Origin of the sequence: Cupriavidus sp. DF5525 (genome assembly GCF_040149425.2) — a bacterium.
GTDB lineage: Bacteria > Pseudomonadota > Gammaproteobacteria > Burkholderiales > Burkholderiaceae > Cupriavidus > Cupriavidus pickettii_A.
Genome location: NZ_CP168265.1, coordinates 2,374,659 through 2,429,300 on the forward strand (window position 1 = coordinate 2,374,659; position 54,642 = coordinate 2,429,300).

At 66.4% G+C, this 54,642-nt stretch carries 55 protein-coding genes and 2 pseudogenes (2 of these 57 running past the window's edge); 15 read left to right on the plus strand and 42 right to left on the minus strand.

The features are described from left to right. The 4 genes from ABNX08_RS11030 to ABNX08_RS11045 all read right to left on the minus strand — a co-directional run. On the minus strand, window positions 1–375 hold the 5' portion of the coding sequence (locus tag ABNX08_RS11030; RefSeq protein WP_349607372.1) for an MOSC domain-containing protein. The gene continues 345 nt to the left of window position 1, outside the view; 375 of the gene's 720 nt are visible here — the first part of the coding sequence; its start codon is at window positions 373–375; its stop codon lies off the left edge, out of view. Further along, the gene (locus ABNX08_RS11035) at window positions 372–1,079 is read right to left on the minus strand and encodes a glutamine amidotransferase (protein WP_349607370.1); all 708 of its coding nucleotides are present in this window, start codon (window positions 1,077–1,079) and stop codon (window positions 372–374) included. Before ABNX08_RS11035 ends, ABNX08_RS11030 begins: the two co-directional genes overlap by 4 nt. A gap of 121 nt (window positions 1,080–1,200) precedes the next feature. After that, the gene (locus tag ABNX08_RS11040) at window positions 1,201–3,663 is read right to left on the minus strand and encodes a penicillin acylase family protein (RefSeq protein WP_349607368.1); all 2,463 of its coding nucleotides are present in this window, start codon (window positions 3,661–3,663) and stop codon (window positions 1,201–1,203) included. A gap of 123 nt (window positions 3,664–3,786) precedes the next feature. Further along, the gene (locus ABNX08_RS11045) at window positions 3,787–5,220 is read right to left on the minus strand and encodes an aldehyde dehydrogenase family protein (RefSeq protein ID WP_349607366.1); all 1,434 of its coding nucleotides are present in this window, start codon (window positions 5,218–5,220) and stop codon (window positions 3,787–3,789) included. 204 nt (window positions 5,221–5,424) lie between these two features. Here ABNX08_RS11045 and ABNX08_RS11050 point away from each other — a divergent pair, with 204 nt between their 5' ends. The 3 genes from ABNX08_RS11050 (at window position 5,425) to ABNX08_RS11060 (ending at window position 7,033) form a co-directional block, all read left to right on the plus strand. After that, window positions 5,425–6,033 (plus strand): hypothetical protein, encoded by a 609-nt coding sequence (locus tag ABNX08_RS11050; RefSeq protein ID WP_349607364.1) that lies wholly within the window; start codon window positions 5,425–5,427, stop codon window positions 6,031–6,033. A gap of 64 nt (window positions 6,034–6,097) precedes the next feature. Next, entirely contained in the window at window positions 6,098–6,379 is a 282-nt protein-coding gene (locus tag ABNX08_RS11055) for a hypothetical protein (RefSeq protein ID WP_349607362.1), read from the plus strand. Between the two features lie 18 nt (window positions 6,380–6,397). Then, the gene (locus tag ABNX08_RS11060) at window positions 6,398–7,033 is read left to right on the plus strand and encodes a 3'-5' exonuclease (RefSeq protein WP_349607360.1); all 636 of its coding nucleotides are present in this window, start codon (window positions 6,398–6,400) and stop codon (window positions 7,031–7,033) included. Window positions 7,034–7,384: 351 nt separating this feature from the next. Here the strand turns inward: ABNX08_RS11060 and ABNX08_RS11065 are convergent, their stop codons facing one another. From ABNX08_RS11065 to ABNX08_RS11095, 7 genes are all read right to left on the minus strand, one after another. Further along, on the minus strand, window positions 7,385–8,008 hold the full coding sequence (locus tag ABNX08_RS11065) for a PIN domain-containing protein (protein WP_349607358.1): 624 nt from the start codon (window positions 8,006–8,008) through the stop codon (window positions 7,385–7,387). A 320-nt stretch (window positions 8,009–8,328) separates the two neighbouring features. Further along, on the minus strand, window positions 8,329–9,951 hold the full coding sequence (locus ABNX08_RS11070; protein ID WP_022535284.1) for an ABC-F family ATPase: 1,623 nt from the start codon (window positions 9,949–9,951) through the stop codon (window positions 8,329–8,331). Between the two features lie 283 nt (window positions 9,952–10,234). Continuing rightward, window positions 10,235–11,194 (minus strand): muramoyltetrapeptide carboxypeptidase, encoded by a 960-nt coding sequence (gene ldcA, locus ABNX08_RS11075; RefSeq protein ID WP_022535285.1) that lies wholly within the window; start codon window positions 11,192–11,194, stop codon window positions 10,235–10,237. Beyond that, window positions 11,191–11,793 carry a tRNA adenosine(34) deaminase TadA gene (gene tadA, locus ABNX08_RS11080; RefSeq protein ID WP_022535286.1) on the minus strand — a complete coding sequence of 201 codons (603 nt, stop codon included), beginning with the start codon at window positions 11,791–11,793 and terminating at the stop codon, window positions 11,191–11,193. Before tadA ends, ldcA begins: the two co-directional genes overlap by 4 nt. Before the next feature lie 9 nt (window positions 11,794–11,802). Beyond that, window positions 11,803–12,279 carry a 6-carboxytetrahydropterin synthase gene (locus tag ABNX08_RS11085; RefSeq protein WP_010809539.1) on the minus strand — a complete coding sequence of 159 codons (477 nt, stop codon included), beginning with the start codon at window positions 12,277–12,279 and terminating at the stop codon, window positions 11,803–11,805. 128 nt (window positions 12,280–12,407) lie between these two features. After that, window positions 12,408–13,043, minus strand: coding sequence for a 7-carboxy-7-deazaguanine synthase (gene queE / locus ABNX08_RS11090; protein ID WP_022535287.1), 636 nt, complete (start codon window positions 13,041–13,043; stop codon window positions 12,408–12,410). A 286-nt stretch (window positions 13,044–13,329) separates the two neighbouring features. Continuing rightward, window positions 13,330–14,256, minus strand: a complete 927-nt coding sequence (locus ABNX08_RS11095) for a LysR family transcriptional regulator (protein WP_349607354.1) — start codon at window positions 14,254–14,256, stop codon at window positions 13,330–13,332. 105 nt (window positions 14,257–14,361) lie between these two features. Between ABNX08_RS11095 and ABNX08_RS11100 the strand changes: the two genes are divergently transcribed. Next, window positions 14,362–15,570 (plus strand): MFS transporter, encoded by a 1,209-nt coding sequence (locus ABNX08_RS11100; RefSeq protein ID WP_022535289.1) that lies wholly within the window; start codon window positions 14,362–14,364, stop codon window positions 15,568–15,570. A 55-nt stretch (window positions 15,571–15,625) separates the two neighbouring features. Continuing rightward, window positions 15,626–16,426, plus strand: coding sequence for a 2,5-didehydrogluconate reductase DkgB (gene dkgB, locus ABNX08_RS11105; RefSeq protein WP_349607351.1), 801 nt, complete (start codon window positions 15,626–15,628; stop codon window positions 16,424–16,426). A gap of 61 nt (window positions 16,427–16,487) precedes the next feature. On the opposite strand, the gene ABNX08_RS11110 is transcribed toward dkgB, so the two are convergent. The 3 genes from ABNX08_RS11110 to ABNX08_RS11120 all read right to left on the minus strand — a co-directional run bounded on the left by ABNX08_RS11110 (window position 16,488) and on the right by ABNX08_RS11120 (window position 18,094). After that, window positions 16,488–16,994 (minus strand): DUF1993 family protein, encoded by a 507-nt coding sequence (locus ABNX08_RS11110; RefSeq protein WP_022535291.1) that lies wholly within the window; start codon window positions 16,992–16,994, stop codon window positions 16,488–16,490. A 103-nt stretch (window positions 16,995–17,097) separates the two neighbouring features. Further along, the gene (locus ABNX08_RS11115; protein ID WP_349607349.1) at window positions 17,098–17,934 is read right to left on the minus strand and encodes a LysR substrate-binding domain-containing protein; all 837 of its coding nucleotides are present in this window, start codon (window positions 17,932–17,934) and stop codon (window positions 17,098–17,100) included. Continuing rightward, window positions 17,831–18,094 (minus strand): LysR family transcriptional regulator, encoded by a 264-nt coding sequence (locus ABNX08_RS11120; RefSeq protein ID WP_349607347.1) that lies wholly within the window; start codon window positions 18,092–18,094, stop codon window positions 17,831–17,833. Before ABNX08_RS11120 ends, ABNX08_RS11115 begins: the two co-directional genes overlap by 104 nt. 125 nt (window positions 18,095–18,219) lie before the next feature. Here ABNX08_RS11120 and ABNX08_RS11125 point away from each other — a divergent pair, with 125 nt between their 5' ends. From ABNX08_RS11125 to ABNX08_RS11135, 3 genes and pseudogenes are all read left to right on the plus strand, one after another. Then, a complete protein-coding gene (locus tag ABNX08_RS11125; RefSeq protein ID WP_349607345.1) occupies window positions 18,220–19,200 on the plus strand; it encodes a tripartite tricarboxylate transporter substrate binding protein in 981 nt (326 codons plus the stop codon). A 5-nt stretch (window positions 19,201–19,205) separates the two neighbouring features. Then, a pseudogene (locus ABNX08_RS11130) lies at window positions 19,206–20,668 on the plus strand (amidohydrolase family protein). Window positions 20,669–20,769: 101 nt separating this feature from the next. After that, the gene (locus ABNX08_RS11135; RefSeq protein ID WP_022535294.1) at window positions 20,770–21,171 is read left to right on the plus strand and encodes a hypothetical protein; all 402 of its coding nucleotides are present in this window, start codon (window positions 20,770–20,772) and stop codon (window positions 21,169–21,171) included. Between the two features lie 125 nt (window positions 21,172–21,296). Here ABNX08_RS11135 and ABNX08_RS11140 read toward each other — a convergent pair whose 3' ends face one another. Both ABNX08_RS11140 and ABNX08_RS11145 read right to left on the minus strand, forming a co-directional pair. Beyond that, window positions 21,297–22,511: an L-dopachrome tautomerase-related protein gene (locus ABNX08_RS11140; RefSeq protein WP_349607343.1), complete on the minus strand. Its 1,215-nt coding sequence runs from the start codon at window positions 22,509–22,511 to the stop codon at window positions 21,297–21,299. A gap of 74 nt (window positions 22,512–22,585) precedes the next feature. Then, window positions 22,586–23,380 (minus strand): SDR family NAD(P)-dependent oxidoreductase, encoded by a 795-nt coding sequence (locus ABNX08_RS11145; protein ID WP_022535296.1) that lies wholly within the window; start codon window positions 23,378–23,380, stop codon window positions 22,586–22,588. A 189-nt stretch (window positions 23,381–23,569) separates the two neighbouring features. Here ABNX08_RS11145 and ABNX08_RS11150 point away from each other — a divergent pair, with 189 nt between their 5' ends. Next, the gene (locus tag ABNX08_RS11150) at window positions 23,570–24,466 is read left to right on the plus strand and encodes a LysR family transcriptional regulator (RefSeq protein WP_022535297.1); all 897 of its coding nucleotides are present in this window, start codon (window positions 23,570–23,572) and stop codon (window positions 24,464–24,466) included. A gap of 11 nt (window positions 24,467–24,477) precedes the next feature. On the opposite strand, the gene ABNX08_RS11155 is transcribed toward ABNX08_RS11150, so the two are convergent. The 10 genes and pseudogenes from ABNX08_RS11155 to ABNX08_RS11200 all read right to left on the minus strand — a co-directional run bounded on the left by ABNX08_RS11155 (window position 24,478) and on the right by ABNX08_RS11200 (window position 33,240). Next, window positions 24,478–25,176 carry an SDR family NAD(P)-dependent oxidoreductase gene (locus ABNX08_RS11155; RefSeq protein WP_022535298.1) on the minus strand — a complete coding sequence of 233 codons (699 nt, stop codon included), beginning with the start codon at window positions 25,174–25,176 and terminating at the stop codon, window positions 24,478–24,480. 34 nt (window positions 25,177–25,210) lie between these two features. Then, window positions 25,211–25,927, minus strand: a complete 717-nt coding sequence (locus tag ABNX08_RS11160; protein ID WP_022535299.1) for an ABC transporter ATP-binding protein — start codon at window positions 25,925–25,927, stop codon at window positions 25,211–25,213. Further along, window positions 25,908–26,642 carry an ABC transporter ATP-binding protein gene (locus ABNX08_RS11165; RefSeq protein ID WP_022535300.1) on the minus strand — a complete coding sequence of 245 codons (735 nt, stop codon included), beginning with the start codon at window positions 26,640–26,642 and terminating at the stop codon, window positions 25,908–25,910. The genes ABNX08_RS11160 and ABNX08_RS11165 overlap by 20 nt, the downstream gene beginning before the upstream one ends. A gap of 10 nt (window positions 26,643–26,652) precedes the next feature. Continuing rightward, on the minus strand, window positions 26,653–27,675 hold the full coding sequence (locus ABNX08_RS11170; protein ID WP_022535301.1) for a branched-chain amino acid ABC transporter permease: 1,023 nt from the start codon (window positions 27,673–27,675) through the stop codon (window positions 26,653–26,655). Between the two features lie 15 nt (window positions 27,676–27,690). Then, on the minus strand, window positions 27,691–28,575 hold the full coding sequence (locus ABNX08_RS11175) for a branched-chain amino acid ABC transporter permease (protein ID WP_349607339.1): 885 nt from the start codon (window positions 28,573–28,575) through the stop codon (window positions 27,691–27,693). An 84-nt stretch (window positions 28,576–28,659) separates the two neighbouring features. Continuing rightward, window positions 28,660–29,925: an ABC transporter substrate-binding protein gene (locus ABNX08_RS11180; protein ID WP_022535303.1), complete on the minus strand. Its 1,266-nt coding sequence runs from the start codon at window positions 29,923–29,925 to the stop codon at window positions 28,660–28,662. Window positions 29,926–30,019: 94 nt separating this feature from the next. Further along, window positions 30,020–31,000 (minus strand): transketolase family protein, encoded by a 981-nt coding sequence (locus ABNX08_RS11185; RefSeq protein ID WP_022535304.1) that lies wholly within the window; start codon window positions 30,998–31,000, stop codon window positions 30,020–30,022. A 5-nt stretch (window positions 31,001–31,005) separates the two neighbouring features. Then, window positions 31,006–31,818, minus strand: a complete 813-nt coding sequence (locus tag ABNX08_RS11190) for a transketolase (protein ID WP_349607397.1) — start codon at window positions 31,816–31,818, stop codon at window positions 31,006–31,008. Between the two features lie 154 nt (window positions 31,819–31,972). Then, window positions 31,973–32,098, minus strand: a pseudogene (locus ABNX08_RS11195) (aldehyde dehydrogenase family protein); the annotation flags it as partial. Window positions 32,099–32,130: 32 nt separating this feature from the next. Continuing rightward, a complete protein-coding gene (locus tag ABNX08_RS11200; RefSeq protein WP_349607337.1) occupies window positions 32,131–33,240 on the minus strand; it encodes a glycerol dehydrogenase in 1,110 nt (369 codons plus the stop codon). 135 nt (window positions 33,241–33,375) lie between these two features. Here ABNX08_RS11200 and ABNX08_RS11205 point away from each other — a divergent pair, with 135 nt between their 5' ends. Together ABNX08_RS11205 and ABNX08_RS11210 are read left to right on the plus strand one after the other, a co-directional pair. Then, a complete protein-coding gene (locus tag ABNX08_RS11205) occupies window positions 33,376–34,206 on the plus strand; it encodes a shikimate dehydrogenase (protein WP_349607336.1) in 831 nt (276 codons plus the stop codon). A gap of 81 nt (window positions 34,207–34,287) precedes the next feature. Beyond that, complete coding sequence (locus ABNX08_RS11210; protein ID WP_022535309.1) at window positions 34,288–34,971, plus strand: GntR family transcriptional regulator; 684 nt, start codon at window positions 34,288–34,290, stop codon at window positions 34,969–34,971. A gap of 153 nt (window positions 34,972–35,124) precedes the next feature. Here ABNX08_RS11210 and guaA read toward each other — a convergent pair whose 3' ends face one another. From guaA to guaB, 3 genes are all read right to left on the minus strand, one after another. Beyond that, window positions 35,125–36,744: a glutamine-hydrolyzing GMP synthase gene (guaA, locus tag ABNX08_RS11215; protein WP_022535310.1), complete on the minus strand. Its 1,620-nt coding sequence runs from the start codon at window positions 36,742–36,744 to the stop codon at window positions 35,125–35,127. After that, complete coding sequence (locus ABNX08_RS11220) at window positions 36,719–37,330, minus strand: hypothetical protein (protein WP_022535311.1); 612 nt, start codon at window positions 37,328–37,330, stop codon at window positions 36,719–36,721. Before ABNX08_RS11220 ends, guaA begins: the two co-directional genes overlap by 26 nt. A 182-nt stretch (window positions 37,331–37,512) precedes the next feature. Then, window positions 37,513–38,976 (minus strand): IMP dehydrogenase, encoded by a 1,464-nt coding sequence (gene guaB, locus ABNX08_RS11225; RefSeq protein ID WP_022535312.1) that lies wholly within the window; start codon window positions 38,974–38,976, stop codon window positions 37,513–37,515. A 138-nt stretch (window positions 38,977–39,114) separates the two neighbouring features. On the opposite strand from guaB, the gene ABNX08_RS11230 reads away from it, so the two are divergent. Together ABNX08_RS11230 and ABNX08_RS11235 are read left to right on the plus strand one after the other, a co-directional pair. Then, window positions 39,115–40,074, plus strand: coding sequence for a DMT family transporter (locus ABNX08_RS11230; protein WP_022535313.1), 960 nt, complete (start codon window positions 39,115–39,117; stop codon window positions 40,072–40,074). Between the two features lie 209 nt (window positions 40,075–40,283). Beyond that, window positions 40,284–40,811, plus strand: coding sequence for a DUF4124 domain-containing protein (locus ABNX08_RS11235; protein ID WP_022535314.1), 528 nt, complete (start codon window positions 40,284–40,286; stop codon window positions 40,809–40,811). A gap of 64 nt (window positions 40,812–40,875) precedes the next feature. Here ABNX08_RS11235 and ABNX08_RS11240 read toward each other — a convergent pair whose 3' ends face one another. After that, entirely contained in the window at window positions 40,876–41,223 is a 348-nt protein-coding gene (locus ABNX08_RS11240) for an RnfH family protein (protein ID WP_022535315.1), read from the minus strand. Further along, window positions 41,210–41,647, minus strand: a complete 438-nt coding sequence (locus ABNX08_RS11245; RefSeq protein WP_041681466.1) for a type II toxin-antitoxin system RatA family toxin — start codon at window positions 41,645–41,647, stop codon at window positions 41,210–41,212. Before ABNX08_RS11245 ends, ABNX08_RS11240 begins: the two co-directional genes overlap by 14 nt. Before the next feature lie 177 nt (window positions 41,648–41,824). Here ABNX08_RS11245 and smpB point away from each other — a divergent pair, with 177 nt between their 5' ends. Then, on the plus strand, window positions 41,825–42,277 hold the full coding sequence (gene smpB / locus ABNX08_RS11250; protein ID WP_022535317.1) for an SsrA-binding protein SmpB: 453 nt from the start codon (window positions 41,825–41,827) through the stop codon (window positions 42,275–42,277). A 50-nt stretch (window positions 42,278–42,327) separates the two neighbouring features. Here the strand turns inward: smpB and ABNX08_RS11255 are convergent, their stop codons facing one another. The 3 genes from ABNX08_RS11255 to ppsA form a co-directional block, all read right to left on the minus strand. Further along, on the minus strand, window positions 42,328–43,257 hold the full coding sequence (locus ABNX08_RS11255) for an SPFH domain-containing protein (RefSeq protein ID WP_022535318.1): 930 nt from the start codon (window positions 43,255–43,257) through the stop codon (window positions 42,328–42,330). Window positions 43,258–43,360: 103 nt separating this feature from the next. Continuing rightward, window positions 43,361–43,783 carry an NfeD family protein gene (locus tag ABNX08_RS11260; RefSeq protein ID WP_022535319.1) on the minus strand — a complete coding sequence of 141 codons (423 nt, stop codon included), beginning with the start codon at window positions 43,781–43,783 and terminating at the stop codon, window positions 43,361–43,363. A gap of 150 nt (window positions 43,784–43,933) precedes the next feature. Beyond that, the gene (gene ppsA / locus ABNX08_RS11265; RefSeq protein WP_022535320.1) at window positions 43,934–46,318 is read right to left on the minus strand and encodes a phosphoenolpyruvate synthase; all 2,385 of its coding nucleotides are present in this window, start codon (window positions 46,316–46,318) and stop codon (window positions 43,934–43,936) included. A gap of 449 nt (window positions 46,319–46,767) precedes the next feature. On the opposite strand from ppsA, the gene ABNX08_RS11270 reads away from it, so the two are divergent. Continuing rightward, complete coding sequence (locus tag ABNX08_RS11270) at window positions 46,768–47,571, plus strand: pyruvate, water dikinase regulatory protein (protein WP_010809585.1); 804 nt, start codon at window positions 46,768–46,770, stop codon at window positions 47,569–47,571. A gap of 45 nt (window positions 47,572–47,616) precedes the next feature. Here ABNX08_RS11270 and ABNX08_RS11275 read toward each other — a convergent pair whose 3' ends face one another. From ABNX08_RS11275 to bamA, 8 genes are all read right to left on the minus strand, one after another. After that, entirely contained in the window at window positions 47,617–48,393 is a 777-nt protein-coding gene (locus ABNX08_RS11275; RefSeq protein WP_041681063.1) for an RNA methyltransferase, read from the minus strand. Window positions 48,394–48,418: 25 nt separating this feature from the next. After that, entirely contained in the window at window positions 48,419–49,135 is a 717-nt protein-coding gene (gene rnhB, locus ABNX08_RS11280; protein ID WP_022535322.1) for a ribonuclease HII, read from the minus strand. Continuing rightward, window positions 49,135–50,343, minus strand: coding sequence for a lipid-A-disaccharide synthase (gene lpxB, locus ABNX08_RS11285; protein ID WP_022535323.1), 1,209 nt, complete (start codon window positions 50,341–50,343; stop codon window positions 49,135–49,137). Before lpxB ends, rnhB begins: the two co-directional genes overlap by 1 nt. A 13-nt stretch (window positions 50,344–50,356) precedes the next feature. Beyond that, window positions 50,357–51,160, minus strand: a complete 804-nt coding sequence (gene lpxA, locus ABNX08_RS11290) for an acyl-ACP--UDP-N-acetylglucosamine O-acyltransferase (protein ID WP_022535324.1) — start codon at window positions 51,158–51,160, stop codon at window positions 50,357–50,359. A 133-nt stretch (window positions 51,161–51,293) separates the two neighbouring features. After that, window positions 51,294–51,743 carry a 3-hydroxyacyl-ACP dehydratase FabZ gene (gene fabZ / locus ABNX08_RS11295; protein ID WP_022535325.1) on the minus strand — a complete coding sequence of 150 codons (450 nt, stop codon included), beginning with the start codon at window positions 51,741–51,743 and terminating at the stop codon, window positions 51,294–51,296. An 11-nt stretch (window positions 51,744–51,754) separates the two neighbouring features. Continuing rightward, window positions 51,755–52,846, minus strand: coding sequence for a UDP-3-O-(3-hydroxymyristoyl)glucosamine N-acyltransferase (gene lpxD / locus ABNX08_RS11300; protein ID WP_022535326.1), 1,092 nt, complete (start codon window positions 52,844–52,846; stop codon window positions 51,755–51,757). A 55-nt stretch (window positions 52,847–52,901) separates the two neighbouring features. Continuing rightward, window positions 52,902–53,429, minus strand: coding sequence for an OmpH family outer membrane protein (locus ABNX08_RS11305; protein ID WP_022535327.1), 528 nt, complete (start codon window positions 53,427–53,429; stop codon window positions 52,902–52,904). A gap of 21 nt (window positions 53,430–53,450) precedes the next feature. After that, window positions 53,451–54,642, minus strand: the 3' portion of a protein-coding gene (bamA, locus tag ABNX08_RS11310) for an outer membrane protein assembly factor BamA (RefSeq protein ID WP_022535328.1). It continues 1,142 nt past the right edge of the window; 1,192 of the gene's 2,334 nt are visible here — the last part of the coding sequence; the start codon falls outside the window, past its right edge; its stop codon occupies window positions 53,451–53,453.

The window sequence follows — 54,642 nt, forward strand, 5'->3', positions numbered from 1 at the left end:
GACCAGTGCGGTGCCCAGGCGGAAGCGATCACCGATGCAAACCTCGGCCTCGGTCAGCCCTTGCGTGCTGAGGTTCTCGCCGAAGGCGCCGGCCGCGTCGAGTACGCCGATCCCCGTTGCGCCCTGTGCGCCCAGTTGCTCGCGCCACGCCGGGTAATGGTCGAAGGCATAGTGGTGGATCGCCTTCTCGGGCCCGCCGTGATGGCGCGGATCGCCCTGCTCGTCGCCGGCCAGCCCCAGCGTGCCCACGCGCACGGGGGCGGCTGTGGCGTGCTTGTCGATGCCGCTGGGCACAGCCTTGGGTCCTAACGGGCGTACCTGCCCGACCAGCACCGCGTCGATGACGGCTTGCACAGGTGCGGCGGGCAGGCTCATAGCCCGGCGTCCTGCAGCCAGCGCGCGAACATGCGCTCGCCTGCCGCGGCCACGGTGGCGCCGACTTGCGCAGTGCGCGCGCGGATGGTACGGGGGTCGATCCCGGCCTTGCCCAGCTCGACGGTATGGCCGATCAGCCAGGCCTCGATATCGCGCGGGATTACCTCCGGATGGAATTGCAGCGCCAGCACCTGGTTGCCGATCGCATAGGCCTGGTGCTGCACCGCGGCCGTGGAGGCCAGCAGTTGCGCGCCGGGCGGCAGGTCGAAGGTATCGCCATGCCAGTGCAGCACTTGCCAGTTGGCGGCGGCCAGTTCGGCCAGCGCCGAGTCCTCGCCGGCTGGCGTGGGCATTATCGGCGCCCAGCCGATCTCGCGCGTGCCCGGGTAGACCCGCGAGCCGGCGGCACGCGCGATCAGCTGCGCGCCCAGGCAAACCCCGATCATCTTGCCGCCGGCAGCCAGGCGCTGGCGGATCAGGTCGATCTCGGCCTCCAGCCACGGATAGGCATCGGTCTCGTAGACGCCAATCGGGCCGCCGAGGATCAGCAGCAGGTCGGCCGGATCGTCTGCGATCGGCTGCAGGTCGTCGACGCCGGCCTGGAACACCCGCAGCGTATGGCCGCGCGCGCGCAACGCATTGCCGATGACGCCGGCATGCTCGAAAGCAAGGTGCTGGATCACATGGGTGGTACGCGTGGCCATCAGGGGCTCCTGCCAGTCGAGAGGGGCCCTCATGGTAGCGTCAATAGCCACGCCCCATGATGTCCATGGCAGGATATCGCCTATTTCCGAGGGATCCCGGCATCGCATGCCCCACGGTGCGTCATTTCGCCGCGGCCGGCTCCAGTACCAGCGTGTCCGCCTTGCCCTCCCCTTGCGTTGCCGCCACGGGCGGGATGGTCACGTACTCCACCGCCGCCCACTTGCCGGTCCAGTCCCGGTAACGCGGCAGCAGCGCATTGCCCGACTGCCCGGTGGAATCCATGAAGCGCGATCCCTGCAAGTCAGCCAGGTCATAGAGCGCACGTACGCTGGCGGCATGGGTATTCTCGAACGGCGCCTTGTCGTCGCGCAGGTTGTGGCGGCCGACATTGACCGTATACGTGTCACCGCCGGTCGGCACGCGCAGGTTGAACAGCGTCGACAGGTACGCGACCTTGCCGAACGCCTTGTGCTCGGAGCGGGCCGTATGCGCTTCGCCCCAGTGCCAGCGACTGGGATCGTCGCCATAGCGGCGCGACAGGTCCGCCATGGCCTGGGTCCAGGCATCGGCAATGGCGTCGTGGCAGCTTTCCGTCGGGCGCGTATGCGGGCGGTCGCACCAGAACGCGCCCAGCTTGCCCGGATCGCGCAGGATGTTCAGCATCGGCTGCTGCACGTTGCGCTGGTCCCACAGGCGGACAAAGATCGGCTCGCCTACCTTTTCCTCGAACAGCCGCCGCGACAGCTCGCGCAGCCACGCCGTGACCACCAGTGGCTCGGCGCGATCGGCGTCCATGGTGCCGTCCCACTTGCGCAGCGCGTCCAGCAGCGCGCGCTCGCGCTCCGGCCGAGCGGTGTCGTGGCTGACCGGCGCGGCCAGCAGCAGCGGCAAGGCATCGCGCACGGCCAGCGAGACCACGTCTTTCTGGATCGTAGCGAAACTGTCCAGCGTGTGTTTGGGCGTCGCCGACAGCAGCGCGTGGATCCGGTCATAGCGGTACGGCACCGTCCATTCGCTGGTGATGAAGTACGGATAGTCCGGCGGCACGATGCGCTGGTTAGCCGTCACGATCACGCCTTCCGGCGGGTTGTAGCGCTGCGGCAGCGATTCGAACGGGATAAAGCCAGCCCAGTCGTAGCGCGCATCCCAGCCCGGCGCGGGAGCCAGGCCCTTGAGGTCGTTGTCGGCGCGGCGCAGCGGCACCCGGCCCGGTGCAAAGAAGCCGATATTGCCGTCGACATCGGCATAGACGATGTTCTGCTGTGGCGAGTGGAAGTCGCGCAACGCGGCGGTAAAGCTGGCCCAGTCGCGCGCCTCGTTCATCTTGAGGCCGGCCAGGAAGGTGCGGTCGTCCGGGCGCAGCGCCGTCCACTGGAACGCCACCACGTAGTGCGCGCCGAGCGGGCCGGCCGCCGCGGCCAGCGGCTCGGCCACATCGGAGACCACCGGCCCGTGGCGGGTGCCGCGGACCTTCAGCGTCACGTCCGGGGCGCCCTTGACGCGGATGGTCTCGGTACGGGTCTCGAACGCGGCCCAGCCGTCCGGGGTCTGGTACTGGGATTCGTTGCCGGGCCGCAGCCGCTCGATAAACAGGTCTTGCACGTCCGGCGCGGTATTGGTCAGTCCCCACGCGATGCGGTCGTTATGCCCGAGCACCACCACCGGGATGCCGGGCAGCGTGGCGCCGGCCACGTCCAGCCCCGGCGCCGTCATGCGCGCGAAGTACCACAGCGCCGGCGCCTGCAAACCCAGGTGCGGGTCGTTGGCCAGCATCGGCTTGCCCGACTGCGTATGGGTGCCGGACACGACCCAGTTGTTCGAGCCCATGCCTTCGACATAACCCGGCGGGGCCTTGTCGCCGACGCTGGCCATGGCATTCGCCAGCGGCGCCAGTTGCTGGTACAGGTGGCCGTAGTCCATGGTGCGCACCGGCTGCTCGCCCGGATACGGCGCCAGCAGTTCGCTGATGCGGGCCACCGGCAGCACCTGCGCCAGGCGCATGCGCAGCGTCTCCTGGACCCAGTTGCCGCCCAGGTCCCAGGCCATCATGGTTTGCCAGCCCAGCGTATCGACCGGCTCCCAATGCTCGGGCTGCGCGCGCAGCAGCAGGAACTCGGGCGGCAGCGGGCCCTTTCGGTGATCGATCCAGGCGTTCACGCCGTCGGCATAGGCCTGCAGCGCGGCGCGCGTCTCGGGCGGGGTCTGGGCGAGGATGGCCTCGGCGTTGCGCCGCACGCCCAGCGTGCGCAGGAACCTGTCGTTATCGAGCGCGGACGGGCCCAGGATCTCGGCCAGCCGGCCGGCCACCACGCGCTTGTTCATCTGCATCTGCCACAGCCGGTCCTGCGCGTGCACATAGCCCAGCGCAAACCAGGCGTCTGCCTTGCTGGCGGCGCGGATATGCGGCACGCCGTGGCTGTCGCGCACGATCGTCACCTTGTCGCGCAAACCCGGCAGGGCCTCGGTTCCTGACGCAGGCGGCTGCGCCGCATGGCGATACCAGACCAGCGCCCCCCCGGCACCGGCCACCGCCACCACCAGCAGCACTGCCAACAGCCTGGCCAGCCGACCGAACCAACGCATCGTTGCTCCCCTTTTATCCTTGTTGTTGTGTTGTCAGCGTTGCTGCAGCAGCGCGATTATCCGCGCGAAAAAATGCCCGGACCAGCCGGGCATTTCCCAAGCTTCACAGAAACCCATAAGCCGTCAGGCCGCCGGCTTCTTCAACTGCAGCGACTTGTACTCGAGGAACTCTTCGAGCCCGTACTTGCCCGCCTCGCGCCCGTTGCCCGACTGCTTGTAGCCGCCGAACGGCGCCTGCATGTTGAACGGGCCGCCGTTGATATCGACCTGGCCGGTGCGGATGCGGCGCGCCACGCGGATGGCGCGCGCCTCGTCGCCAGACCACACGCCACCGCCCAGCCCGTAGATGCTGTCATTGGCAATGCGCACCGCATCTTCCTCGCTGTCATAGCAGATGATCGACAGCACCGGCCCGAAGATCTCTTCCTGCGCCACCGTCGCACGCGGCTCCACGTTGCCGAGCACGGTCGGCTTGACGAAGAAACCCTTGTCCAGCCCCTCCGGGGTCTCCGGGCCGCCTGCCACCAGTTCCGCACCCTCTTCCAGGCCGCGGCGGATATAGCTGGTCACGCGGTCCTTCTGCACCGCGGAGATCAGCGGGCCCAGCTTGCTGGTTTCCTGCAGCGGGTCGCCCACGGTAAAGCCTGCGACCACCTTCTGCGCGATCGCCTTCACTTCTTCATAGCGGGCGCGCGGCACCAGCATGCGGGTATGTGCCGAGCAGGTCTGGCCGGAGTTCAGGAAGCAGGCATTGATGGTGCCCTTGACCGCCGACGGCAGGTCGGCATCGTCCAGGATCACCGAGGCCGACTTGCCGCCCAGTTCCAGCGCCACGCGCTTGACCGTCTGCGCGGCCAGCTCGGACACGCGCTTGCCGGCGCGGGTGGAACCGGTGAACGACACCATATCGACTTCCGGATGGCTGGCCAGCACCTCTCCCACCACCGGCCCGTAGCCGGCCACCAGGTTGAACACGCCCGGCGGCAGGCCGGCAGCTTCGATCACCTCGGCCAGCACGAAGGCATTGAGCGGCGCCACTTCAGAGGGCTTGAGCACCACGGTGCAGCCCGCGGCCAGCGCCGGGGCCACTTTCAGCGTGATCTGGTTGAGCGGGAAATTCCACGGCGTAATGGCCGCCACCACACCCACCGGCTCGCGCACCACCAGCGAGTTGCCGACTTCCTCCTCGAAGCGGAAACCGTCCAGCAGCTTGGCGGCCTGGCCCCAGTTATAGACCGGGCCGCCCACCTGGATCGCGCGCGCCAGCTTGATCGGCATGCCGACTTCGCCGGCAATGATTTGGGCAAGCTCTTCGCTGCGGTCCTTCAGCCCTTCGGCGATCTTGGCGATATAGCCGGCGCGCACCGCCGGCGGCGTGGCCGACCAGCTGTCAAAGGCGGCACGGGCGGCTTGGATGGCGTCCTCGGCGTCGCGCGGCGAGCCTTCCGGGATGGTGCCCATCACCGCCTCGGTGGCGGAGTGGATGACGTCGATCTTGCCGTTGCCGTGGGGCGTGACCCACTTGCCGTTAATAAAGAATTTGTCTCGTTGTTGCATGGCCACAGTTCTCGGTTTGTTGAATTGGCGATTGCAATTTTTTGTTACTTTTATGGTGCACGCACATTGTAGAGCGGAATCGGGGCTATGTTTTTTGCCCCCGCCGGAACCGGCGCAAACCCGCTCTGCATAAGGTGGCGATAATCGGCCGCACCCTCTGACGGGATGCTCGCACGGACGGCCGGCAAAACAGGGGAGCGAGACATGGTCGATCCGATCTACCGCAAGACGGAGGCGGGGCAGGACGAGATCAAAACGCGCGCGCGCAAGCTGGACCACAAGCTGCGCGCACTGCTGCTGATGGTCAACGGGGAACGGCGCGGGCAGGCGTTGCTGGCGCAGGTGGCGGGCATGGGCGTCGGGCCCGATGCGATGGACGAACTGCTGCTACAGGGCCTGGTCGAGGCAGTGCCGGAGCCGGCACACGTTGCGCCGGCGGCGATGCATGCGCCGGTCCGCACTGCAGCGTCCACGGCCGACACCAACCTCTTCTCCGTGTATGCCATGCGGCACGCGCCGGCGGACGAAGCTACCGGAAGTGCCGATGCGCAGCAATCCGCCCCAGCACACTCGGCCTCGGAAATCGAGGCCTTCCAGCGTATCTATCACTTCTATACCGATGTCATCGGCCAGCATCTCGGCCTGCGCGGCTACATGCTGCAAGTGAAGGTCGAGAAGGCGACGGACCTGCCCGCGCTGCTGGCACTGCGCGAGCCGCTGCACGCTGCGCTGCTCAAGGCCAAGGGCGAGATCACCGCGCACGCGATCACCGGCCAGCTCGACCTGATCGCAGAAGTCATTGCCGCCGGCTGAGCGGCCCTCGCAAGCGCACCCAAAGCAAAAAGCCGCCCGGAGGCGAAGGGTCGAATGTGTGGCTATGGACAAGACCCTCCATGCCGAGCGGATCTCAGCCAGTGGGAGCAAGGTGAGCTACACCGCCATTGATGACTTGCCGAATGGCACATGCATCGAGCTCGCCAATGAGTGGTTCCTGGTGTGGGGTGATCAGCTGCTGCGCTGGTCCTTTGACAGGTACCAGGATGCGCAAGCCAGACCGAAGGGACTGCAAGTGACCGTTCTCACGCCACGCTCGACAGTAGCGGTGCTGCGAGCCGGATATGTGCCTGAGTTGCATCCGACGGCAGAGCTTGGGCTGTGACAAACAAGAGGAAGCAGCATGCAAACCGTTGCGGTTCTGGATTTTGAGACGACCGGACTGTCGCCGAGTCAAGGTGACCGAGCCACGGAAATTGCTGTCATTCTCTTGCGTGACGGGCAAATCGTCGACCGCTATCAAAGCTTGATGAACGCTGGAAGACGCATCCCCTCTCACGTCGTGAACTTGACCGGGATCACTAACGAGATGATTGCATCGGCACCCGCCGCATCTAGGGTGATGCGTGAGGCGGCCCAGTTCGTTGGTGGTCATCCAGTGGTGGCTCACAACGCCGGCTTCGACCGAAGGTTTTGGGAAGCTGAGCTTGCGATCCTGGGCATTACAGCCAATCAGTCTTTTGCATGTACGATGCTCGCCTCAAGGCGTATCTACCCGCACGCCCACAATCACAGGTTGTCGACACTGGTGGATATGCTGCGATTGCCCAAGTCCGGGCGAGCACACCGGGCCATGGCCGACGCTGAGATGACCAGTCACCTGTGGCACCGGCTGCAATATGATATCGCTCAGACTTACGGTCTGAGTCGGGTCGATTACAACCTCATCGCCCGAGTACAGACCACAAGCAGCGCTAGAGTTCCGGCGCTCCTGCGCTCGCTAGCTTTAACCCGTGTGCCCGCTGCAAAGCCTTCTTAGCAGCAGCGAGTGGTTCGGCGCCCATATCTACGTTCCGAACCAGTTCGATCACGATTGACTTGCCTTCACGAAGGGCGATGCCGAGGTCCTTGTGAATCTGACGGAACCCCTTTCCGTTCCGAGCAGGACGACCGACCCGCATCCGCCTCAGGTTGTCGTCATAGTTACCAAATGGGCCAATGGCACCGTCCCGGCTCATCCCGAACGTAGATGATCTGCATCTCTGAGTTGACACCGTCTGCCACTCCGATCTGAAACAGCAGCGGAAGCGATGGATCCACGGACCCGGCACGCAGTTCGAAGCCGAGACTGCTGTATTTTCTCTCTGTCATGAGGCAGTAATGTCCTTGCCTAGAAGTAATAAGTGATGGCATTACCGGCCTCGGAGACGAGCTTGCGGCGGAACATATCGTTAATCAGCAACGTCAACTCGGCCTTCGGCAGCTTGTTGCCGAACAGGGTACTGACATGCTTTGTTAGCGTGTCCCTCTTTCGGGGCCGCTTGCTCTTCTGCAGCTTAGAGAGATTCGCCTTCACACGATCAAGCTCGGCGCTGGAGGGAGGCGACGCTTTTGGTACTGGTCGCTGGGACTGCCCGGTTGGAGTGGCAGGAGTCCCGTGGATCTCCCCGACAGCAGCAACCCGTTTGCAGGGCACGCCGAGTGAGCCGATGTGCTTGACCAGCGGGTCATAGCCCGTGTCCTTGGCCAGGATTACGAACTCGCTGGCTTCCCGACGCTCAAGGACCCGGCCAATATGGAATGCAATGTGGAAGTCCAGAGCGTTCTTACCCGAGCCCGAGACCCGATGCCACTGGACCCGTGACCCCAGATCCTGCAACCGGGTCGTCAGATCAAGCGAAGCGCTCTTCTGATTTGCGCCGCAGAAGATGGCGATCCGGTAGTCCGGCGGGATGAGTTGAACGTCGATTGTCTGGACATTCTCGAAATCCACCAGCAACAGCGGCTGCGTCATGTGACCCCTGCTTGTTCTTTTCCTTGTTCGGACGATTCTAGCCGATGCCGCTATGAAGGTGCCGAGGATTACCAGAGCGCCCCAGTGGAAGGCGGTGGACCGGGGCATGGTCAATGGTGCGAGGCAGGTGTTCTGGCCCAAAGTTCCCGACAGACCTGTGCTGGCGACTGTCCCAAGCGTCCTCCACTTGGGTACAATCAGGGCACATCAGGAATGGGACAACTCCCGTTCGCCCTTCGCTGCGAAATGCACCAAGGAACAAAAAAGGCCACCCGAAGGCAGCCCTAATTGTTTTCTGAGCAATCGGCGGAATCGGGCGTTCAGCCGTCGATACCCTGCGACTGCAGGTACTCGTCATACGTACCCAGGTAGTCGGTCAACGTACCGTCGGTACGGATTTCGATCACGCGCGTAGCCAGCCCGGTGACGAACTCACGGTCGTGCGAGACGAAGATCAGCGTGCCCGGGAACTTGTCCAGCGCGATCTGCAGCGATTCGATCGACTCCATGTCCATGTGGTTGGTCGGCTCGTCCATGGCCAGCACGTTGTGGCGGCCCAGCATCAGCTTGCCCCAGATCATGCGGCCCTTCTCGCCACCGGACAGCACCTTGACCGACTTCTTGATGTCGTCGGCCGAGAACAGCAGCCGGCCCAGCGTGCCGCGCAGCGAGGTCTCGTCGTCGCCGGCCTGCGTCCACTGGCTCATCCAGTCCATCAGGACGCTGTTGTCGGTGAATTCCTCATAGGTGTCCTGCGGCATGTAACCGACGTTGGCGTTCTCGGCCCACTTGACCGTGCCGCGGTCGACTTCCACGCCGCGCTGCACCCCGGTCTGCACCGCGCCGTTGAGCAGGCTGCGCAGCAGCGTGGTCTTGCCCGCGCCGTTCTCGCCAATGATCGCCACGCGCTCGCCGGCCTGGATCGCCAGCGACAGGCCGTTGATGATCTTGCGGTCGTAGGTCTTGGTGATGTTTTCCACCTCGACCGCGAGGTTGTGCAGCTTCTTCTCGAACTCGAAGCGGATAAACGGGTTCTGGCGCGACGACGGCTTGATGTCCTCGACCTTGATCTTCTCGATCTGCTTCGCGCGCGAGGTGGCCTGGCGCGCCTTGGACTTGTTGGCCGAGAAGCGGCGCACGAAGTCCTGCAGCTCGCTGATGCGCTCCTTGGCGCGCGCGTTGGCGGCCACCTGGCGCTCGCGGGCCTGCATCGACGCTTCCATGTAGTCGTCGTAGTTGCCCGGGTAGACCTTGAGCGTGCCGTAATCCATGTCGGCCATGTGGGTGCAGACCGAGTTCAGGAAGTGGCGATCGTGGGAAATGATGATCATGGTGGAATTGCGCTCGTTGAGCACCGTTTCCAGCCAGCGGATCGTGTTGATGTCCAGGTTGTTGGTCGGTTCGTCCAGCAGCAGCACGTCCGGGTTCGAGAACAGTGCCTGCGCCAGCAGCACGCGCAGCTTCCAGCCCGGGGCGACGTCGCTCATCGTGCCCTGGTGCTGGCTGGTGGGGATGCCCACGCCCAGCAGCAGCTCGCCGGCGCGCGACTCGGCGGTGTAGCCGTCGTACTCGGCGTACTTGGCCTCCAGGTCGGCGGCCTTCATGTAGTCTTCGTCGGTCGCTTCCGGGTTGGCGTAGATGGCGTCGCGCTCCTGCGCCGCGGCCCACATCTCGGTGTGGCCCATCATCACCACGTCCAGCACGCGCATGTCTTCATAGGCAAACTGGTCCTGGCGCAGCTTGCCCAGGCGGATTCCCGGCTCCAGCATGACGTTGCCCGACGACGGCTCGAGGTCGCTGCCGAGGATCTTCATGAAGGTGGACTTGCCGCAGCCGTTCGCGCCGATCAGGCCGTAGCGGTTGCCCTCGCCGAACTTGACCGAGATATTCTCGAACAACGGCTTGGGGCCGAACTGCATGGTGATGTTTGCGGTAGAAAGCACGTCTGGAACCTTGTCTGGAGAATGTGGCGCCGCGGCACTGGCCACGTCGCGCAGGTTTTTTGCACCGGGGGTGCACCCCATGCCGTTCAGGGGCCGGCCTTGCCACGGAGGCATCGCGCCGGCCGGAGCATTCCGCGGCCATGGCTGGCGATGCGGCACCGGCCGCGCCCGGTTCTTGAGAGAACCCGGCAGGAAGTCAGGAAATAACCGGGCATTCTACCATCCTGATGCAATCCTTGCACCCCGATGGCAGCCTGGAGGGCTGGCCTGCGCGCGCCGGCGCTCAGGCCAGCGACGGCAGCACCGGATAGCCGGAAAACGCCATCGAGAACCCGTCTGCACGTGCGGCCACCCGCACCTGGGCACCAACCGGCAGCGTCAGCTTGCGCGCGCAGTGCCCGAAAGGCAGCCCGGTTAGCACCGGCACCGGCAGCTGCTCGCGCAGGTACGCCACCACGGCGTCCATGTCATAGCCGTTGTCGTAGTCAGTAACGCGGTAGTTGGAAAAATCGCCCAGCACGATGGCGCGCTGCGTGCCCAGCACGCCAGCCTGCTGCAGCTGGACCAGCATGCGTTCAACCCGGTAAGGCGGCTCGTTGATGTCTTCCAGGAACAGCACCCCACCCTCGACCCGCGGCATGAACGGCGTGCCCAGCAGACTGCACAGCATGGCCAGGTTGCCGCCCCACAGCGTGCCGGCCACCTCGCCGCTGAAGGCCTGGCCGCCGGACTGGGGCGCCGCTACGTCGACCTGGTAGGCCGGATCGCGCAGGATGCCCTCGAAATGCTCCCACATATACGGATCGACACTGTCCGCGCCAAAGTCCGCCAGCAGCATGGGGCCGGAAAAGGTGACGCCGCCGGTCGCTGCCAGGTAAGCCAACTGGAATGCAGTGAAGTCGCTGTGGCCGACGATGGGCGTGGCGCTGGCGCGCGCCTGTTCGGCGATGCGTGCAAAGTCCACTTGCGCCAGCAGCCGCGCGATGCCGTAGCCGCCGCGCACCGCCAGCGTCAGCTCATGCGGCACGCCGGTGCCGATGGCGTGCAGGTCGGCCAGCCGCTCCGCGTCGGTGCCGCCGAAGCGCAGGTAGCGCCGGGCCAGCACATCCGGGTTGGTGGTGTGGTAGCCATGCTGCTTGAGCCAGGCAACGCCGCGCGCGGCGATGGCAACGTCGTGCGGATACCCGGACGAGGCGATCAGTCGGACTTCGGTATGCGGCGGCCTGTTGTTCGGCGTACTCATGCGTCGGTGGCGTTGTTCTGGTCGGGATGGGTTGGGCAGGCGCAGCCCGCTTCAGTTCCGGCATTGCGTGCCGCCTTCTGGGCGCGGCGCCGGGCGCCGAAGAAATCCTTCAGCATCTGCCCGCAGGGTTCGGCCAGCACGCCGCCGGTGATGGTGGTCTGGTGGTTGAGCTGCGCCTGCTCGAACAGGTTGACCACGCTGCCGGCGGCGCCGGTCTTGGGATCGGTGGCACCAAAGACTACGTGGCGCAGCCGCGCGTGCAGGATCGCGCCGCTGCACATCGCGCACGGTTCCAGCGTCACGTACAGCTCGCATTCGGGCATGCGGTAGTTGCCGATCACCTGCGCGGCGGCGCGCAGCGCCTGCATCTCGGCATGCGCGGACGGGTCGACCGAGCGGATCGGCAGGTTGTGGCCGCGCGCGATGATGGTGTCGTTCCAGACCACCACCGCGCCCACCGGTACTTCACCGGCGGCTTCGGCCAGGCGGGCTTCTTCCAGGGCGGCGCGCATGTAGTGCGCGTCGCGCGCGGCCGCCTCGGCGGGATCGTCGGGCAACGCGGGCAGCGCGCGCATGGGCAGCGGCGGCGTCTCTGGCATCGTCCCCGCTCAGTCCTGTGCCGGCAGCACCGCCGGCGCGCTCACCTCGGCCCAGCAGTTGGGGGTCTCGAACAGCACCAGCCTGGTGAGCTGCAGGTGGTGGCCGAAGCAGTCCTTGAACACCGGCGCCAGGATGTCGAAGGCGACCTGGGCCAGGTTCTCGACCGTCGGGATCGCGTCCAGCACCACGGTCTTGTGCCCTTCCATCGATTGCAGGAAGTTCAGCAGCGCGGTGTCGCCGCGATAGATCAGGAAGGCGTGGTCCCACTTGTTGACCAGGTGCTCGTTGGCGAGCGCCTTGATGTCGCCGAAGTCCAGGATCATGCCGTCATCCGACGCGCCCTCGCGATGCAGGACTTCGCCCGACAGCGTCAGGTCCAGCCGATAGCGGTGGCCGTGGATGTTGCGGCACTGGCCGCAGTGGTTCGGGATGCGGTGGCCGGAATCGAATTCCAGCCGGCGAGTGATGGAAACTTGTTTGCTCATGGATAGCGGCGCCGTACTGGCCGCCTGCGTTGGTGCGGACGCCGCGCGTGCGTCCGAAGCCTGTATTGTGTACGTTTTGCCGCCCTGGGGCGACCCTGCCAGTGGATATGCCCCGCGCTATGCGGGGCTCAGCGGATGCCCAGCAGCTTGTGCGTCTGCAGCGACAGCCGCCAGCGCGGATGGCGCTGGCAGAAGTCCACCGCGGCGGCGGTATTTTCCCTCTGCAGCGGGCCGTCCATGGGCTGTACCAGGAAATGGCGGAAATCAAGCTGCTCATATGCGGCAAAGTCCTGGCCGGCCTGCGGGATCACGACCTTGAGCTCGTCGCCACGCCTGACCACCAGCTCCGAGCCCATCTTCGGGCTCACGCAGACCCAGTCGATGCCGGGCGGCACGACCATGGTGCCGTTGGTCTCGATGGCGATCTCGAAGCCCTGCGCGTGCAGCGCGTCGATCAGCGGCGCATCGAGCTGCAGCAGCGGCTCGCCGCCCGTGCACACCACCAGCGGCTTGCCACCCATGCCCTGCGGCCATTCCGAGGCGACCACCGCGGCCAGTTCCTCCGCACTGCGGTACTTGCCGCCGCGCGTGCCATCGGTGCCGACGAAATCCGTATCGCAGAACTGGCACACCGCGCTGGCGCGATCTTCTTCGCGGCCGCTCCACAGGTTGCAGCCGGCAAAGCGGCAGAACACCGCGGCGCGGCCGGCGTTGGCGCCTTCGCCCTGCAGCGTATAGAAGATTTCCTTGACGGCGTAAGTCATGCGTGGGGGTCTCTCTCGGACCGTTCTGGACCGTAAACGAGCAATCGGCAGCCTTCGGGCTGGCCGGGGGGTCAGTAAGTGTTAGGCAAGGCCGGGTGCCAGAAATCAAGAATCTGAGCTTGGGCTCCTGGAGCGGACCGCCTGGGCGGTGCCGCATCGCTGGCAGCGCGGGGCGGTGTGCGCCGGGTTTCCCGTGCAGGCTCCGGGCACTGCCGGAGGAACCGCCTGTGGCCTGTCGCAGGCTGCGTCCGGCCGGTCCGGACGTAACGTAAGTATACCAGAGGGGTCAGGGTTTTCGCTTAGCCGACACCGGCGCGCGGCCCGCCTCCCCAGCCAGGTTGGCGGCCAGGAAATCCAAGAAGCAGCCGATCCGCGCCGACAACTGCGTGTTGAGGTAGTACACCGCGTGGATCGATTGCCGCACCTCCACGGTCTGCTCCACCAGCACCTGCACCAGGTCGCCGGCGCGCCGGTCGGCCTCGGTCATGAAATCCGCCAGGCACACCAGCCCCTGGCCGGCCAGCGCGAGGTGGCGCAGGGTCTCGCCGCTGGAGGCGGCCAGATGCGGCCGGATCGGCAATTCCGAGCCTTCTTCGGTCCGCAAGGGCCAGCGGTTGAGCCCTTCCGGCTGTGTGAAGCCCAGCAGCGAGTGCCCCGCCAGGTCGGCCACGCTGCGCGGCCGGCCGCGCGCCTTCAGGTAGGCCGGGCTGGCCAGCACCCGCAGGCGCGAGGTGCCAAGTGCACGCGCGTGCAGCGTGGAATCGCGCAGCGCGCCGATGCGGATGGCAACGTCGGTGCGGTGCTCGATCAGGTCGATGATCTGGTCGTTGGTGTTCAGTTCCAGCTCGATGTCGGGATAAAGCCGCCGGAATTCGCCAACCAGCGGCACCACCGCGTGCAGCATAAAGGGCGAAGCCGCGTTGACGCGCAGCTTGCCCGCCGGGCGCTGGCGGCGCAGCGCCATCTGCTCCTCGGCCAGGTCGGCGGCGGCCAGGATGCCGCGCGCGTGCGCCAGCATCGCGGCGCCCTCTTCCGTCAGTTCCAGCCGGCGCGTGGTCCGGCGCAACAGCGTGGTTTCCAGCTTGTCTTCGAGCCGACTCAGCGCCCGGCTGATGCCGGACACGGTCTGGCCGAGCTGCTCGGCGGCGGCCGTGATCGAACCGGTATCGACCACGGCAACGAAGGCGGCGAGTTCTTCGAGCGTCAGCTTCATTCTTGAATTCTAGTCAAATATCTTCTGCAGATCACCCGGTTTTTCTGCAAAAGCATCCGAGGCACACTCCGCTCATTCCCTCATTCCCCAAAGCGGAGGCGCCCCATGCCCATTGCCTTGTTCGCGCTGACCATCAGCGCCTTTGCCATCGGCACGACCGAGTTCGTGATCGTTGGCCTGATTCCCACCATTGCCGCCGACCTGAATGTCTCGCTGCCCTCGGCGGGGCTGCTGGTCAGCCTGTACGCGCTCGGCGTGGCCATCGGCGCACCCGTGCTGACTGCCCTGACCGGCCGCCTGCCGCGCAAGCTGCTGTTGCTGTCGCTGATGGCGCTGTTCACGCTCGGCAACCTGCTGGCGTGGAAGGCGCCCGGCTATGAATCGCTGGTGCTGGCGCGCGTGCTGACCGGCCTGGCGCATGGCGTGTTCTTCTCGATCGGCTCGACCATCGCCACCGGCCTGGTGCCGCGCGAGAAGGCGGCGAGCGCCATCGCCATCATGTTCACCGGCCTGACCGTGGCGCTGGTGACCGGCGTGCCGTTGGGCACGTTTATCGGCCAGCACTTCGGCTGGCGCGAGACCTTCCTGGCCGTGTCGGCGCTGGGCATGGTCGCCTTTGTCGGCAGCCTGCTGTTCGTGCCGCGCTCGATTGCCCATACGCCGCCGGCCTCGCTGCTGCAGCAGGCCCGCGTGCTGGCCGAGCCGCGCCTGCTGCTGGTCTACGCTAAGACCGCGATCGGCTACGGTGGCTCGTTTATCCCGTTCACTTTCCTCGCCCCGATCCTGCAGGACGTGTCCGGCTTTGACGCCGGCGCGGTCGGCCTGGTGATGCTGGTATATGGTGTTTCGGTCGCCGCGGGCAATATCTGGGGTGGCCGCCTGGCCGACCGCCACGGCCCGATCCCGGCGCTGAAGCTGGTATTCCTGCTGCTGGCCGTGGTGCTGTTCGTGCTGACCTTCACCGCGCCGCACCGCTGGCTGGTGGTGGCGACCGTGCTGGCCTGGGGCGCCGTGGCCTTCGGCAACGTGCCGGGCCTGCAGGTCTACGTGGTCAAGCAGGCCGAGCGCTTTACGCCTGACGCCGTGGACGTGGCCTCGGGGCTGAATATCGCGGCCTTCAACCTGGGCATTGCCGGCGCTGCCTGGGCCGGCGGATTGATCGTGACCCACCTGGGCCTGATGCAGACGCCGTGGATCGGCGCGCTGGTGGTCCTGGTGGCGCTGGCCCTCACCGAACTGAGCGGCCGCCTGGACCGCGCCGCGGGCTTCGATGCCCGCAGTGGCGGCATGCCGGCCGGCGCCATGACGCACTGAGCCTCACCCTGTACTGAAACTTCCCGAACACACCCTGCAAGCTAAGGAGAACACCATGCAGATTCCCGCCATCGGCCTCGGCACTTTCCGACTCAAGGGCCAGCAGGTCATTGATTCCGTGCGCACCGGCCTGGAACTGGGCTACCACCATATCGACACCGCCCAGATCTATGACAACGAGGCCGACGTCGGCCAGGCCATCGCCGCCAGCGGCGTGCCGCGCAAGGAACTCTTTGTCACCACCAAGATCTGGACCGAAGCGCTCGCCCGCGACAAGCTGCGCGCCAGCCTGGAGACCAGCCTGGAAAAGCTGCGCCTGGACCAGGTCGACCTGACGCTGATCCACTGGCCCTCGCCCGGCGATGCGATCCCGGTGCAGGAATACATGGAGGCGCTGGCCGAAGCGCGTGCCGCGGGCCTGACGCGCGCGATCGGCGTGTCGAACTTCACCATCGCGCATCTGCAACAGGCCATCGACGCGGTCGGCGCCGACCAGATCGCCACGCAGCAGGTCGAGATGCACCCGTTCCTGCAGAACCGCAAGCTGGCCGACTTCACGCGTTCGCAGGGCATCCACATCACCGCCTACATGCCGCTGGCCTATGGCAAGGTGATGCAGGACCCGGTGCTGCAGCGAATTGCGCAGGCCCACGATGCGTCGCCCGCGCAGGTGGCGCTGGCCTGGCTGCTGCAGCAGGGCTATGCGGTGATCCCGTCGTCGACGAAGCGCGCCAACCTGGAAGGCAACCTGGCGGCGGCGTCGCTGCGCCTGTCTGACGAAGAGATGGCAGCCATTGCCGGGCTGGACCGCGGCGAGCGGTTGGCCAACCCGGACTTTGCGCCGGAGTGGGACTGAACGCAGGGGACTGAACGCCGTCCCACGATGCAACGAGCCGGGCCTTGCGCCCGGCTTTTTCTTACTTGAGCCCCAGGAAGTCGCGCTTGCCGATCTGCACACCCTTGTGGCGCAGGATGTCGTAGGCGGTGGTCACGTGGAAATAGAAGTTGGGCAACGCAAAGCCCAGCAGGTAGGACTTGCCGTCGAACGTTATCGGCCCCTGGCGCAGCTTCAGCTCGATCGCGCGCTGCTCGCTGCCTTCCAACTGCTCAGGCGTGATCTGCTCCAGGAATACGATGGTGCGGGCAATGCGGTCCTGCAGTTCGGTAAAGGTGGTTTCCGTATCGGCGAACGACGGCACCTCGATGCCCGCCAGGCGCGCGGCGCAGCCCTTGGCGGCGTCGCTGGCGCGCTGCACCTGTGCCGGCAGCGCATCCATGTCGGCGATCAGCCGGGTCTGGATCAGGTCGGCCGGGTCCATGCCCTGCGCCTGGGCGTGGGCGGCGCCCTTGTCCAGGATCGCGGCGAGGTTGCCGAGCGCACGGATAAACACGGGGATCGAAACGTCGTACATCGAGAGTGCCATGGGGGTCTCCTGTGCAGGTCTTGGCTGGGTTTTTCGTTGTTGTCGCGGCCGTCGGGCCGTACCGCTGCCGCGAGCATAGACCGGATCGGAAATTGCTGCCGGATTACCCCTGGGCGCATGCGTCATGTGGCGCTGCATCTCGCAGCACCTCCCCGACCGATGTGAGGAAACGACGCCCTGCCAGCGGCAACGGGACCAGGCTGGAATGGGTCGCCCAGATCTCCAGCCCCACTTCCGGCGACACCGTGCGTACTGCCAGGGCCGGGCGCATCGCGGGCGTCACGCTCCACGCATCCACCAGCGCCGGACCCAACCCTTGCTGCACGAACGCGCAGGCGGTGACCGAGGAATGTACTTCAATGGCGGGCGCGCAATGCACGGCCCGCTCTCCGAAAAATCTGGCCACGGCCCGTCCCAGCGGCGTGCCTTGCGGATACCCGATCCATGCCGTGCCGGCGAAATCTTCCGGCGTCAGCACCGCGCGCCCGGCAAGCGGATGGTCCTGCGGCAGGATGCACACGAGAGGCTGGCGGCCCAGCCGCGTCGACGCCACCGAGGCATGTCCGGCCGGCACCATCGACACGCCGACATCGGCCCTGCCGCTCAGGAAACAGCCGACCAGTTCATCGAAGGTGACACTGCGGTAGTCGATGCGCGTGGGCACGCCACCGGCGCGCAGATGCGCCAGCGCGCGCGGGACAAGCTGTTGCGCGAACGCCGCGCTGGCCACCACGCGCAAGGTGCCGGCGCCCTCGCGGCGCAGCGCGGTGGCAAGGGCATTGACCCGGCGCACGCCGCCATAGACCTGTTCGACTTCAGCGTGAAGGCGACGCGCCTCAGGCGTCGGCAGCAACTTGCCGCGCGCCCGCTCGAACAACGGATAGCCGAGCCGGCTTTCGGTCAGCGCCAGCACGCTGGCTGACCGCGGGCTGCGACACATGCAGCATCCTCCCCGCACCACTGACCGAGCCGGCCTGCATGATGGCCTGGAACACCTCGATCTGGCGCAGGTTCAGCGGCCTGCCGCAGCGCGCGGCGTCACTTTCTGCCTCTGGTTCGCCTTCGCGCGCGCGTGCGCCGGATCGCCCCTGCTGTCTCATGCCAAGCCTCCGAAGAATCTCCACATCGATAACGCTCGATTATGGCCTCAGCACAGGATTCGATGACGGGATTGCGAGGGCCCGATGCTAGTCTGGCTCGCATCTCACGCACTTGAGGAGTCAGCATGCTTCGCACGTTAGCCATCGGGTTTGCCACATCCGTCATCGCCATCGCCACGCCCTGTGCAGCCGCACCGTCGCAGCCCTGGACCGACAAGCCGGTGACCTTCGTCGTGCCGTCCGCGGCCGGCGGCTCGCCCGACGTGTTGTCGCGCCTGGTGGTCAACCAGGCCTCGCGCGAGAGCGGCGTCACCATGGTGATCGACAACCGGCCCGGCGCCGCCGGCAACCTCGGCATCGCGGCGATCCGCCGCGGCGCGCCGGACGGCACCACCATCGGCTTCGGCAATATCAACACGCTGGCGGTCAACCGCTCGCTGTTCCGCAAGTTGCCCTACGACGTCGACCGCGACCTGGTGCCGGTGATCCACCTGTTCAGCCTGTACAACGTGCTGATCGTGCCGGTCAACTCGCCGCTGCACAGCGTGCAGGACCTGGTCGCCCGCGCGCATGCGCAGCCGGGGCGGCTGTCGTATGGCGCCTCGGGCGTCGGCACGACCGGCCATATGGGCGGCGAGCAGTTCAAGTCGATGGTCAAGGCCGATATCGCCTTCATTCCTTACAACGGCGGCCCCGCCGCGTTGCAGGACCTGATGGGCGGGCGGCTCGACCTCATGTTCAGCAATACCTCCGAAGCGATGCCGCTGATCCGCGGCGGCAAGGTGCGCGCGCTCGCGGTCAGCAGCCTGAAGCGCCTGGCGTTGTTGCCAGAGGTACCGACCTTAGACGAATCCGGGCTCAAGGGCTATGAGACGGTGGCATGGGGTGGCGTGGTGGCGCCACGCGGCACGCCGGCGGCGGTGGTCGACAAGATCAACGCAGCACTGCAAGGCGCGCTGCAGGCGCCGGACGTGCGCAAGGGCCTGGCGGCGCTCGGCGCCGAGCCGGCCGGCGGCACGCCCGCGCAGTTCCGGCACCTGATCGATGCCGAAACCGCGAAATGGCGCGAGCTGATCGCCACGGCCCATATCGACAAGCTGGACTGAGCGGCATGCGCATGCAACCCGCCAGGTCCGCTCCCATCGATGCCGAGCTGGTGCTGACCGATGCGCTGCTGGTGGACGGCACCGGTGCACCGCCGGTGCGCGGCCACCTGGCCATCGGCGGCGGGCGCATCGCCGCGCTCGGCGATTTCCCCGTCGCGCCCGGCACGCCGACCCGCTGCGCTGCCGGCCGCGTGCTGGCGCCGGGGTTTATCGACTCGCACACCCACGACGACGGCTACCTGCTGGTACATCCGGAGATGAAGCCGCGCGTCTCGCAGGGTGTCACCACCGTGGTCACCGGCAACTGCGGCATCAGCGTGGCGCCGCTGGTGGGCACCGCGCTCCCGCAGCCGCTCGACCTGCTGGGCTCGCAGATGCTGTTCCCCTTCACGTCGTTCGGAGCGTGGCTGCAGGCGTTGCGCGATGCGCCCGCCGCGGTCAACGTGGTGCCCCTGGTCGGCCATACCACGCTGCGCGTGGCGGTGATGCCTGACGTCAGCCGCCCCGCCAACGACGGCGAGCGCGCGCGCATGCGCGCGATGGTCGGCGAGGCGATGGACGCGGGCGCGTTCGGCCTGTCCACCGGTACGTTCTATCCGCCCGCAGCCGCCGCGCCCACGCAAGAGATCATCGACATCGGCCAGCCGCTGCTGGGCTGCGGCGCCATCTACGCCACCCATCTGCGCGATGAAGCCGACCACATCGTGCCGGCCATGCACGAGGCGCTGGCGATCGGGCGCGCACTGGATGCGCGCGTGGTGTTCTCGCACCACAAGGTCGCGGGCCAGCGCAACCACGGCCGCACACGCGAAACGCTAGCGCTGATCGACCACGCCGCGGCCATGCAGCCGGTGTGCCTCGACTGCCATCCGTATCCCGCCACCTCGACCATGCTGCGCCTGGATCGCGTACGGCTGGCCAGCCGCACGCTGGTCACGTGGTCGGAGGGATACCCGGATGCCACCGGGCGCGATTTTGCCGAGGTCATGGCCGAACTTGGCCTGGATGACGACGCCACCATCGCCCGGCTGTCACCCGCGGGGGCGATCTACTTCCTGATGGACGAGGGCGATATCCGCCGCATCTACACACACCGCTGGCGATGGTCGGCTCCGACGGCCTGCCCTTCGACCGCCATCCGCATCCGCGCCAGTGGGGCACCTTCCCGCGCGTGCTGCGCGCGCTGGTGCGCGAGGAGAAGCTGCTGACGCTGCCCGCGGCGATCCACAAGATGACCGGGTTGCCCGCGCAACAGTACCGCCTGCGCGAACACGGGCTGCTGCGCGAAGGCTTCCATGCCGACCTGGTCTTATTCGATCCGGACACCATCAGCGACCTCGCCACCTTTTCGCATCCGGTGCAGGCGAGCTGCGGCATCGAAGGCGTCTGGGTCAACGGTGAGCAGGCGTGGGATGGCACGCGGACCGGCAAGGCGCGGCCGGGCCGCGTGCTGCTTGCGGAGGCCTAGCGGCGACGAGTGTTGCGGCGGGCGCGCCGGAAGCCGGTGACCTGATTTAAGATATCCGGCCATCGCCCCGGACATCAGGCGGCCTCCCGGCCGCGCCCCACATGAACGCGCCGTTCCCCCTTCGCACGGAATGCCCGCCCGGCGCCTGCATCTGCGGGCGCGAAGCGCTGCTGAGTGATCCGAACGCCGACCTGCGCGTGCTGCGGCTCACGCGGCCCGAGGAAAAGCGGCTGGTCGAGCGGCTGGAGAGCCTGACCAGCCTGGCCGAGCTGCGCCGGATGGAGGGCCTGATGCAGGCGCAACTGGGCATCGTACTGACCATCACCCCCAGCGCACGCGGTGTGCGGACGGTGCGCGGCATCAATATCCAGGTGCAGGAACAGCCCGGGCTGTGCCGCAAGATCCGCCAATCGATCCCCGCCGCGATCCGCCGCAGCATGGAACAGCATCCCGAGATCGCCTATGCGCTCGTGGATGCGCATGACCTGCTGGGCGGGATCTGAGAGCAGATCTGAGAGCCCCTCAGATCACCTGGAGTGTTCTTCTTACGACAATTTTGACCCGCCCAGGCGGGCAGCAGGCGGCCTAGCCGTCAATGCTACGGATGCGGCATCGCTTGCGTCCGCATTCAGTCGACCTTGACTTGCTTGTTTCGCAACGGCATGCGCCAGAGCTCGTAGCGCTCCTCCCCCGCCTTGACCGCGCCGGCAAAGTGCTGGTTCAGGTTGCTGGCCGTAAACACCAGGAAGCCGTCGGGATGGATCGCTGGCGTATCCGGCCAGAGCACGCCCTCGTCGGCGGCGGCCAGCGACATCTGCCGGCTGCGCGGGTCGTACTTGGCGATGCCATTGCGCGTGACATCCGTGATGTAGAGGTTGCCCCTTGCGTCAGTAACGATCCCGTCGGTATTTCCGCCCACGTCGCCGATGTCGCGCACAGCCGCCGCGACCGTCGCGTGGCTTGCGCCGGCATCGCGCAGCACCCGCGTGGGAATGGTGTAGGCGTGAGTGCCCGTGGTCACGGCCCAGTACAGCGTGCCGGCGTCCGGCGACAGCGCGATGCCATTGATGCCCAGTTGCAGTGGCTTGCCCGGCCAGACCTCGACGCCATGCGAGACTACCTTGGCACCGGGCTCGGGCAGCAGGCTGGAGTGCCGGTCCAGCACGCGCCGCGCCTTGCCGGAGGCAAGATCCACCACGATCAGGCCGGCCTTGTTGTCCGGCGCGCTGCGCAGGCCGCTGTCGGAGATGTAGGCAATCTTGCGGCGCTCGTCGACGACGATATCGTTGAGGAAGCTGCCGTTGCGATCGGCCACGCCATCCAGTGCGATGCGCCGGACCGTGCGGCCGGTGCGCAGGTCGTACACCATCAGCTTCTGCCCGCCTGCCGGCGCTCCGGCCTCGCCCGCGACAAAGCCCATGTCCAGCGCCCACAGCCAGCCGTTGCGGCGGTCGATGTGGAAGCCGAGCACGTTGCGCAGATGGCTGTCCGGCGCACCGGCAACGGCGTTGCCTTCCACCGAGGGGAAGGCAGACAGCCGGGCTGGCCCGCTCTGTGGGCCCGTATCGAGGAGGCTCAGCGTAGCCGGCGCGCCGGCCGAGACCAGCCGCGGCGTGCTGACGAAGGCCCGGCCCTGTGCGTCGAAATGGATGCCGGCAATCGGCGCGCTGGCCGAGCCGGCAAATGGCGGTGGGGTTGCGACCGGCCGGGACGCCTCCCAGCTGACGCCCGCATAGCTGCGCCAGCGTTCGAGCGGTGCCTGTCCGGCGGCACCGGCAAAGTCAGGGAAGACGGAGAACGAGGCCAGCATCAGGGCTGCCAGCCTGGAAATACGAAGGAACATGGCGGTTTCAGAAAAGGATATCTGGATAGAGCGTCGCAGGCGGGTCAGGCCGCGCGGCCGCGGCCTGCGCTGCATCAGAGGATCGAGCGGAAGCTGCCGCCTTCGACGCGCACCGCGGCGCCGTTGGAAGCGGCCCCGAGCGGGCTCGCCAGCAGCGCCACCATGGCGGCGATCTCGTCGGCCTCGATCATGCGTGCGATCAGCGAGCTGGGACGATAGGTTGCGAAGAAGTTCGCTTCGATTTCGGCAGCGCTCATGCCCGCGCGCGGCGCGGTCTGGCGCAGGTATTCGACGATGCCGTCGGAGCGGGTCGCGGCCGGCAGCACGCTGTTGACGGTGACGCCGGTCCCCTTGGTCAGCTCAGCCATGCCGCGCGACACCGCAAGTTGCGCCGACTTGGTGACGCCGTAGTGCACCATGTCCGGCGGCGTGAAAGCGCCGACCTCGCTGGAAATGAAGATCACCCGGCCCCAGTTCTTCTCCAGCATGCGCGGGAAGTAATGGCGCGACAGGCGCACCCCGGACATCACGTTGACGTCGAACATGCGCAACCAGTCTTCGTCGGTGATCTCGGCGAAGGGTTTGGCTTCGTAGTAGCCCAGGTTGTTGACCAGGATGTCGGTGTGCGGCTGCGCGCCCGCCAGCGCGGCCACACCGCTTGCGTCGCCAAGGTCCGCGACGATTGCGGTCACGCTGGCCTCGGACGCGGCGGCGGCAATGTCCGCCACCGCGGCATCAAGCTTGTCGCGATGGCGGCCGGTGATGGTGACCGCGACGCCTTCACGCGCGAGCGTGCGGGCGATGGCCAGGCCGATACCGGCCGTGGCGCCGGTGACGATGGCGGTCTTGCCTTGAAGTTGCAGGTCCATTGAGTTCCTCGGGATGTGGCCGCCTTGCGCCTGCGCAACGGCGCGCGCACGGCTGGCATGAATGGAAGGGATTCAGGGCTCGGATGGCAGCGTTGGTGCCGTTGCCCTGCCCACGTTCCGTACTTTATTACCCGCATCACTGGCGATAAACTGGCGCACCAGGAATTCATTTGTTCTTCGGAGGACAGAATGGCACGCCGCTTCGATCACCTCGGTGACGTGGAAGCCTTTCTCGCGGTGATCGAGCATGGCTCGTTCACGGCCGGGGCCGTGGCGCTGTCGACCACGCCCTCGGTGCTCAGCCGCGCCATTGCCCGGCTGGAGGCGCGACTCGGCAGCCAGCTGCTGCGCCGGACCACGCGCCGCATCGGCCTGACCGATCCGGGGCGGCTGTACCTTGAGCAGGCGCGCGCAGCCTTTACGCTGCTCGACGAGGCCGAGCGCGACATCCAGGGACAGGAAGGCGAGCTGTCGGGACGGGTGCGCATGAGCGTTCCCACCACCTATGGCCACTACCGGCTGCCGCCACTGCTGGCGCGCTTTGCCCGGCTGTACCCGCGCGTGCAGGTCGAGCTGAACATCACCAACCGCAATGTCGACCTGGTCGCCGAGGGCTTTGACCTCGCCATCCGCCTCGGCCACCTGCCCGACAGCGGCCTGGTGGCGCGCAGGCTGGAAGACGCGGCGCTGTGCCTGGTCGCGGCACCCGACTACCTGCAGCGCGAAGGCACGCCGCAGACGCTGGACGACCTGCGCCACCATGTCTGCCTGCCCTTCGTGCTGCCGCGCACCGGCCGCATCGCGCCGTGGGTGTTCCGCGACGGCGACCACGACATCGACTGGCTGACAACATCCGCCATCGCGGTGTCCGACGATGTGCTCGGCGTGGTGTCGCTGGCCGAGCAAGGCGTGGGCATCTGCCAGAGCTATGACTTCATCGTGCGCGACCGGATCGAACGCAGGCGCCTGGTCGAGCTGCTTCCGCAGCTGCGCGGCCGCTCGCGCCCCTTCTCGGTCATCTACGCGCCGCACCGGCGCCAGTCGGCGGCGGCGCGGGCGATGATCGAGCTGCTCACGGCAGGGTAAGTGCGCCCGGATCAGGCGATGCCAAAGCCGCCGTCGACCGGCAGGATCACGCCGGTCACATAGGCCGCATCCTCGGCGCACAGGAAGCGCACCACGCGCGCCACGTCGCGCGGCGTGCCCCAGCGCTGCATCGGGATGCGCGCCATGATCGCCACGCTGCGCTCGGGGTTGTCGAGCGCGCCCGAGGACAGCCGCGTGCGGATCCAGCCGGGCGCGACCGCGTTGACGCGGATCCCCTGCGGCGCCAGCGCAGCCGCATAGGCCCGCGTCAGCCCCAGCACGCCGGCCTTGCTGGCGGTATAGGCCGGATTGTTGGGCGAGCCGAAGTAGCTCCACATCGACGCGACGTTGACGACCGCGCCACGCGCCTCGGCAAGGCGCTCCTGCACCACGCTGATCATCGACTGCGAACCGTTCAGGTTTACGTCGACCACCTTGCGAAAGCCCTCCGGCGAGAACTCCCTGCGTTCATGCAGGATGATGCCCGCCGCATTGACGAGCACCGACACCGACTCCAGATCCGCGAGGGCTTCGCGCATGGCGTCGGTCGCCATGACATCGCCGCGCCGGAATTCCAGCGCGGGCGGCAGGTCCTCGTCGGCATCGATGCCCAGGCACACGACGCGCATGCCGTCTTCTGCAAACACCTCGGCTATCGCCCGACCGATACCGGTGCCGCCGCCCGTTACCACTGCAATCCGTTGACTCATACTGCCTCACTCCTTGTTGAAGAAACGGGGGGCGCTACACGCCCAGGTAGGTTGCGCGCAGGTGCGGGTTGGCAAGCAGCTCCTTGCCCGGTCCGGACAGCGCGATGGTGCCGCTCTCGATGACGTAGCCGTAGTCGGCCATGTCCAGCACCTGGTTGACGTTCTGCTCGATCACCAGGATGGCCATGTCGCGCTCGCGCAACTGGCGGATGCTGTCGAAGAGCCGGTCGACCATGATCGGCGCCAGCCCCAGCGACGGCTCGTCCAGCGCCAGCACGCGCGGCAGCGCCATCAGTGCGCGGCCGACCGCCAGCATCTGCTGCTGGCCGCCCGACAGCGTCGAGGCCGCCAAGTGCTGGCGCTCCTCCAGGATCGGGAACAGCGCGAACACTTCGCGCAGCGTCTGCGCGCGCCGCTGGCGCGCGCGCCGGTTGCTGGCGCCGATCAGCAGGTTCTCCAGGATCGACATGCCGAGGAAGAGCTGCTTGCCCTCCGGCGACTGCACAAAGCCCTCCAGCACCACGCGGTGCGGCGCCTGGGCATCGAGCTCGCGCCCGTCCATGCGCACCGCGCCGCGCTTGCGCCGCACCAGCCCCGACACGGTGCGCAGGAAGGTGGTCTTGCCGGCGCCGTTGGCGCCGATCAGCGCGGTGATGGAGCCGGGCGCCAGCGACAGGTTGATGCCGCGCAGCACCTGTTGCTCGCCATAGCCGGACCACAGGTCCTCCACTTCAAATATTGCTGCTGGCATAGCCATCTCCGAAATAGGCGTTGAGGACCTGGGGCATGCGGACCACGTCGGCAGGCACGCCGTCCGCGATCAGCCGCCCTTGCTCCATCACGATCACGCGGTCCGACAGGCCCATGATCACCTTCATCACGTGCTCGACGATCAGCACCGTCACGCCGGTGTCGCGGATCTTGCGCACCAGTTCGACCATCTCGCCCGCCTCGCTGGGCGTGGCGCCGGCCACCACTTCGTCCATCAGCAGCAGGCGCGGGCGCGTGGCCAGCGCCCGGCCCAGTTCGAGCTTGCGTTTGTCGAAGGCGGTCAGGTCGCTGGCGTCGGTATCGGCGCGCGCGGCCAGCCCCAGGAACTCCAGGCAGGCATAGGCCTCGTCGCGCACGCGCGCCCGCGCGCGGCTGCGCGAGAAGCCGCCGACCATGATGTTCTCCAGCGCACTGAGCCCGCCGAAGGGCTTGGACAGCTGGAAGGTGCGCGCGATGCCGCTGGCGCAGATCTGGTTCGGACGCCGCCCGCGGATCTGCTGGCCGCCGAACAGGATGTCGCCTTCGTCGGCCTGGATCGCGCCGGCGATCAGGTTGAAGGCTGTGGTCTTGCCGGCGCCGTTGGGACCGAGCAGCCCCAGGATTTCGCCCTTGCCCACTGAGAAAGACAGCTTGCTGACGGCCTGCAGGCCGCCGAAGCGCTTCGAGATCGATTTCACTTCGAGAATGCGTTCCATGGATCCTCCTTCAGGCGTCCTTGGCGACGACGGCCTTGGCCGGGGCATGCGGTGCGCGCCGGTAGCGCAGCAGCCGTTCGAGCGGGCCGATGATGCCCTTGGGGAAATACAGCACCGCCGCCATCAGGATCAGGCCGTAGATCACCAGGTGCAGGCCGAGGAATTTGCCGGCGAACCAGGCGCGGGCGAGTTCGGCGATGGGGTGCAGCACGAAGGCGCCCAGCACCGGGCCGATGATGGTGCCCTGGCCGCCGACGATGGCCATGATGGCGGCGTCGATCGACAGGTCCAGCCCCATGTTCCGCTCCGGGTTGATATAGCGGAAGAACTGGGCATAGAAAGCGCCGCCCAGCCCGGTCATGAACGCGCTGATGGCCAGCGCGATGATCGGGTAGCGCGTGGTGCTGACGCCTACCGCCTGCGCGGCGGCCTCGTCGCCGCGGATCGCCTTCAGGTAGTAGCCCAGGCGCGAGCGCTCCAGCGCCAACGTGGCCAGCAGCATCGCCACCAGCATGGCAAAGATGATGTAGTAGTACGGCACCTTGCCGTCGAACTGGAACGCCAGCCAGCCTGCCTGCGATGGCGGAATGACAAGGCCCTGCGCGCCCTTGAGCGGAATGCCGAGGAACTCGTCGGTGTTCTCGATCCAGATGCGCACGATCTCGGCAAAGGCGATGGTGGTCAGCGTGAAGTACGGCCCCTTGAGTTTGAAGGTGGGATAGCCGATGCACACCGACAGCAGCGCCGCGGCCACCCCGCCGGCAAACATGCCGAGCCACGGCGACACGCCCAGCTGGGTGAACAGCAGCACGGTGACATAGCCGGCGCCGCCAGCGAACACAGAGTGCCCCAGCGACAGCTGCCCCACATAGCCGCAGACAAAATTCCACGCCGACGCCATGTAGGCGAAGTAGAGGATCATGATCAGCGAATGGAGCGCGTAGCTGTCCTGCACGAACAGCGGCAACACCCCGGCAATGGCCATCAGCGGTATCCCGATCACGGCATTGATATTGGTCCTGGACACGGTCATGGATATGGCCCTCCCCTACTTACGGCCGAGCAGCCCGTTGGGGCGGAACAGCAACACGATGATGAACAGGCAGAACGAGAATACCGACGCGGAAGTCGCCGTGACGAACTGCGAGGCGACCGACTCGAACACGCCCAGCACCAGGCCGCCGAGCAACGAGCCCGGGATCGAGCCGATGCCGCCCAGCACCACCACCAGGAAGGACTTGATGCCGAAGCCCAGGCCGGTGGTTGGCGATACCGACAGGAACGGCACCAGCAGCGCGCCGAAGAGCCCGAGGATACCGGCGCCGATGCCGAAGGTGACGTTGTAGACCTGGCCTACGTTGATGCCCGACAGCGCCGCGGCGTCGCGATTCTGCGCGGTGGCACGGATCTGGCGGCCGGTGTCGGTGTAGCGCAGCCAGTACGACAGGCCGGCGGCGACCGCCACCGCCGCCACGCAAGCGATCAGCCGCGGCACGTTGACCGGCAGCGACGCCACGTCGATCGAGCCGCTGAGCGCATCGGTGGTGACTGTGCGCACGTCGGGGCCGAAGGCCATCAGGATGCCGTTGTCGATCACCAGGAACACGCCGGTGGTCAGGAGCAAGGCGCCAAGCGGCTCGACCACCATGGTGGCCTCGCGCCGGAACAGCGGCGCGATCACCACCGCCTGGGTGAAGTAGCCGAGCAGGAACAGCAGCGGCACGGTGAACAGCACGGTCAGGTAAGGATGCAGGCCGAATACCGACCAGATCAGGTAGCTCAGGTACATGGCGAGCATCAGGAAGGAGCCATGCGCGAAGTTGATCACCCTCAGCACGCCGAAGATGAGGCTGAGGCCAAGCGCGATGCCACCGTAGATGCCGCCCAGCAGCACGCCGTTGACCACGGCGTAGGCCAGAATGGTTGGGTCCATGTCACTATCTCGATAATCACGGGCAGCGCCCGCGTTGCGATACACCCGGCCCGGCACGGCGTGCCGGGCCGTCCTGCCGGACGCTCAGCGCGCGCCGGGTGCCGGCAGCGGCCACACCGGCGTCACCCCTGCCAGCCGGTTCGATGCCGGCCAGATGGTGCGGCGCTCGCCGTTCTGGTTCTGCGAGATCACGCCGTGGGCAAAGGTGTTCTGGCCCTGCGCGTCGAACTTGATGCGCTGGTAGCCGGTGATCAGCGCGGGGCCGCTGCTGATGTCGGTCCTGGCCAGGGCGTCGCGCACTTTCTCGCGCTCGACCGAGGCGGCGCGCTCCAGCGCATCCTTGACCACGTAGACGTTGGACACGCCCTGTGCGCCATAGGAATTGATGCCATAGCCGAGGACCGTCTTGAACTTCGCATCGGCGGCGACCATGGCCGGATCCTTGGCGGCGCGCATGATGTCGACCTGGAAGTCGTCCTGCACGAACATGTTCTCGACCGCCTTGGGCGATACCGCCTTGTAGAAGTTTGGATCCTCCGAGCCGCCGCCGACCGAGTGGATGCCATAGGGCACGTACACGCGGCTTTCGGCAAGCTGGCGCGTGAAGAGGATGTGGTCCGGCGTGTAGGCTACGACGATCAGCGCATCGGGCTTGGCGCTGCGAATCTTGAGCAGTTGCGCCGACAGGTCGGTCTGGTTGGGCGGATACGACTCATCGAGCGAGATGGCGTAGCCGCGCTCCTTCGCCAGCTTCTTGACGTTGGCGGCGTGCGAGCGGCCCCAGTCGGTGCCCTCGTAGAACAGGCCGATACTCTTCGGGCCCTTGCCGGTCTCCTTTTTCAGCAGGTCGAGCGCGTCGATCTGCTCGCGCGCGTCGTAGATGGCCTTGTTGTTGGGCCGGAACACATACTTGAAGCCACGCTCGGTGATCTCGTCCTTGACCGCACCGGTGACCAGCCAGGGCACCTTGTAGCGCTCGGCGACCTCGGTGGCCGGGAAAGTCACCGCGCTGTTGTACGCGCCGACGATCAGCGTGACGCTCTCGCGCTGGATCAGGCGCTCGGTTTCCGCCACGCCGACATCGGGCTTGGACTGGCTGTCGGCGAACACCAGTTTCAGGCGCGCGCCGCCCAGCGCCTTGATGCCGCCCGCCGCGTTGATCTGCTCAGCGGCGATTTCCGCGCCGAGCTTGGTCTGGTTGCCGATGGTGGCGGCGCCGCCCGACAGCGGCAGCACGAAGCCGATCGGGATTTCCTTGACTTGCGCGACGGCGTTGCCGCCCGCCAGCGCCAGCAGCAAGGCCGCGGCGCCGATAAAGCGGCGGCGGGACGAAAGTTGGTGGGTATGCATGAGTGTCTCCTGGTCCGGTCCGGGCACGACGGCCCGGTGCAACTCTGTGTTGCTTCTGTCATCCGGCGCGGGCACGCAGCCCGCGCCTAGCAGGTCAGGCGGCCATCACCTGCTGCGCCAGTTCGCCGATGCCAGAGGCATCGAGCTTGTAGTGCGCGTACAGGTGGGTCGGTGGCGCGATCAGGCTGTATTCGTCGAGGATGCCGTGGCGCACCAGCCGCGTGCCCGCGCCGGCATCGGCCAGCACCTCGGCCACCGCGCCGCCCAGGCCGCCCAGCACGTTGTGCTCTTCCACCGTCATGATCGTTTTGGAGCGCGCTGCCGCGCGCAGCACCGCCTCGCGGTCGAGCGGCTTGACGGTGGCCATGTCGATCATGCCGACCGAGCGGCCCGCTGCATTCAGGCGCTTTGCCGCTTCCAGCGCCGGATGCACGGTCGAACCGGTCGCGATCAGCGTCAGCTCTTCGCCCTGCAGGTGCTCGATCGCCTTGCCGAATTCGAAGGTGATGCCTTCGTCGTAGACGGCGGGCTCGCGGCCGCGGCCGATGCGGAAATAGATCGGCCGGGCATGGTCCTTCGATGCATGGATCGCCGCGCGCAACTGCGGGCCGTCGGCCGGTGCGACCACGGTCAGGTCCGCGATCGAGCGCATGATGGCCAGGTCCTCGGTGGCATGGTGCGACGTGCCGTAGAAGCCCAGCGAGATGCCGGCGTGATGGCCGATCAAGCGCACCGGCAGCGCGCAATAGGCCACGTCCATGCGGATCTGCTCGCAGCACAGCAGCGCGAGGAACGAGGCAAAGGTGGCGACGAAGGGCGTGTAGCCAGCGGTCGCCATGCCAGCCGCGGCCGTCACCATGTTCTGCTCGGAAATGCCGAACTGGATATAGCGGTCCGGATACCGTTGGGCAAAGCGACTCAGTCCGTTCGAATACTGCAGGTCGGCGGAGCCGGCGAGCACCGGCGCGCCCGCTTCGACCAGATCGATCAGGCCGTCGGACAGGTAGCTGAGGCCGGGTGTGATCGCGTTCAGGCCGCGGTATTGCCAGGAGTCCTTGGAGAGTGGCTGGTTCATTGCGGTCAGTCCTTTGCGAGAATTTCTTCGATGGCGCGCTGCGCGTCGTCCGGGGCCAGGTAGCCCAGGTGCCAGCCCGGCTCGGTCTCCATGTAGGAAACGCCCTTGCCCTTGACGGTCTTGGCGATCACGCACACGGGCTGCGTGCGTGCGGTGTCGGCACGCAGCCGGCGCAGCAGCGCGGTCAGCGCCGCCACATCGTGGCCGTCGACGGTATGCACTTCCCAGCCGAACGCCTTCCACTTGGCGTCGAGCGGCTCGATGCCCATCACCTCGTCGACCGCGCCGTCGAGCTGGTAGCCGTTGCGGTCGACGATGGCGATCAGCCGGCCGGTGCGATGGTGCGCGGCCGACATCGCCGCCTCCCACACCTGCCCCTCCTGCATCTCGCCGTCGCCCAGCATCACGAAGGTGGTGAAGTCCTGGCCCGCATGCCGGCCCGCGAGCGCCATGCCCAGCCCGGCGGACAGCGCATGCCCGATCGAGCCCGAGCTGAAATCGATGCCGGGCACCTTGCGCATGTCGGGGTGGTCCCCCAGCGGGCTGCCCAGCCGGGTGTAGTCATCCAGCCATTCCCTGGGAAAGAAGCCGAGGTCGGCCAGGATCGGGAACAGCCCCACCGCGGCGTGGCCCTTGCCCATCAGGAAGCGGTCGCGCCCGGGCCAGGCCGGCTCGCCGCGCCGCAGCTTCATCACGTCGTAGTAGATCGCGGCGAAGGTCTCGGCCGCGGAGAACACCGAGGTGTAGTGGCCGGTCTTGGCGATCTCGATCAGGCGGATCGTCTCCAGGCGCACGAAGGTGGCGCGCTCCCTGAGCATCGCCACCTGTTCGACGCTGGGCGCGAACGGGTCGGCGGCGGTACTGACGAGCGCAGGTGCTACAGGCTGGTTCATCTCACATCTCCATTTTTTTGATGCATCATATATCCTCGTAATGTGCAAAAGCATGAGCGGCTGGCAGCCATGGCGGCCGTCAGATGCCGCCCAAGCAGAGGTACTTCAGTTCCAGGTAGTCTTCGATGCCGTGGCGCGCACCCTCGCGCCCGAGCCCGGATTCCTTGCTGCCGCCGAAGGGCGCCATGGCGGTCGAGATCAGGCCGCGCGTGCGCAGCAATTCAGCATCGCGCAGTTTCATGATGCCTCCGCTGGTTGCAGCATTTGCAGCGCGCGCGCATTCACCGCGCGCATCGCCGCGACCAGGTCGTCGGCGTCCAGCTCGCGCATGAAGTTGCGGATATGGGGCGCAGCCAGCGAGAGCTCGGCGGCATGGCGCAGCTCGTCCTGGGTCGCATCGGGCAGTCCCAGGTCGGCGAGGCACAAGGGCAAGCCAATGCGGCGGTACAGCGCTTCGACCTCGATGCGCACCGAGTCGTCGCGCCGTTCCAGTTCCAGCTGCACCAGCAGGCCAAAGGCCACCTGCAGCCCGTGCGGCGCGTGACTGGCTTCGCGCAGCGCCGACAGCCCGCGCGTCAGCGCATGCGCGATCGACAAGCCGCCGCTCTCGAAGCCGAGGCCCGACATCAGGATGGTGGCCTCCACCACGCGCTCGAACGCGGGCGTGGGCGCGCCGGTACCGGCGGCGGCCAGCGCATCTTCCGCGTCCGCCATCAGCACCGCGTGACAGGCACGCGCCAGCGCTGCGGCCGACAGCAACGGGCGCGTGCCGAACATATTGCGCCCCGCCGGCGCACACGCGCATTGCTCGGCCTCGAACGATTTCGAGATGGCGTCGCCGATGCCCGCCAGCAACATCGATGCGGGCGCCTGGGCGATCAGCGCGGTGTCAGCAATCACGCTGCTGGGGCTATATGGCAGGTGCCGCACGGCCAGCAGGCGGTGCGCCTCGTCATACAGCACATAGTTCTTGCTGGTCGGCGCGTCGTTGGACGCGACCGTGGGCACGGTGATCACCGGCACGCCGAAGTGGTCGGCCAGTGCCTTGCCCGCATCGATGCTGCGCCCGCCGCCAGCGGCTATCACCAGGTCGGGCCGTGCCGGGCCGGCCTCGTCGGCCAGGCGCGCCACCAGGCCGGGCGTCAACGCTTCGTCGAAGCTGGCGCGGCGCGTCGCCACGCCAGCCTGTTCGCACTGGCGCGCCAGCCGCTCGCCGACCATGTCCATCACCATGCGGTCGGCCACCAGCAAGGCATCGCTGCCCACGCGCGCGGCATGCTCTCCCAGCACCTCGATGGCTCCCGCGCCCTGGACGTAGCGCCCGGGCGATCCAAATACTGCTTGCACGTTGTCTCCTCTCGCTGTCACGCGGCGCTCGCCGCTTTGCCGTACATGATATAGGATATATCCTACATCATCGCCGTAAGCAGACAAGCAACTTTTTTTTGCGTACTAACCCCGATGCCAGTCCAGGAGACACTCATGCAGCCAGCCGATCTTCAGCCCCGCGCCGCCATCAACGGCCATACCCGCGTCATCGTGATCCTCGCCTACCCCACCCACCACGTGCGCACGCCGTCATTCTTCAATGCCTATATGGCCGAGTCCGGCACCAACGCGGTCCTGGTGCCCTGGCAGATCGCGCCCGCGCAGTTGGCCGAGGCAGTACGCGGCCTGCGCGAGGTCGAGAACCTGGCGGGCCTGATCATCACCGTGCCGCATAAGCAGGCGATGGCAGGCCTTTGCGATGAACTGGAAGGGATTGCCGCAGACCTGGAGGTCTGCAACGTGGTGCGGCGCACGGCCGATGGCCGCTTCATTGGCGCGATGTACGACGGCATTGGCTTTGTCGAAGGGATGCGCGGAAACCAGATCGACCCGGCAGGCAAGCGCACCCTGCTGCTCGGCGCCGGCGGAGCTGCCACGGCAGTGGCCGCCGCGCTGCTCGATGCCGGCGTGGCGCAGCTGACCGTGGTGAACCGTACGCGCGAAAAGGCGGAGGACCTGGCGGCGCTGCTTAAGGCGCGCCGACCGGGTGCCGCAGTGCAGGCCGCCGCCAGTCCGGATGGCGACTGGGAACTGGTCGTCAACGGCACCTCGCTGGGCCTGAAGGCGGACGACCCGCTACCGCTCGACCCCGCCCTGCTGCGCCCCGGCACCATCGTCGCCGAGGTCATCATGCAGCCGGCCGAGACCGCCCTGCTGGTGGCGGCACGGGCGCGCGGCTGCCGCGTGCATCGCGGCGAGCACATGGTTACCGCGCAGATCCGGCTACTGGCCGACTACCTGCTTGGCGAGGGGCGCGAACAATAGCGCGCCACACCGGAACGGGTGCAATCCGAGAGGGCACATCATATATGATGTGTCCATATATCGACGGTTGAGGCAGGACCCATGAAAGAGCTCGCGCGGGTGGAGAAAAGCAATCTCTCTTCCCGAGTCTATGAACAGATCCGCTCCGCACTGATGAGCGGCAAGTACGTGCCCGGCGAACGTCTGCGCGTGGCCGATCTCGCGCAATCGCTGGGCACCAGTTCGACGCCGGTGCGCGAGGCGATCTTCCGGCTGGTCAGCGAACAGGCGCTGACCATGACTGCCGCCACCTCGATCACCGTACCCGAACTGGATCCCGACACCGTCGCGGAAATCCAGTTGATGCGCACGCTGCTGGAAGGTGCCGCTGCCGAGGCCGCCGCGCTGCGCATCACGCCGCAGGAAATCGCGCGGCTGCGCAAGACGCACGAAGCCTTTATCAAGGCCGTCGCGGTCAGCCCGCGCGAGGCCGCGGCGCAGAACCGCAAGTTTCATTTCGAGCTGATGGCGGCATCGCGGCTGACCAACCTGTATGCGGTGGTCGAAAGCATGTGGGTGCGCATGGGTCCGCTGCTGCACATCTTCCATACCGAACTGCGCGCCAGCCGCGAAAGCCTGGACTCGCATCCGCACTACCGGGTGCTCGACGGACTGGAGCGCCATGACCCGGCCACCGCCTCGCAGGCGATCCGCGATGACATTCAGTGGGGCAAGACGGTGTTGCTGGAATGGATGGCGATGCGTGAAGAGCGCGAGTCCGCCTGAACCGACCCGGCTGGTCGGCGCCGGATCCGGCGCCAGGAAGCGTAGTGCTTGTCTTGCTGCCGGGCACCTGGCACCGGCTGGCATGTGCCAGCGACCTTTCAGTCGCTGGCACAGGAGGCTACAGGACCCTGCCGGGCCCTGCCTGAGCCGGATTTACTCCCACTCAATCGTCGCCGGCGGCTTCCCCGACACGTCATACACAACCCGATTCAGCCCACGCACTTCATTGATGATCCGGTTCGAACAACGCCCCAGCAGCGCATACGGCAGGTGCGCCCAGTGCGCCGTCATGAAGTCGGTGGTCTGCACCGCGCGCAGCGCGACGACGTAGTCGTAGGTACGGCCATCGCCCATCACGCCGACTGACTTCACCGGCAGGAACACCGCAAACGCCTGGCTGGTCAGGTCATACCAGCTCTTGCCGACCTGGGCCGGCTCGCACAGGCCCGCGGCGGCGTCCTGTTCGGTGGCGATGGTCTTGCGCAGCTCTTCGATGAAGATAGCATCGGCGCGGCGCAGCAGCTCGGCGTATTCACGCTTGACCTCGCCCAGGATACGCACGCCCAGGCCCGGGCCCGGGAACGGGTGGCGGTAGACCATTTCCGGCGGCAAGCCCAGCTCCACGCCGAGCTCGCGCACTTCGTCCTTGAACAGGTCGCGCAGCGGCTCGAGCAGCTTCAGGCCCAGCGTTTCCGGCAGGCCGCCCACGTTGTGGTGGCTCTTGATGGTGGTGGCCTTCTTGGTCTTGGTGCCGCCCGATTCCACCACGTCCGGATAGATCGTGCCCTGCGCCAGCCACTTGGCGTTGGTCAACTTCTTGGCCTCGGCCTGGAACACTTCGACGAACTCGCGGCCGATGATCTTGCGCTTCTGCTCGGGATCGGTCACGCCGGCGAGGTGGCCGAGGAATTGTTCGGAGGCGTCGATATGCACGACCTTGGCGTGCAGGCGGCCGGCGAACATCTCCATCACCATCTTGCCTTCGTCCTGGCGCAGCAGGCCGTGGTCGACGAAGACGCAGGTGAGCTGGTCGCCGATGGCGCGGTGGATCAGCGCAGCGGCCACGGACGAATCGACGCCGCCCGACAGGCCCAGGATCACTTCCTCGTCGCCCACTTGCTCGCGGATCTTGGCGACGGCTTCCTCGATGTGGTCGCGCATGACCCAGTCAGGCTGGCAGCCGGCGATGCCGAGCACGAAGCGCTCCAGCATCTGGCGGCCCTTGACGGTGTGCGTGACCTCGGGGTGGAACTGCACGGCGTAGTAGTGACGCGCCTCGTCGGCCATGCCGGCGATCGGGCAGCTCGGCGTCGAGGCCATCAGCTTGAAACCCGGCGGCAGGCCGGTGACCTTGTCGCCGTGGCTCATCCAGACCTTGAGCATGCCGTGGCCTTCCGGCGTGCGGAAATCCTCGACGTCCTTGAGCAGCGCGGTATGGCCGTGGGCGCGCATCTCGGCGTAGCCGAATTCGCGCTGGTCGCTCCACTCGACCTTGCCGCCCAGTTGAACGGCCATGGTCTGCATGCCGTAGCAGATACCCAGCACCGGCACGCCCAGGTCCCACACCGCCTGCGGCGCGCGCAGCTGGTGGTCTTCATAGGTGCTGGCGTGGCTGCCCGACAAGATGATGGCCTTGGGGGCGTACTCGCGCACGAAGTCGTCGGAGACGTCGTTGGGGTGGATTTCGCAGTAGACGTGCGCCTCGCGGACGCGGCGGGCGATCAGCTGCGTGACCTGCGAGCCGAAATCAAGAATGAGGATTTTGTCGTGCATGATGGGCCGATGGCGTGTCTTCCGTTGCGGGCTCGGTCACGACTTCCGTGCCGGGGCCATAGCCCGGCGGCGGTGTGATGACCGGCTCGCGCCGGTATTCTGGGGTATTCGTGTGGCGCGCCGCGGGGGCGACGCCGGGTTCCTTCCTGGTTTCCTGTTCCTGCAGTGCGCGTTCCATCTTCAGTTGCCGTTCGCGCTCGCGCACGCGCCTTGCCGCGGGAATCTGCACCACGGCAAAAAACGCCAGCACCACGGCGATGGTAGGCAGCCAGATCTTGCCGGCGCCTTCCAGCGGCAGCTCCAGGAACACCATCCAGCCGATGATCAGCAATGCGCTGGCCAGGTTCACATAGCCGGCCGTGCGCGCCACCGGCACCGTCAGCTGGCCGTTGAACGCGGCCTGCCACAGCAGCACGGACAGCCCAACCAGGGCCACGCCCAGCAACTGCCCGAACAGGGCCGGCTGCGGCTGCGGCAACTGCAGTGCCGCATACAGCGTGGTGAACGGGGACATCAACAGCAGGATGCCCAGCAGCAAATCCACCAGGGCATCGAAAAACAGCACGGCTCGCAGCAATACCTTCATTGGCGCTCCTCGTCTTGGGCCCGGCCGAGGGTGCGGCTGGCGTCAAGACAACGCCGGCATGGCGTGGCCAGGGCCGGATGGGATTCCGGTCTGGCGAAGGCCGCGCCAGCAGTGGCGCGCCCTCGCCCCGACGATCGTGCCGTTGCGCGCCGCCGCGAGGCGACGGGCGCAACCGCTGCGCGTCAGTCGATATGGTAGTTCGGCGCTTCCTTGGTGATCTGCACGTCGTGCACGTGCGATTCACGCATGCCGGCTGCCGTGATCTGGACGAACTGTGCGTTCTCATGCCAGTCGGCGATCGACTTGCTGCCGCAGTAGCCCATCGAGGAACGTACGCCACCGGTGAGCTGGTGGATGATCGCCATCACCGAGCCCTTGTAGGGGACGCGGCCTTCGATGCCTTCCGGCACCAGCTTGTCGACGTTGGCGGTGTTGTCTTCCTGGAAGTAGCGGTCAGCCGCGCCGTCCTTCATCGCGCCCACCGAACCCATGCCGCGGTAGCTCTTGAACGAGCGGCCCTGGTACAGGAACACCTCGCCCGGCGCCTCTTCGGTGCCGGAGAACATGCCGCCCATCATCACGGTGTGTGCGCCGGCCGCCAGGGCCTTGGCCACGTCGCCGGAGTAGCGCACGCCACCGTCAGCGATCAGCGGCACGCCGGTGCCCTTGAGCGCCTCGGCCACGTTGGAGACAGCCGTGATCTGCGGCACGCCCACGCCTGCCACGATACGGGTGGTGCAGATCGAGCCCGGGCCGATGCCGACCTTGACGCCGTCGGCGCCATGCTCGACCAGCGCGCGCGCGGCGTCGCCGGTGGCGATATTGCCGCCGATCACCTGCACCTGCGGGAAGTTCTGCTTGACCCAGCGCACGCGGTCCAGCACGCCCTGGCTGTGGCCGTGTGCCGTGTCAACCACAATCACATCGACGCCAGCCTTGACCAGCAGCTCGACGCGTTCGTCATTGTCCGGGCCCACGCCAACTGCGGCGCCTACACGCAGCTGGCCGTGGTCGTCCTTGCTGGCGAGCGGGTTGTCGACCGCCTTCTGGATGTCCTTCACCGTGATCAGGCCGCGCAGCTCGAAGGCCTGGTTGACCACCAGCACGCGCTCGAGGCGGTGGCGGTTCATCAGGCGCTTGGCTTCTTCCAGCGGCGCGCCTTCGGCCACGGTCACCAGCTTTTCGCGCGGGGTCATCTTGGCGCGCACCGGGGCGTCGAGTTCCTCCTCGAAGCGCAGGTCGCGGTTGGTGATGATGCCGACCACGGTCTTGCCTTCCAGCACCGGGAAGCCCGAAATGCCGTGCTGCTGAGACAGGGCGATCACATCGCGGATCTTGACGTCCGGCGAGATGGTGATCGGATCACGCAGCACACCCGACTCGTAGCGCTTCACGCGCGACACTTCGCGGGCCTGGTCGGCCGGCTTCAGGTTCTTGTGGACGATACCGATACCACCGGCCTGCGCCATGGAGATCGCCAGGCGAGCCTCCGTCACCGTGTCCATGGCAGCGGACACCAGCGGAATGTTCAGTTCGATCGAACGGGACAGGCGGGTACGAAGGGAAACATCCCGGGGGAGGACGGCCGAATAGGCCGGGACGAGCAGCACGTCATCGAATGTGAGTGCTTTCTGGACAAGACGCATAGCAAATCCTCTAGGCGCAAAAGCGAATTATACAGGAATGCGCGCTTTGCTGATGCACCGCAATGGGGTTCAGAACCCGTACGGGTTCTAGATGCCGTCTGCTATGCTCCTCGTCTTTTTACTCGGGCGAAGCGAAGTATGGGAATCGGCGTATTGTGCGGGCTGCTGGCAGGCGCTTTCTGGGGCATGGTGTTTATCGCCCCGAAACTGCTGCCCGTGTTTTCGCCGTGGGAACTCGCCATCGGCCGCTACCTGGCCTACGGGCTGGTCGCCTTCGTGGCCGCACTGCCGCTGATGAAGCGCATCGCCCGCAAGCTGACCGGCGCCGACTGCGTGGCGCTGCTGCGCCAGGCCTTTACCGGCAACCTGCTCTACTACGTGCTGCTGGCCTTCGGCGTGCAGCTGGCCGGGGTCGGCCCGACCTCGCTGATCATCGGCATCCTGCCGATCTCCGTCACCATCATGGGCCGGCGCGACCAAGGCGCGGTGCCGTTGCCCCGGCTGGTATGGCCGCTGTTGGTGGTGGCCGCCGGCATCGCCTGCATCAATATTGACCTGTTTGGCGGGGGCCAGAGCGCCCATGCGGCCGCCGCCGGCGCGGCGGTGCGCCCGGTCTGGCAGAAGCTGGCCGGGGTCTGCTGCGCGGCCGGCGCGCTGGTCTGCTGGACGCTCTACGCCGTGGACAATGCGCGCTACCTGCAGCGCAACCCGCACTACAGCGGCAACGAATGGTCGGCGCTGTACGGGCTGTCGACCGGCGCGGTGTCGGCGGTTCTGGCCGTGATCGGCTGGCTGTTCGCGGGCGACACCCTGAGCGCGGGCGACGGCGGCCGCGACTGGCAGTGGTTCTGGATGGTCAACGCGGCGGTGGCGCTGGGCGCGTCGCTGATCGGCAACAACCTGTGGAATATCTCCAGCCGGCGCCTGCCCTTGACGCTGTCGGGCCAGATGATTGTGTTCGAGACGCTGTTCGCGCTGGCGTATGGCTTTGTCTTCGACCACCGCTGGCCGCGGCCGCTGGAAATCGCCGCCATTGTGTTGCTGATGATCGGCGTGGCCTGGTCAGTGCGCTTGCACGCCAGCGACAAGTCTGCGTAGACTAGCGAACGATGGCGCGGGGGTCACACGCGCCACGAAAAACAGCATCCAGAACAGCAGTACCCAGGGTCAAACCGGCGCTACGTCGATGACGGGCGCCAAGCCAGCGCCGCGGCTGTCCTGCCGCGGCATTGCCTCGCGCGCAGCCGGCGGCCCCGCAGTCCTTCAGCCGCACCAGTTACTTCCGAGCCACTTTCAGACGTCTCGCCATGAAACGATCGTCCGTGCTGTGCCTGCTTGCCGCCGCCATCACCGCCGCCCCCGTCCCCGCCCTCGCCTACTGGCAGTGGCGCGATGCCAACGGCCGCATGGTCTACAGCGATGTGCCGCCGTCGGCGGCCGCCGCCAGGATCCTGCGCGCCCCGGGCCGCGTTGCCGGCGAGTACCTGCCGGTGGAAGCCGCCGCTGCGGACAGCGCCAAGGCCCCTCAGGCGTCTCCGGCCCCTGCCAGGGCCTCGGCAAAACCGGTGGCGCCTCCCGCCCCTACGGCTGAAGAAGCCTTCCAGAAACGCCGCGAGGCGCGCCTGAAAGCCACCGCCGACGAAGCCCGCAAGGAAAGCGAGAGCGCCGAACGCGAGGCCCGTTGCGCCCAGCTGCGCAACTACGCCAGCGGCCTGCAGAATGGCATGCGCGCCGCCGTGGCTGGCCCGGACGGATCGCTGCAACACCTGAACAGCGAGCAGCGCCAGGCCGAGATGCTCAAGACCAGCACCAGCCTCGAGAAGAACTGCAACTGAGCGTGGAAAGCAAGGCGGGGCGCTTGAGCGCCCCGTCTTCCGCAGTCACCTGCTGATCCGCAGCTCAGCCATTCCCGCGCAGCCATTTCTGGCCTTCGCGCGCCCCGCCCTCGCGCTGCTTCTGCACGCGCTTGCGCCGAGCCTGTTTGGGGTCGGCCGTCAGCGGCCGGTAAACCTCGACGCGATCGCCCTCGCGCACCAAGGTTTCGGGCGTCTTGAGCTTACCGAAGATGCCAACACGCATGGTCGAAGGGTCCACCTCAGGGCAGGCCTGCTGCAGCCCGGAGCCAACGATGGCCGCCGCGATGGTGCTCCCGGCGGGCACATCGATCTCCTTCAGGAACACGCTGTCGGGCCGCGCATAGCAGACGGCGATATGCACGGTCGCCGCGCCGGTATCAGCTGGTGCCATAGACGACCTCGGCACGTTTGACGAAGGCATCGACAAAGGTGTTGGCGATCATGCTGAACACCGGACCGATCAGTTTTTCCAGCAGCAGGCTCGAAAACTCGTAGTGCAGGTGGAACTCGATCTTGCAGGCATCCTCGCGCAGCGGCGTGAAGCGCCACGCGCCGTTGAAGGTCTTGAACGGCCCGTCCGCGAAGGTCATATCGATGCGCGTCGGGCGCTCCTGCGTATTGCGGGTATGGAAGTACTGCTGGATCCCTTTGAAGTGGATATGGATCTTGGCGTCAAGCATGGTCTCGGTCTGCTCGAACACCTCCACGCCACCGCACCATGGCAGGAACTTGGGATAGTCCTCCACGCGCGTGACCAGGTCGTACATCTGCGCGGCGGAGTAGCCGAGCAGCACGGATTTATGGACGTCTGCCATGTAGTGGGAAATCTGGCTTCCGGCCATGCCGTGCGCAACGCGCGGCAGCATGAGCCGGTACCGGGGCTGGTTTGCTAAAATGCTGATTTTAGCCGACGCTGGCGTATGGCGGCACCTCGCCATGCGGCACTGCAGCGATCCGACCGGATTCCACTCATTGTTCGCCCACCCGCACGCATGACCATCGCAGACAACAAAAAGGCCTTTTTCGACTACTTCATCGAAGAGCGATATGAGGCCGGGATCGTGCTGGAAGGCTGGGAAGTCAAGGCGATCCGCGCCAACCGCGTGCAGATCAAGGAAGGCTACGTGGTGGTGCGCGACGCCGAGATGTTCCTGATCGGCGCCCATATCAGCCCGCTGCAGAGCGCCTCCACCCACGTCAATCCCGACCCGGTACGCACCCGCAAGCTGCTGCTCAAGGCCGACGAGATCAAGAAGCTGATCGGCAAGGTCGAGCAGCGCGGCTACACGCTGGTACCGCTGAACCTGCACTACACGCGCGGCCGCGTAAAGTGCGAGATCGGCCTGGCCAAGGGCAAGAAGCAGTTCGACAAGCGCGAGACCGAGAAGCAGCGCGACTGGCAGCGCGAGAAGGCCCGCATTCTGAAGGGCGGCACCAAGGAGTAAGTCCCGGCGCCGCGCTTGCTGCGGCGCGTCTCAGGCGCCCTGAGGCGCCCTCAGGCCGCCTTCTGCCCCTTCACGATCTGCAGCGCCGAAGCGATCATGCTGCTCATCTCGCCCATATTGCCCGGCACGATCAGCGTATTGCCCTGCTTGGCCAGGTTGCCGAAGGCCGCGACATATTCCTCGGCCACCTTCAGGTTGACCGCGTCCATGCCGCCCTCGGTGCGGATCGCATTGCCGATCTTCTGAATCGCCTGGGCGTTAGCCTCAGCTACCGCCAGGATCGCCGAAGCTTCCCCCTGCGCCCTGTTGATGGCCGCCTGCCGTTCCCCTTCGGACTTCTGGATCGCCGCTTCACGCGCGCCCGTGGCGAGGTTGATCTGCTCCTGGCGCTTGCCTTCCGAGGCGGCGATCAGCGCGCGCTTCTCCCGCTCGGCGGTGATCTGCGCCTGCATCGCGTGCAGGATTTCCTTGGGCGGGGTGAGGTCCTTGATCTCGTAGCGCAGCACCTTGACGCCCCAGTTGGCGGCGGCCTCGTCCAGCGCGTTGACCACGCTGTGGTTGATGAACGCGCGTTCCTCGAAGGTCTTGTCAAGCTCCAGCTTGCCGATCACCGAGCGCAGCGTGGTCTGCGACAGCTGCGTGATCGCCACCACGAAATTGCTCGAGCCGTAGGACGCCTTCATCGGGTCGGTGACCTGGAAGTACAGTACGCCATCGACTTGCAACTGCGTGTTGTCCTTGGTGATGCAGACCTGGCTGGGCACGTCCAGCGGGATTTCCTTGAGCACGTGCTTGTAGGCGACGCGGTCGACAAACGGCACCACGATCGACAGCCCCGGCGTCAGCGTCGCATGGTAGCGCCCCAGGCGCTCCAGCACCCAGGCGTGCTGCTGCGGCACGATCTTGATGCCCTTGGCAATCAGCACGATCACGGCGACGAGGACGATCAGCGGCAACAGGCCAAGCTGAAAAGCGAGCATGTAACAACCCTCCAGACAGGAAACATCGGTACGGAGCCGCCGGATGGCAGCAGGTGGATGGATCGCCACGCAGCAGCACCGCGCGGCGCAACGGAATACGGCTTCAGCGCGGAGACACGACCAGCGTGCTGCCGCGCACCGCGACGATGCGGTAGCGGCCCGGTGCGGCGGTGCAATCGGGCGCCAGCTCCACGGTCCAGTCGGCGCCGCGGTATGGCACGCGGGCGCGCCCGTTGGCATCCCAGGCGGGCACGTCGAGCTCCTGGCCGATATCGAGATTCACGTTGGGATCGACGGCGGCATTGCCGCGCCGCAGCTTGCCAAAGCGGGTGCGGCGCAGCCCGACGATCAGCACCGCCGCGACCAGGGCCGCGACCAGCGTCTGCGCGGCTGGCGACAGGCCGAGCAAGGCCCCGACGCCGCCGGCGGCGAGGCCCACCGCCACCATCAGCAGGTAGAACGTGCCGGTATTCATCTCGACGATCACCAGCACGACCGCTGCCACGAACCAGATGTAGTAAGCCATCCCAGCTCCCGTTGATCCCGAAAAGTAAAAACCCCGCAGCGCTTTCAGCGTCTGCGGGGCAGTAACAACACCTGACGCAGGGCCGGTGCCGGCCGGCTGCCCGAAGGCGCCGGCATATTGTCATTGAGCGCTATTGTGACGTCAAATGCCTCAGGAAGCCAGCTGGCGCCAGGTCTCGACCACCGAGTCCGGGTTCAGCGAGATCGACTTGATACCTTCCTTGGCCAGCCACGCGGCAAAATCCGGATGATCCGAAGGGCCCTGGCCGCAGATGCCGACGTACTTGTCCAGGCGGATGCACGCCTCGATGGCGCGCGACAGCATGAACCGCACTGCCGGGTCGCGTTCGTCGAAGTCCTTGGCCAGCAGTTCCATGCCCGAATCGCGATCCAGGCCCAGCGTCAGCTGGGTCAGGTCGTTCGAGCCGATCGAGAAGCCGTCGAAGTACTGCAGGAACTCTTCGGCGAGGATCGCGTTGGACGGCACTTCGCACATCATGATGATGCGCAGGCCGTTCTCGCCGCGCTTCAGGCCGTGCTTGGCCAGCAGCTCGATGACCTTCTCGGCCTGGCCCAGCGTACGCACGAACGGCACCATGATCTCGACGTTGGTCAGGCCCATTTCATCGCGCACGCGCTTCATGGCCTTGCATTCCATTTCGAACGCTTCGGCAAAGTCGTCGGCGATATAACGCGACGCGCCGCGGAAGCCCAGCATCGGGTTTTCCTCGTCCGGCTCGTAGCGCGAACCGCCGATCAGTTTCTTGTACTCGTTGGACTTGAAGTCCGACAGGCGCACGATCACGGATTTCGGATAGAACGCCGCGCCGATCGTCGCAATGCCCTCGGCCAGCTTGTCGACGTAGAACGCGCGCGGGCTGGCATGGCCACGAGCCACGCTTTCCACGGCCTTCTTCAGGTCGGCATCGACCTGCGGATAGTCGAGGATGGCCTTCGGGTGGACACCGATGTTGTTGTTGATGATGAATTCCAGGCGGGCCAGGCCGACGCCGCAGTTCGGGATCTGCGCGAAGTCGAACGCCAGCTGCGGATTGCCCACGTTCATCATCAGCTTGACGTCGATTTCCGGCATGTCGCCACGCTGGACTTCGGTCACTTCGGTTTCCAGCAGGCCGTCGTAGATGCGGCCTTCGTCGCCCTCGGCGCACGACACCGTCACCAGCGTGCCGTCCTTCAGCACGTCGGTGGCATCGCCGCAACCGACCACGGCCGGCACACCCAGTTCACGCGCGATGATGGCCGCGTGGCAGGTACGGCCGCCACGGTTGGTGACGATGGCCGAGGCACGCTTCATCACCGGTTCCCAATTGGGGTCGGTCATGTCGGCCACCAGCACGTCGCCGGGCTGCACGCGTTCCATCTCGGACGGGTCGTTGATGACGCGGACCGGGCCGGTGCCGATCTTCTGGCCGATGGCGCGGCCGCTGGTCAGCACGGGCGCGGTGCCCTTGAGCTTGAAGCGCAGTTCGGCCTTGCCGGCGGACTGGCTCTTCACCGTTTCCGGGCGGGCCTGCAGGATGTAGATCTTGCCGTCCTTGCCGTCCTTGCCCCACTCGATGTCCATCGGGCGGCCATAGTGCTTCTCGATGATCATCGCGTACCTGGACAGCTCGGTCACGTCCTCGTCGGTGATCGAGTAGCGGTTGCGCAGTTCGCCCGGCACGTCAACGGTCTTCACGCGACCGGGTTCGCCCGGCTTGGTGAATTCCATCTTGATCAGCTTGGAGCCGATCGAGCGGCGGATGATCGGGTACTTGCCAGCCTGCAGCGTCGGCTTGAAGACGTAGAACTCGTCCGGGTTGACCGCGCCCTGCACCACCGTTTCGCCCAGGCCATAGCTGGAGGTAATGAAGACCACGTCGGGGAAGCCGGATTCGGTGTCGATGGTGAACATCACGCCCGAGGCGGCCAGGTCCGAACGGACCATGCGCTGGATACCGGCGGATAGTGCCACCACGTCATGGGCAAAGCCCTTGTGCACGCGGTAGGAAATGGCGCGGTCGTTGTACAGCGAGGCGAACACGTGCTTGATCTTGTCGAGCACGTCGTCGATGCCGCTGACGTTCAGGTAGGACTCCTGCTGGCCGGCGAATGAGGCGTCGGGCAGGTCTTCGGCGGTGGCCGACGAACGCACGGCGAACGACGCTTCGGCGCCTTCGCGCTCGGACACGCGGGCATAGTACTCGCGGATCTCCTGTTCCAGGCGAGGCTGGAACGGCGCGGCAGCGACCCAGCCGCGGATCTCGGCACCGGCCTCGGCGAGCGCCTTGACGTCGTCGACGTCCAGCGCCTTGAGGCGCTGCGAGATGCGCTCGGTCAGGTTGTTGTGGGCGATGAAGTCGCGGAAGGCGAGCGCGGTGGTGGCAAAGCCGCCGGGAACCCGGACGCCGGCTTCCGCCAGCTGGGAGATCATCTCGCCCAGCGACGAATTCTTGCCGCCGACGATTTCCACGTCAGCCATGCGCAACTGCTCGAACGGCAGCACATAGGCGCCGTTATCTGCCTGGTTAGTCATGAGAGCCTCAAAACAAAGTAGAAAACCTGACGCGTAAGCCCGGTATGTTCTTGATGTTCTGTTCCCGGACCGATCGCTTGGCTAAGCAACCCCCTGGCAGCTGGGATTCTGCGCTGTGGGTCTCGTGCGCTGCGGCTCTCGACAGCGCTCATCTCGCAGCGCACATTGTCGACAATTCCGGCCCCGATCGTTGCAGCTGCGGGCGCCATGCGGAATTGCTTAGCGAAAAGATCGCCGCTATTCTACCGTGCTGCGCCGCACTTTTTTGCGGAAGATTGAATCTATTTATTGCGCAACCCATGTCCCAGCCAGAAGCGCCCGGTGCAGCGGTTTCCGGGTCCCAGCCTGGAACGCAGCCTGAATCCCCCTCCGCCACCGTGGCGGCGACTGCACCCGCAAGCGCGCCAGCCGGCGCTGCCCAGGGCGCTGATCGCCCGGCGGTGCGTACCGTGTTCATCGTCTCGGATGGCACCGGCATCACCGCGGAAACTTTCAGCCACTCGATCCTTGCCCAGTTCGAAATGCGCTTCCGCAAGGTGCGCATGCCTTTCGTCGACACCCCGGAAAAGGCACATATCGCCGTCGGCAAGATCAACGAGGCCTTCCACAACGAAGGCGTGCCGCCCATCGTCTTCACCACGCTGGTCAACCAGGAAGCGAACAAGGCACTGCGCCGCGCCAAGGCGATGATTCTGGACATGTTCCAGACCTTCATCGAGCCGCTGGAAAAGGAACTGGGCCTGAAGTCCACCCACGCCATCGGGCGCTTCCACCAGAATGCAGATACCGAGGCGTACAAGAACCGGATCGAGGCCATCAACTTCTCGCTGGCGCATGATGACGGTCAGTCACACAAGAACCTGGAAGAAGCGGATGTGATCCTGGTGGGCGTGTCGCGCAGCGGCAAGACACCGACCAGCCTCTACCTGGCGATGCAATACGGGCTGAAGGCAGCAAATTACCCGCTGATCCCGGACGATTTCGAGCGCGGCCGACTGCCCTCGGCGCTGTATGCGTTCAAGCCCAAGATCTTTGGGCTGTCCATCGACCCGCAGCGCCTGACAGAAATCCGCAACGAGCGCCGCCCTGGCAGCAAGTATGCGGCGCTGGAGAACTGCCGCTACGAGGTCAACGAGGCCGAGGCGATGATGCGGCGCGAAGGCATCAAATGGCTGTCGTCGACGCACAAGTCGATCGAGGAGATCGCGACCACGATCCTGCAGGAGATCAAGGTCGATCGCGACAACTATTAAAAAAGCGGCCGTCCGGGCCGCTTTTTTATTGTGTGCCTGGCCCGCTCAGCGCCGCTGCCGCACCGCCTCGAACAGGCAGATCGCCGTCGCAGCCGCCACGTTAAGCGATTCCAGCCCGCCGGGTTGCGGGATACCAACCTTGCGCGTGACGTGCTGCATCCACGCCTCGCTGACCCCCGCACCTTCATTGCCGACCACCCACGCCACCGGCCCGCGCAGGTCGGTATCGAACACCGCCGCATCGGCGTGCGACGAGGTAGCCATCACCGGCACCGCCAGCCGCGGCGCGAGCGCATCCACGGTGCAGTGCTCGACGATATTCAGGTGGAAGTTCGCGCCCATGCCGGCGCGTAGCGTCTTGACCGACCACGCAAAGGCACACCCGGTGGCCAGGAACGCGTGGCGGATGCCCGCCGCGGCGGCGCTGCGCAGGATCGAGCCGACATTGCCAGCATCCTGCACGCCGTCCAGGATCACGCAGTCCTCCTCGATCCGCGCCGGCAGGTGACCGGACGGCGTCTCGATCACCAGCATCAGGTCGATGCCGTTGACCACGCCGCTGATCTGCGTGAATAGCGCATCGGCCAGCACCACCACGCGCTCGGCCTGGACCAGCGCCAGCAGCGGCGCCACCTCGGCATGGTCGTAATGGCGCTCCGACACCACGCAGGTGACCGGCTGGCCGCGCGCGGCCACATAGGCCTGCGCCAGGTGCACGCCGTCGAGCAGCGACTGCCCGGCCTTGCGGCGCTGGTGCGTGGAAGTGGCCAGGGCCTTCAAATGCTTGAACAGCGCGTTGTCGCGCGAGGTGACGTGCTTCACGATGCAGAGATCAGGTAGGTGCGCTTCACTGCGCGACCGTGACCGAAACCGAGGCGGTGACCTGGGTAACTTCGGCCATCGCGGTCATGCCGGTGAACATGGGCCGCTGCTCCAGCGCCTCGCGCACGGGCGCAAACGAACGGCGGTGGTGCGGCGTGGCGCCGAACTCGGCCAGCGCGGCAAGGTGCTGCGGCGTGCCATAGCCGACGTGCGAATCGAAGCCGTACTGCGGATAGCGCTCGTGCAGCACCCTCAGCTCGCGGTCGCGCGCCACCTTGGCCAGGATCGACGCGGCCGAGATCGCCCTGACCAGAGCATCGCCCTTGACGATGGCTTCCACCGGGAACGGCACCTGCGGGCAGCGGTTGCCGTCGACCTGCACCAGGTCCGGCACGACGCCGCTGGCGGCCAGCCCCTGCACGGCACGCTGCATCGCCAGCATGCTGGCGTGCAGGATGTTGAGCGTGTCGATCTCCTCAACCGTCGCGAAGGCGATATGCCAGCCCAGCGCGCGTTCGCAGATCTTGTCGTAGAGTTGCTCGCGCTTGGCGGCGGTCAGGATCTTGGAGTCGGCCAGCCCGCGGATCGGACGCTTCGGGTCCAGCACCACGGCGGCGGCATAGACCGGCCCGGCCAGCGGTCCCCTGCCCGCTTCATCGACACCGCACAGGCGCTGCACGGCGGCAGCGGCCGGGGCAAGATCCAGCCCCATCTGCGGCGATTCAGCATTGCGTCGCGCCATCAGACGGTCCCCCGGCTGTGCATCAGGTCCACCACCACATCGGCGGCCCGTTGCGCGGTATTGCACTTGAGCGTCTCGTGCATGCGGGTGAAATGCTCGTAGAGAAAGGCGGTGTTGCCCTCGTCGTTGAGCTGCAGCAGCGTTTCGCGGGCCAGCGCCTCGGGCGTGGCATCGTCCTGCAGCAGTTCCGGCACGACGAAGCGCCCTGAAAGGATATTAGGCAATCCCACGTACGGCAGGTAACCCTGGCGCTTCATGATCTGCGCGGTCAGCCAGGGCACCTTGTAGGAGATCACCATCGGTTTCTTGTACAGCGCCGCTTCGAGCGTGGCGGTGCCGCTGGCCAGCAGCACCACGTCGGCGGCTTCCATGGCCTGGTGCGACTTGCCATCGACGATGGTCAGGCGGAGTTCGGGATACTGCGCGTGCAGTTCCTCGACGATGGCGCGCAGCGGCGCGCTGGCCGCCGGCAGCACGAACGCCAGATTCGGGTCCATGCGTTGCATGCGAGCCATCGCGGCAAAGAAGGTGGCGCCGAGGTTGCGCACCTCGGACTGGCGGCTGCCCGGCAGCACGGCGACCACGCGGTGCCCGGCAGGCAGGCCGAGTTCGGCGCGCGCCCCGGCGACGTCGGGCACCATCGGGATCACGTCAGCCAGCGGATGGCCCACGTAGGTGGCGGGGATGCCGGCCTTGGCGTAGATCTCGGGCTCGAACGGGAACAGGCACAGGATGTGATCCACCGCGCGCGCGATGGTGCGGATGCGCCCGCCGCGCCAGGCCCAGATCGACGGGCTGACAAAATGCACCACCGGGATGCCGGCGCGCCGCAGCGGCACTTCCAGCCCGAAATTGAAATCCGGGGCATCGACCCCGATAAAGCACAGCGGCGGATTGGCCAGCAGCCAGTCGCGCACGGCGCGGCGTGTGGCCAGGATCTCGCGCAGCGAGCCCAGCACCTCGACGTAGCCGTTGACCGACAGCGTTTCCATCGGCCAGCGCGAGGTAAAACCCTGCGCCATCATGCGCTTGCCGCCGATGCCGGAATACTCGACCGTGTCGCCAAGGCGGGCCTTGAGCCCGCCCATCATCAGCGATGCCAGCAGGTCGCCCGAGGCCTCTCCGGCCACCATGGCGATGGTGCCGCGTTTGCCTGTTACGCTCCCATTGCCCGTGGGCACGTCGCCCCGAATCGCGGCGTCGACCATGTCCGGTCCGGCCTCAGCGCACGATGCCGCGCTGGGTGGCGGCAAGGAATTCGACAAACGCACGCAGCGGTTCCGCGGTACCGGCATCGACCTGGCCCAGCAAGGCGGTGATCTCGTTACGTGCCTCGTCGAAGCTGAGGTCGGACTTGTAAAGCAGCTTGTAGGCCTGGCGCAGCGCACCGATCTGGCCCGCATCGAAGCCGCGGCGGCGCAGCCCCTCGACGTTGACGCCGTGCGGCGTGGCCTTGTTGCCACTCTTGTCGCTGGCGGCGATCACGAACGGCGGCACGTCCTGCACCAGCGCAGAAGCGCCACCCAGCATCGCATGGGCGCCGATGCGCACGAACTGGTGCACGCCGCTCATGCCGCCCAGGATCGCCCAGTCGCCCACTTCAACGTGGCCGGCGATCTGCGCGTTGCTGGAAAACACGGTGTTGTTGCCGACGATGCAGTCATGCGCGATATGCACGTAGGCCATGATCCAGTTGTCGTTGCCGATGCTGGTCAGGCCGCGGTCCTGCACCGTGCCGGTGTGGATCGTGGTGAATTCGCGGATGGTGTTGCGGTCGCCGATCTCGAGCCGCGTCGGCTCGTTGCGGTACTTCATGTCCTGCGGCACGCCGCCGACCGAAGCATAGGGACCGATCTGGTTGCCCTCGCCGATCGTGGTGTAGCCCTCGACCGTCGTATGCGAGCCGATCCGGGTGCCGCTGCCGATCCGCACATTGGCGCCGACGATAGAGAACGGCCCGACGGTCACGTCGGAAGCCAGTTCTGCCTTCGGGTCGACCAGTGCGGTGGGATGGATTTGCGTCATACGTCTGTCCTGTGGTGTGTCTGGTGAAGGATGGGCCCATGCCGGGGGGCAAAGGTTCCCGTCCTGGCCGCCCGCGCCCGTCAGAGCGGGCGCGGCGCGCGGCCTGCGGCGATGCCGCGGGCCGCTGGCGGCCTCACTCGGCCTGCTTCACGGTGCACATCAGCTCCGCCTCGCAGGCCACCTTGGCGTCCACCGTGGCGAACGCCTTGAATTTCCAGATGCCGCGGATATAGCGCTCGACCGTCACGTTCATGTGCAACTGGTCGCCCGGGTATACCACCTGCTTGAAGCGGGCGCCGTCGATGCCGACGAAGTAGTACAGCGAGCCTTCCTTGCGCTCCATCTCCGCACCGAAAGTCAGCAGGCCAGCGGACTGTGCCAGCGCCTCGAGGATCATCACCCCCGGCATCACCGGTTGCTCGGGGAAATGGCCCATGAAATAAGGCTCGTTGATGGTGACGTTCTTCAGCGTCTTGATGCGCTTGCCCGGCTCGAACTCCAGCACGCGGTCCACCATCAGGAACGGATAGCGATGCGGCAGCAGCTTAAGGATCTGGCGAATGTCGATGTCGGCTGCGGTCATGATGATTTCTCTTAGTCTTGTGAGGTTGGGGAACCGGCGGACTGGCCGCGCAGGCGACGTTCCAGCGCCACCACCCGTTCGCGCAGCTTGCTCAGGCCGCGCACGATGGCTGCGTTGCGTTCCCACTCGCCGTGCGGCAGGAACGGGAAGACGCTGGTGAAATGGCCCCCGGGCTTGGTAATGGATTTGGTGATCGAGGTGCCGCCGGACACTGTGGTGCGGTCGGCAATGCTCAGGTGGCCGGCAAAATTGGCCGCGCCCCCGATCACGCAGAAACGGCCGATGCGCGTGCTGCCCGATACCGCGGCGCACCCGGCAATGACCGTATGGGCCCCGACGCGCACGTTGTGTGCGATCTGGACCTGGTTGTCGATCTTGCAGCCTTCTTCGATCACGGTGTCGGCCATGGCGCCGCGGTCGATCGCGGTATTGGCGCCGACCTCCACGTCATCGCCCAGCACGGCGCGTCCCGTCTGCGGGATCTTCACGTATTCGACGCCGGTCGCGCTGATATCCGGCGCAAAGCCGAAGCCGTCCGCGCCAATCACCACGCCGCTGTGCAGGATCGCACGGGCACCGACCACGCATTGGTGGTAGACCGAAACATTGGCGTAGAGCAGCGAATCATCGCCGATCTCGGCATGCGCGCCGACATAGCTGTTGGCCAGGATGCGCACGCGCTCGCCCAGGCGTGCGCCGCGCTCGATCACCACGTTGGGGCCGATGTAGCAAGACGCCGGCACCACCGCATCCGGCGACACCGTCGCGCGCGGGTCGATGCCGACGCGCGTATCGGTATTGGCGGCGCGGTCGAAGCACTGCGCCACGCGGGCAAAGCAGACATAGGGATTGCGCGCCACCAGCCAGTTGCGGCCGTCGGCCCGGCCCTCGGCGCGGATGCGCTCGAGGTCGGACGCCGACACGATCACGGCGCCAGCCTTGGAGTCGAGCGCCTGCTGCAGGTAGAGCGGATTGGACAGGAACGAGAGCTCGGCCGGTCCGGCCTGATCCAGCGGAGCGAGGCCAACGATCGCCAGGTCGGGATCACCCACAACCTGCGCGCCGTTCTCGGTGGCGAGCTGACCCAGTGTGGGTGTCTGCATGGCGGTACTTCCTGAAAAAAACGAAAAGACGAAAGAACGTGAAAACCGGGGCGGCTTACCTGGCGCCGGCGTTCAGCGCCTTCATCACGTCGTCGGTGATGTCGATACGCGGGTTCACATAGACCGCTTCCTGCACGATCAGGTCGTACTTGCGCTGTTCGGCCAGCTGGCGGATCACGCGGTTGGCGCGCTCCAGCACCTGCGCCAGTTCTTCATTGCGGCGCTGGTTCAGGTCTTCGCGGAACTCGCGCTGCTTGCGCTGGAACTCGCGGTCGAGGTCGGCCACTTCACGCTGGCGGCGCTGGCGGTCGGCGTCGGCCAGCACGGTCGTGTCCTTGTCAAGCTTGTCGGCCATGCCCTTGATCTTCTGGGCCATGTCCTGCAGTTCGCGGTCGCGCTTGGAGAACTCCTGCTCCAGCTTGACCTGGGCCAGCTTGGCCGGCTGCGAGTCGCGCAGGATGCGTTCGGAATTGACGGCGGCAATGCGCGCCTCCTGGGCCATGGCCGGCGCCGCGGCGCAGATAGCCGCCGTGGCGAGCGCGGCGGCGCCCAGGGATTTGACCAGTTTGGATTTTGTATTCATGAAACAGATCCTTTATCAGAATCAGAATGCCGTGCCGATCTGGAACTGGAAGCGCTGGACCTTGTCGGTATCGTCGCGCTTGAGCGGGAAGCCCATGCTGATCTTCAGCGGGCCGATCGGCGACAGCCACGACATGCCGAAGCCGGTCGAGTACTTGAGGTCGCTGAAGCGCAGCGGCGCACCTTCCTGGTAGACGTTACCGAAGTCAAAGAACGTGAACAGGCGCAGCGTGCGGTCCACGCCCGAGCCAGGCAGCGGGAAGATGAATTCGATGTTGCCGATCATCTTGGAGGCACCGCCCACCGGGTTGCCGTTCTGGTCCTTCGGGCCCAGCGTGCTGGTCTGGTAGCCACGCACCGAGCCGATACCGCCGGCGTAGAAGTACTTGAACACCGGGAACGGCGTGTTGCCGTAGCCGTGGCCGTAGGCGACTTCACCGTTCAGTGCCAGCGTAAAGGCCTTCGAGATCGGATAGAAGTACTGCTGCTGCACGCTGGCACGGTAGTACTGCGTGTCACCGCCCGGCAGGCCGACTTCCAGGTTGGCCTGGGTGTATGGGCCCTTGGTCGGGACCAGTGCGCTGTCGCGGCGGTCACGTGCCCAGCCGATGGTGAACGGGAAATTGTTGATCCCGTCGCCCGAGCTCTTGCCGATCTTGCTGAGCCAGTCGGTGTACTGCGCCGGCGTGTTGACCGAGGTATAAACCTGGGTCCGTTCGTAGCCGATGCCGAAGAACACCGTATCGACTTCCGAGAACGGCACGCCGAACTTGAAGCCGCCGCCGGCGGACACGATCTTGTAGTCCTGGTCGCCGGTGTAGTACAGCGGGCGCGAGGTACGGTAGTAGATATCGGTCGAGCGGCTGATGCCGTCCACCGTGAAGTACGGGTCGTACTGCGTCAGCGCGATGGTACGGAACGACTTGGCGGTGTTCACGTCCAGGCCCAGGCTGGTACCGGAGCCGAACACGTTGTCCTGGCGCAGGCCGGCCTGCAGCACCAGCTTGTCGGTGGACGAGAAGCCCACGCCCAGGCTGATCTGGCCGGTCGGTTTTTCCGTCACGTTGACGTTCACATCGACCTGGTCGGGCGCGCCCGGCACGTCCTCGGTGGTGATGTTGGTGTCGGTGAAGTACCCGGTCCGGTTGATACGTGCCTGCGACTGCTGCAGCTTCTCGCTGTCGAACCACGAGCTTTCCATCTGGCGCATCTCG

Excerpts from the sequence above, each read along its gene's own strand:
- ABNX08_RS11305 (WP_022535327.1), bottom strand. The coding sequence starts at position 53,429 with ATGAATACAAAATCCAAACTGGTCAAATCCCTGGGCGCCGCCGCGCTC.
- ABNX08_RS11120 (WP_349607347.1), bottom strand. The coding sequence starts at position 18,094 with ATGAGACAGCAGGGGCGATCCGGCGCACGCGCGCGCGAAGGCGAACCA.
- dkgB (WP_349607351.1), top strand. The coding sequence starts at position 15,626 with ATGCAGATTCCCGCCATCGGCCTCGGCACTTTCCGACTCAAGGGCCAG.
- ABNX08_RS11255 (WP_022535318.1), bottom strand. The coding sequence starts at position 43,257 with ATGCTCGCTTTTCAGCTTGGCCTGTTGCCGCTGATCGTCCTCGTCGCC.
- ABNX08_RS11125 (WP_349607345.1), top strand. The coding sequence starts at position 18,220 with ATGCTTCGCACGTTAGCCATCGGGTTTGCCACATCCGTCATCGCCATC.
- ABNX08_RS11050 (WP_349607364.1), top strand. The coding sequence starts at position 5,425 with ATGGTCGATCCGATCTACCGCAAGACGGAGGCGGGGCAGGACGAGATC.
- ABNX08_RS11085 (WP_010809539.1), bottom strand. The coding sequence starts at position 12,279 with ATGAGCAAACAAGTTTCCATCACTCGCCGGCTGGAATTCGATTCCGGC.
- smpB (WP_022535317.1), top strand. The coding sequence starts at position 41,825 with ATGACCATCGCAGACAACAAAAAGGCCTTTTTCGACTACTTCATCGAA.
- ABNX08_RS11240 (WP_022535315.1), bottom strand. The coding sequence starts at position 41,223 with ATGGCACCAGCTGATACCGGCGCGGCGACCGTGCATATCGCCGTCTGC.
- ABNX08_RS11055 (WP_349607362.1), top strand. The coding sequence starts at position 6,098 with ATGGACAAGACCCTCCATGCCGAGCGGATCTCAGCCAGTGGGAGCAAG.
- fabZ (WP_022535325.1), bottom strand. The coding sequence starts at position 51,743 with ATGACCGCAGCCGACATCGACATTCGCCAGATCCTTAAGCTGCTGCCG.
- ABNX08_RS11115 (WP_349607349.1), bottom strand. The coding sequence starts at position 17,934 with ATGTGTCGCAGCCCGCGGTCAGCCAGCGTGCTGGCGCTGACCGAAAGC.
- ABNX08_RS11185 (WP_022535304.1), bottom strand. The coding sequence starts at position 31,000 with ATGAACCAGCCACTCTCCAAGGACTCCTGGCAATACCGCGGCCTGAAC.
- lpxA (WP_022535324.1), bottom strand. The coding sequence starts at position 51,160 with ATGACGCAAATCCATCCCACCGCACTGGTCGACCCGAAGGCAGAACTG.
- ABNX08_RS11220 (WP_022535311.1), bottom strand. The coding sequence starts at position 37,330 with ATGAAGGTATTGCTGCGAGCCGTGCTGTTTTTCGATGCCCTGGTGGAT.
- ABNX08_RS11140 (WP_349607343.1), bottom strand. The coding sequence starts at position 22,511 with ATGTTCCTTCGTATTTCCAGGCTGGCAGCCCTGATGCTGGCCTCGTTC.
- ABNX08_RS11210 (WP_022535309.1), top strand. The coding sequence starts at position 34,288 with ATGAAAGAGCTCGCGCGGGTGGAGAAAAGCAATCTCTCTTCCCGAGTC.
- rnhB (WP_022535322.1), bottom strand. The coding sequence starts at position 49,135 with ATGGCGCGACGCAATGCTGAATCGCCGCAGATGGGGCTGGATCTTGCC.
- ABNX08_RS11045 (WP_349607366.1), bottom strand. The coding sequence starts at position 5,220 with ATGCAACAACGAGACAAATTCTTTATTAACGGCAAGTGGGTCACGCCC.
- guaA (WP_022535310.1), bottom strand. The coding sequence starts at position 36,744 with ATGCACGACAAAATCCTCATTCTTGATTTCGGCTCGCAGGTCACGCAG.
- ABNX08_RS11175 (WP_349607339.1), bottom strand. The coding sequence starts at position 28,575 with ATGGACCCAACCATTCTGGCCTACGCCGTGGTCAACGGCGTGCTGCTG.
- ABNX08_RS11060 (WP_349607360.1), top strand. The coding sequence starts at position 6,398 with ATGCAAACCGTTGCGGTTCTGGATTTTGAGACGACCGGACTGTCGCCG.
- lpxB (WP_022535323.1), bottom strand. The coding sequence starts at position 50,343 with ATGGTCGACGCCGCGATTCGGGGCGACGTGCCCACGGGCAATGGGAGC.
- ABNX08_RS11165 (WP_022535300.1), bottom strand. The coding sequence starts at position 26,642 with ATGGAACGCATTCTCGAAGTGAAATCGATCTCGAAGCGCTTCGGCGGC.
- ldcA (WP_022535285.1), bottom strand. The coding sequence starts at position 11,194 with ATGAGTACGCCGAACAACAGGCCGCCGCATACCGAAGTCCGACTGATC.
- ABNX08_RS11110 (WP_022535291.1), bottom strand. The coding sequence starts at position 16,994 with ATGGCACTCTCGATGTACGACGTTTCGATCCCCGTGTTTATCCGTGCG.
- ABNX08_RS11065 (WP_349607358.1), bottom strand. The coding sequence starts at position 8,008 with ATGACGCAGCCGCTGTTGCTGGTGGATTTCGAGAATGTCCAGACAATC.
- guaB (WP_022535312.1), bottom strand. The coding sequence starts at position 38,976 with ATGCGTCTTGTCCAGAAAGCACTCACATTCGATGACGTGCTGCTCGTC.
- ABNX08_RS11035 (WP_349607370.1), bottom strand. The coding sequence starts at position 1,079 with ATGGCCACGCGTACCACCCATGTGATCCAGCACCTTGCTTTCGAGCAT.
- ABNX08_RS11040 (WP_349607368.1), bottom strand. The coding sequence starts at position 3,663 with ATGCGTTGGTTCGGTCGGCTGGCCAGGCTGTTGGCAGTGCTGCTGGTG.
- ABNX08_RS11260 (WP_022535319.1), bottom strand. The coding sequence starts at position 43,783 with ATGGCTTACTACATCTGGTTCGTGGCAGCGGTCGTGCTGGTGATCGTC.
- ABNX08_RS11145 (WP_022535296.1), bottom strand. The coding sequence starts at position 23,380 with ATGGACCTGCAACTTCAAGGCAAGACCGCCATCGTCACCGGCGCCACG.
- queE (WP_022535287.1), bottom strand. The coding sequence starts at position 13,043 with ATGACTTACGCCGTCAAGGAAATCTTCTATACGCTGCAGGGCGAAGGC.
- ABNX08_RS11135 (WP_022535294.1), top strand. The coding sequence starts at position 20,770 with ATGAACGCGCCGTTCCCCCTTCGCACGGAATGCCCGCCCGGCGCCTGC.
- ABNX08_RS11160 (WP_022535299.1), bottom strand. The coding sequence starts at position 25,927 with ATGCCAGCAGCAATATTTGAAGTGGAGGACCTGTGGTCCGGCTATGGC.
- ppsA (WP_022535320.1), bottom strand. The coding sequence starts at position 46,318 with ATGACTAACCAGGCAGATAACGGCGCCTATGTGCTGCCGTTCGAGCAG.
- ABNX08_RS11230 (WP_022535313.1), top strand. The coding sequence starts at position 39,115 with ATGGGAATCGGCGTATTGTGCGGGCTGCTGGCAGGCGCTTTCTGGGGC.
- ABNX08_RS11095 (WP_349607354.1), bottom strand. The coding sequence starts at position 14,256 with ATGAAGCTGACGCTCGAAGAACTCGCCGCCTTCGTTGCCGTGGTCGAT.
- tadA (WP_022535286.1), bottom strand. The coding sequence starts at position 11,793 with ATGCCAGAGACGCCGCCGCTGCCCATGCGCGCGCTGCCCGCGTTGCCC.
- ABNX08_RS11150 (WP_022535297.1), top strand. The coding sequence starts at position 23,570 with ATGGCACGCCGCTTCGATCACCTCGGTGACGTGGAAGCCTTTCTCGCG.
- ABNX08_RS11205 (WP_349607336.1), top strand. The coding sequence starts at position 33,376 with ATGCAGCCAGCCGATCTTCAGCCCCGCGCCGCCATCAACGGCCATACC.
- ABNX08_RS11245 (WP_041681466.1), bottom strand. The coding sequence starts at position 41,647 with ATGGCAGACGTCCATAAATCCGTGCTGCTCGGCTACTCCGCCGCGCAG.
- ABNX08_RS11235 (WP_022535314.1), top strand. The coding sequence starts at position 40,284 with ATGAAACGATCGTCCGTGCTGTGCCTGCTTGCCGCCGCCATCACCGCC.
- ABNX08_RS11190 (WP_349607397.1), bottom strand. The coding sequence starts at position 31,818 with ATGCTCAGGGAGCGCGCCACCTTCGTGCGCCTGGAGACGATCCGCCTG.
- ABNX08_RS11155 (WP_022535298.1), bottom strand. The coding sequence starts at position 25,176 with ATGAGTCAACGGATTGCAGTGGTAACGGGCGGCGGCACCGGTATCGGT.
- ABNX08_RS11100 (WP_022535289.1), top strand. The coding sequence starts at position 14,362 with ATGCCCATTGCCTTGTTCGCGCTGACCATCAGCGCCTTTGCCATCGGC.
- ABNX08_RS11170 (WP_022535301.1), bottom strand. The coding sequence starts at position 27,675 with ATGACCGTGTCCAGGACCAATATCAATGCCGTGATCGGGATACCGCTG.
- ABNX08_RS11180 (WP_022535303.1), bottom strand. The coding sequence starts at position 29,925 with ATGCATACCCACCAACTTTCGTCCCGCCGCCGCTTTATCGGCGCCGCG.
- lpxD (WP_022535326.1), bottom strand. The coding sequence starts at position 52,846 with ATGCAGACACCCACACTGGGTCAGCTCGCCACCGAGAACGGCGCGCAG.